Source organism: Streptomyces sp. NPDC005402, assembly GCF_040606575.1.
GTDB lineage: Bacteria > Actinomycetota > Actinomycetes > Streptomycetales > Streptomycetaceae > Streptomyces.
On record NZ_JBEXFB010000004.1, the window covers coordinates 398,080 to 455,098 of the forward strand.

Sequence of the window (57,019 nt, forward strand, 5' to 3'; positions counted from 1 at the left end):
CCGCCTGGCGGAGTTCCTCCGTGATCTCCAGGTCCAGGGCCACCGTCGCGCCGGAGTCGGACGCCACCGACCAGCCCTCGCGCGGGGTCTCCGTGATGATGACCTCGTCGGGCGCGAGCGTGATCGTCTCGCCGTCGACCTCCACCGAGGCCGTGCCCTCGCGCAGGGCGAGGGAGAGCGCGGCCGCGTCGGCGTTCGCCACGGCCTTGGCGACGTCCTGGACGCGCTTTCCGAACCGCTTGCCGAGCGCGCGGAAGTTGGCCTTCGCCGTGGTGTCGACCAGGCTGCCGCCGACCTCGCTGAGGGAGGCGAGCGCGCTCACGTTGAGCTCGTCCGTGATCTGCGCGTGCAGCTCACGGTCGAGCAAGTCGAAGCCGGTCGCGGCGATGAGAGCCCGGGACAGCGGCTGACGGGTCTTCACGCCCGACTCCGCGCGCGTGGCGCGGCCCAGCTCGACGAGCCGGCGCACCAGGACCATCTGCTTCGACAACTCCGGGTCGATCGCGGAGAGGTCCGCCTCCGGCCAGGAGGCCAGGTGCACCGACTCCGGGGCGCCCGGGGTGACCGGCACGACCAGGTCCTGCCAGACCCGCTCGGTGATGAACGGGGTCAGCGGGGCCATCAGCTTGGTGACCGTCTCGACGACCTCGTGCAGCGTGCGCAGCGCGGCCTTGTCGCCCTGCCAGAAGCGGCGCCGGGACCGGCGTACGTACCAGTTGGACAGGTCGTCGACGAACGCTGACAGGAGCTTGCCGGCGCGCTGGGTGTCGTAGGACTCCAGGGACTGGGTCACCTGGTCGGTCAGCGCGTGGAGTTCGGACAGCAGCCAGCGGTCCAGGACCGGGCGGTCGGCCGGGGCCGGGTCCGCCTCGCTGGGCGCCCAGTTGGACGTACGGGCGTACAGGGCCTGGAAGGCGACCGTGTTCCAGTAGGTGAGGAGGGTCTTCCTCACCACCTCCTGGATCGTGCCGTGGCCCACGCGGCGGGCCGCCCACGGAGAGCCGCCGGCCGCCATGAACCAGCGCACCGCGTCGGCGCCGTGACGGTCCATCAGCGGGATCGGCTCCAGGGTATTGCCCAGGTGCTTGGACATCTTGCGGCCGTCCTCGGCGAGGATGTGGCCGAGGCAGACGACGTTCTCGTACGACGACTTGTCGAAGACCAGGGTGCCGACCGCCATCAGCGTGTAGAACCAGCCGCGCGTCTGGTCGATGGCCTCGCTGATGAACTGGGCCGGGTAGCGGGACTCGAACAGTTCCTTGTTCTTGTACGGGTAGCCCCACTGTGCGAACGGCATCGAACCCGAGTCGTACCAGGCGTCGATGACCTCCGGCACGCGCGTGGCCGTCTTCCGGCACTGGGGGCAGGCGAAGGTGACGTCGTCGATGAACGGGCGGTGCGGGTCCAGTTCGGAGTGGTCCGTGCCGGTCAGCTCGGTGAGCTCCGCGCGGGAGCCGACGACGGTGAGGTGGTCGTCCTCGCAGCGCCAGATCGGCAGCGGGGTGCCCCAGTAGCGGTTGCGGGACAGCGCCCAGTCGATGTTGTTCTGCAGCCAGTCGCCGAAGCGGCCGTGCTTGACCGTCTCCGGGAACCAGTTGGTGTTCTCGTTCTCCTGGAGGAGGCGGTCCTTGGCGGCGGTGGTGCGGATGTACCAGGACGGCTGCGCGTAGTAGAGGAGCGCGGTGTGGCAGCGCCAGCAGTGCGGATAGCTGTGCTCGTACGGGATGTGCCGGAAGAGGAGGCCGCGCTGCTGGAGGTCCTCGGTGAGCTTTTCGTCCGCCTTCTTGAAGAAGACGCCGCCCACGAGGGGGACGTCCTCCTCGAAGGTGCCGTCCGGGCGCACCGGGTTCACCACGGGCAGGCCGTAGGCGCGGCAGACCTTGAGGTCGTCCTCACCGAAGGCGGGGGACTGGTGGACCAGACCCGTACCGTCCTCGGTCGTGACGTACTCGGCGTTGACCACGTAATGGGCCGGCTCCGGGAACTCCACGAGCTCGAACGGACGTTGATAGGTCCAGCGCTCCATTTCGGCGCCGGTGAAGGACTGGCCGGTGGTCTCCCAGCCCTCGCCGAGGGCCTTGGCGAGCAGCGGCTCGGCGACGACGAGCTTCTCCTCGCCATTGGTCGCGACGACGTAGGTGACCTCCGGGTGCGCGGCGACCGCCGTGTTGGACACCAGGGTCCAGGGGGTCGTCGTCCAGACCAGGAGCGCGGCCTCGCCGGCGAGCGGACCGGAGGTGAGCGGGAAACGGACGTACACGGACGGGTCCACGACCGTCTCGTAGCCCTGCGCCAGCTCGTGGTCCGACAGGCCGGTGCCGCAGCGCGGACACCAGGGGGCGACGCGGTGGTCCTGGACCAGCAGGCCCTTGTTGAAGATCTCCTTCAGCGACCACCAGACCGACTCGATGTACTCGGGGTCCATCGTGCGGTAGGGGTCCTGGAGGTCGGTCCAGTAGCCCATGCGGGTCGTGAGCGCCTCGAAGGCGTCGGTGTGCCGGGTCACGGACTCACGGCACTTGGCGTTGAACTCGGCGATGCCGTACGCCTCGATGTCCTTCTTGCCGCTGAACCCGAGCTCCTTCTCGACCGCCAGCTCCACCGGGAGGCCGTGGCAGTCCCAGCCGGCCTTGCGGGCCACGTGGTAGCCGCGCATGGTGCGGAAGCGGGGGAAGACGTCCTTGAAGACGCGGGCCTCGATGTGGTGGGCGCCCGGCATGCCGTTGGCGGTGGGCGGGCCCTCGTAGAACACCCACTCGGGGCGGCCCTCGGACTGCTCCAGGGTTTTGGCGAAGATCTTCTGCTCGCGCCAGAAGTCGAGCACCGCGTGCTCGAGCGCGGGCAGGTCGACCTGGGCTGGCACCTGGCGGTACTGCGTCATCAGTCTTCCTCCGGCGGATGTGCTGCCTTCCGTCCGGAGGGACGAGAGTCCGTGCGCCGGTTTCGACGCGCTCCCGCGGTACCACCCTCCTTGGCCCGCCGACCCGTGGTGTGCGTCGGTGAGCCCCCTCATTGGGGTCGCGATGCCGGGTCTACGCCCCCCTCAGGGGGTTCTTCCGGCGGCTCCGGGGTGATCTTCGCGTCGCGCTCGCCCCCGGGCTTCCACCGTCCCCGGGTCGCTCTGGGCTGCGTACGCCGCTACTCGTCCCCATCCACGCTTTTCGCTCCGCCCAGTGTACGGCGCCCCGGGGACAGCGGCCGACCGCTTTTCCGGGCCCGGGCGCGGAGGCCGCCGTAGAGCCGGGGGTGACCCGAATGGAGCGGCACGGCTGCTCGGATTCCGGGACGGACGATCCGGCGGATTACCCGGCGGGGAGCTGGGCACAACGCATGCATGCTTCCCGCCCCGCGCGCGCGGGGCGGGCGAATCGGGCGGCGTGCCCCGTTGCCGCGGGACTCAAGTCGATTTATCGTCCCAGCACGATTCGCGAGCAAAATCACAATATGTGAAGGGGCCGCGGCATGGTGGCGAAGAAGACCGCCGTACAGCAGTCGGCGTCGGGCCGGTCCACCCATGCCCGTGCCTCCGGCGGCGAGGCCAAGGAAGCGGGCGGGAAGAAGAGCGCGCGCGGGGTGTCGTCCGGGTCGGCCGGGGCGTCAGCGGCGTCCGCGTCGTCCGGCAAGGGGGCGGCGACGAAGGCCGTGAAGGCGGTCGGAGCGGCGGCGAAGAGCGTCGCGAGGAAGGCGGCGCCCCGCAAGGCGAGCGGTGCCGGGAAGGCCACGGCTTCCAGGGCGGCTCCTGGCAGGCAGGCGGCAGAGGAGGAGGTTCCGGCGGGGAGACCGGCGGCCGAGCCGCCTGTCGGCGGGACGGAGGAAGCCACCAAGGGCGTCGGCAAGGCATCGGTCACGAAGAAGTCCGCGGTCGCCAAGAAAGCGGCTGCCAAGAAGGCTGCGGTCACCAAGAAGGCGGTCAAGAAGGCGGTGGTCCCCGAGGAGGCGGTCCCCGAGAAGACTGCGGTCGGCAAGAAGGCCGCGGCCCCCAAGAAGAAGGCGGTCACAAAGAAAGCCGCCGCCAAGAGCACGACCGCGACGAAGAGCACGGCCAAGAAGGCGGCCGCGACGAAGGCCGCGGCGAAGAAAACGGCCGCGAAAGACACCGCGGTCGAGGAGACGGTCGCCACGGAGGCCGGTGTCCCCCAGAGGGACAGCGGGCAGGGCACCTCCGGGAAGAACACCCTCACGAAGAGGGCGGCCAGGAAGAGCACGGCCAAGAAGGCGGGCGCGGCCGAGGCCGCGAAGCAGACGGGAGCCACGACAGTGGTTGCGAAGAAGACCCCTGGCACGGCCACAGCGGCGAAGACCGCCCTACCTAACGCGCGTGTCGCCGCGGTGGAGCCCGGCGAACTCGCGGTGCGCCCGGGTGAGGATCCGTGGACGCCCGAAGAGGTCGCGGAGGCCCGCGCGGAGCTCACGGCCGAGGCTCTGCGGCTGCGCACCGAGATCTCCGCGTCCGAGGAGTCCCTGGTGGGGCTCATGCGGGACTCCGGGGACGGCGCCGGCGACGACCAAGCCGACACCGGGACCAAGAACATCACGCGCGAGAGCGAGATGGCCCTCGCGGCCAACGCGCGCGAGATGCTCACCCAGACCGAGCGCGCCCTGGGACGGCTCGACGCCGGCACCTACGGCCTGTGCGAGAACTGCGGCAACCCCATCGGCAAGGCACGCATGCAGGCGTTCCCGCGCGCGACCCTGTGCGTGGAGTGCAAGCAGAAGCAGGAACGCCGGTACTGAGGGTCCTTGGAGGCGTGTCGTACCCTCGTCCTCAGTCAGGTACCTAGGTCGAGGGACTCACGTGGCAGAGGCGGAGCGCATCATCGGTACGCCGGATACCCCAGAGGCGGCGGGGGCCGAGCCGGAGCAGGACCAGACGGCGCGGCCCCGGGGCAGGCGCCGTATCGCCGTGCTGTTCACGGTGGCCGCCTTCGCGTACGCCCTCGACCTGGTCAGCAAGATGATCGTGGTCGCCAGGCTGGAGCACCACGAGCCGATCGAGATCATCGGGGACTGGCTGAAGTTCGAGGCGATCCGCAACGCGGGCGCGGCCTTCGGCTTCGGCGAGGCCTTCACCGTGATCTTCACGGTGATCGCGGCGGCGGTGATCGTGGTCATCGCCCGGCTCGCCCGCAAGCTCTACAGCCTTCCCTGGGCGATCGCCCTCGGGCTGCTGCTCGGCGGCGCGCTCGGCAACCTCACCGACCGGCTCTTCCGCTCGCCCGGCGTCTTCGAGGGCGCGGTCGTCGACTTCATCGCGCCCAAGCACTTCGCCGTCTTCAACCTCGCCGACTCGGCGATCGTGTGCGGCGGCATCCTGATCGTGCTGCTGTCCTTCAAGGGGCTGGACCCGGACGGGACCGTCCACAAGGACTGAGCGCGTGTTCGGGGCTGTCTCACCCGTCCGGCATACTCGACGGGTGAGCACCATTCCCGAGATCCGCACTCTGCCCGTGCCCGACGGCCTGGAGGGCGAGCGCGTCGACGCCGCCATCTCCCGCATGTTCGGCTTCTCCCGTACCAAGGCGGCCGAGCTCGCCGCCTCGGGGAAGGTCATGGTCGACGGGTCGGTGGTCGGGAAGTCCGAGCGGGTGCACGGCGGGGCCTGGCTGGAGGTCGAGATGCCACAGGCGCCCGCGCCGGTGCAGATCGTCGCCGAGCCGGTCGAGGGCATGGAGATCGTCCATGACGACGACGACGTGGTCGTGATCGTCAAGCCGGTCGGTGTGGCCGCGCACCCGTCGCCGGGCTGGACCGGGACGACCGTGATCGGCGGGCTCGCCGCCGCCGGGTACCGCATCTCGACCTCCGGTGCCGCCGAGCGCCAGGGCATCGTGCACCGGCTCGACGTGGGCACTTCGGGGCTGATGGTCGTGGCCAAGTCGGAGCGGGCGTACACCTCGCTCAAGCGGCAGTTCAAGGAGCGCACGGTCGACAAGCGGTACCACACGCTCGTCCAGGGCCACCCGGACCCGACCAGCGGCACCATCGACGCGCCCATCGGCCGCCACCCCAATCACGACTACAAGTGGGCGGTCACCGCCGAGGGCAAGCCGTCCGTCACGCACTACGACCTCATCGAGGCGTTCCGCGCGGCCTCCCTGCTCGACGTGAAGCTGGAGACCGGGCGCACCCACCAGATCCGCGTGCACATGGCGGCCCACCGCCACCCCTGCGTCGGCGACCTGACGTACGGCGCCGACCCGACGCTCGCCAAGCGGCTGCGGCTGACCCGGCAGTGGCTGCACGCGGTGCGGCTCGGCTTCGAGCACCCCGGGGACGGGGAATGGGCGGAGTTCGCCAGCGACTACCCGGAGGACCTCCAGCAGGCCCTGGAGCTGGTGCGCGAGGAGACCTACGGGTGAGCACGCGCGCGTACGTGGTGCGGGTCGCCGAGGATCCCGCCGACCGTGAGGCCTGCTTCACGGTGCGCAAGGAGGTCTTCGTCGGCGAGCAGGGCGTGCCCGAGGACATCGAGTACGACGCCTACGACGCCGTGGCGCTGCATGTGCTGGCCGTGCGGGAGGACGGGGTGCCGCTCGGGACCGGGCGGCTGCTGTTCGGTGCCGCGGCGGCCGGGAAGACCGGCGGTGACGCTTCGGTGGGGTCGCTGGGGCGGCTCGCGGTGACCCAGGAGGCGCGCGGGCTCGGTGTCGGGGCCGCGCTCGTGCGGGCAGTCGAGGACGCGGCACGCACGCGTGGGCTGACAGCCGTCGATCTGCACGCCCAGACGCACGCGCTGGGGTTCTACGAGCGGCTGGGGTACGTGGCGTACGGGCCGGAGTTCCTGGACGCGGGGATACCGCACCGGGCCATGCGGCAGGTTCTCTGACGGTCGGTGGGAGCGGCGGTCGGGAGGGTTCGGGCGTTTTGCGGGCAGACTGAAGTGATAGATGTTCTGTCGATCTGCCCGGAGTTCTGACCGTGGATCAGTTGGCCCTGTTGTTCGTGTTGTTGCTGGGGGCTCTGATCAGTGTCCCGGTGGGGGACCGGTTCGGGTTGCCGGCGCCGGTCCTGATGACGCTGCTCGGCATAGTGCTTGCGGTGCTCGACTTCGTACCGAATGTCGACATCCCGCCCGAGCTGATCCTGCCCATTCTGTTGCCGCCCCTGCTCTACGCGGCGGTGCGGCGGACTTCCTGGCGCCAGTTCGCGGCCAACAAGCGGCCCATCTTCCTGCTCGCCGTCGCGCTCGTGTTCGTGACGACCCTGTGCGTCGCCGCTGTCGCCCACGCGATCGTGCCGGGGCTGCCGATCGCCGCCGCCGTCGCGCTCGGCGCGCTGGTCGCACCGCCCGACCCGGTCGCCGCGACCGCCGTCGCGGGCCAGCTCGGGCTGCCCCGCAGGCTGGTGTCCATCCTGGAGGGCGAGGGCCTGTTCAACGACGTGACGGCGATCGTGCTCTACCACGTGGCCGTCGCCGCGGCCGTCAGTGGCTCGTTCAAGGCCGGGGAGGCCGTCTTCGAGCTGGTGCTCTCCGCCGTGGTCGCCGTCGTCGTGGGGCTCGTGCTGGGCTGGGGTGCCAACAAGCTGATGGATCTGCTGGGTGACGCCACTCTCCAGATCGGGCTGACGGTGCTCGTGCCGTACGCCTCCTACGTGCTCGCCGAGGAACTCCACGGCTCCGGCGTGCTCGCCGTGCTGACCACCGCCCTGTTCCTCGCCGAGCACGGCACCGACGCCGACGACGTGATGACCCGGCTGGCCGGGCACACCTTCTGGGACATCGTCGACACGCTCGTCACCGGCGTGGCCTTCGGGCTGATCGGGCTCGAACTGCACAACGCGATCCGGACCGCCTCCGGGCGCTGGGGCGAGATGCTCGGCTGGGCCGGAGCGATCGTGGCCGTGGTCGTGCTCGTACGGCTGGCGTGGCTGATGCCGGCCACCTGGCTCACCAAGCGGATGCACGCGAAACGGGACTACAGTGAGGAGATCCCGACCAGCTGGCGGGAGACCGTCATCATGTGGTGGTCCGGGATGCGGGGCGTCGCGTCGGTGGCGCTGGCGTTGGCCATTCCGCTGGAGACCGACTCGGGGGCGGGCTTTCCCGACCGGGACGAGATCGTCTTCATCGCGTTCGGTGTGATCATGGCCACCCTGGTGCTCCAGGGGCTGACCCTGCCGTGGCTGGTGAAGCGGCTGGGGGTACAGGCTGACACCGAGCGGGAGAAGGAGTTCGAGAAGGCCCTCGCCGTCCGGGCGGCCAAGGCGGCCAAGCGGCGGCTGCGGGAGATCGAGGCCGTGGAGGAGCTGCCGGAGGAGCTTGCCGAGCAGATGCAGCGGCGGGCGTTCGAGATCGGCGTGCGGATCCATCCCGAGACGGGGGACGAGGAGCGGCGCGAGGCACGGCGGCGGCTCAAACGGGTGCGGCGCATCCACGGGGAGATGCTGAGCGCGGCGCGGCACGAGGTGCTGGCGGCGCGGAGCGAACCGGGGGCCGACCCGGAGGTCGTGGACCGGGTGCTGCGGCATCTGGACGTTCGTAGTCTGCGGTGAGTGCGCTGGAACCTTCGCTGAAATCGTCACGGATGCCGTCGCGGAAACCCGGGTGAACTCGTCAAGTCCGTCTTTGTAGGCTGCAGTTATGGCTCGCAACGTGGTGATCAGCGGTGGCGGTACGGGAATCGGGCTCGCGGCGGCGCAGGTGTTCGCCGCGGAAGGGGACCGGGTGCTGCTGCTCGGGCGGCGCGCCGAGGTGCTGGAGAAGGCCGGGGTGCCCGGAGCGCTGACGTACGCCGCCGATCTCGGTGACGTCGATCAGGTACGCGGGGTCGTCGGGTTCGTGGAGCGTGAACTCGGGACGGTGGACGTGCTGGTCCACAGCGCCGGGGGCACCGGGCAGCTCGAACCGCCCGCCGAGAGTTCCGATCCGCTGGATGCCGTGGCGCACAACTGGACCGTGAACTTCCGGCTCAATCTGCTGACCGCGGCCCTGCTCACCGAGGGGCTGAAGGACCGGCTGGCCTCCCCCGGCGGGCGGGTGCTGTTCGTCAGCTCCATCGCCGCGTACCGGGGGTCCGGGAGCGGGGCGTACGGGGCGGCGAAGGCTGGGCTGCATCCGTACGCCCATGATCTGGCCCGGGAGTTGGGGCCGCGGGGGATCACCGCGAACGTCGTCGCGCCGGGCTACATCGAGGACACGGAGTTCTTCGGTCCGGCCATTGATCCTGCTCGGCGGGAGCGGCTTGTCGGTGACACGTTGAATGGGCGGGCGGGGACGCCCGGGGATGTCGCCGCCACGCTTCATTGGCTGGCGTCGGCGGGAGCCGGGCATGTGACGTCGCAGGTTGTGCAGGTCAATGGTGGGGCCGAGAGGGGGCGTTGACAGTGGACGGGTGCGGGTCCGTCGTGGTTGCTCGCGCCCGCGCGGTGGTAGCCGCAGATTCACCACAGCCCCGCGCCCCTGGGTGGGGGCAGTCACCGGCGCCACGACGGACCGCTCAGCCTCGGCTTGTTCGACGGACCGTCTAGCCTCGGCCCGTTCGCGGGGGCTCGTGGGGGCCGCCGACCGTCACGCCGTCGGAGTGGTGGCCGTTGCGTCGGTCGCCGTCCCGCCGGAACCCCGGCGCCAGTGTCGCGTCCGCCGTGTTGACCCGGGGCAGGGCGTACGGGTGGTTGTCGGTGAGCCAGCGGATCATCTGCTCGCGGACCGTGACCCGTACCGTCCAGATGTCGTCGGCGTCCTTGGCGGTCACCAGGGCACGCACCTGCATGGTGTTCGGGGTGGTGTCGGTGACGACGAGGCCGTAGTCGCGGCCGTCCCAGGCGGGGCACTCGCGCAGGATGTCCCGCAGCTGTCGGCGCATCAGCTCCACCGGGGCCGTGTGATCGACGTGCCAGTAGACGATGCCGGTCATCTGCGGGGTGCCGCGCGACCAGTTCTCGAACGGATTCGAGGTGAAGTACGACACCGGCATGGTGATCCGGCGCTCGTCCCAGGTCCGTACCGTCAGGAACGTCAGCGTGATCTCCTCCACGGTGCCCCACTCGCCGTCCACCACCACGGTGTCGCCTATGCGCACCATGTCGCCGAAGGCGATCTGCAGCCCGGCGAACATGTTGCTGAGCGTCGACTGGGCGGCCACACCGGCGACGATGCCGAGGATTCCGGCCGAGGCCAGCAGCGAGGCACCGGCCGCGCGCATGGCCGGGAACGTCAGCAGCATCGCGGCGGCCGCCATCACGCCGACGACCGCGGTGACCACACGCGTGATCAGCGTCACCTGGGTGCGCACCCGGCGGACCCGGGCGGCGTCGTGGTGGGCGCGGGCATAGCGGGTGTACGTCGTCTCCACGACGGCGGCGGCGATCCGGATCACCAGCCAGGCGGTCGCCCCGATGAGGACCAGCGTCAGCGTCTGCCCGATGCCGGCGCTGTGCCCCTCCAGCACCCTCGCCTCGTCGTACGCCCCTCTCAGCATCGCCGCGCAGAGCACGAGCATGTAGGGGATACGGCCACGGCGCAGCAGACCCCACAGCGGGGTCTCGCTGTGACGGTCGTCGGCCTTGCGCAGCAGACGGTCGGTGGCCCACCCGATCAGCAGGGTGAGCAGCACTGAGCCGCCGACCACGATCAGTGGGCGGAGTACGTTCTCCATGACCCCGAACCTAACCGGCCCGGGGGAGTGATGAACATGTGACTTCTGCCCCGAAGTGGGTACGGGCCCCGCCGTACCCGTGGAACGGCGCTGTCGGTGCAGGCTGGCACCATGGCCTCATGAACATCATGCTCTTTCACTCGACCTACGGCCTCAGGCCAGCCGTCCGTCAGGCCGCCGACCGGCTGCGGGAGGCCGGGCACGAGGTGTGGACCCCGGACCTCTTCGAGGGGCGCACGTTCGGGACGGTCGAGGAGGGCATGGCCTTCAACGAGGGCATCGGCAAGGACGAACTGCTCAAGCGGGCCGTCCTGGCCGCCGCGCCCTACTCCGAGCGCGGTCTCGTCTACGCCGGATTCTCGCTCGGCGCCTCGATCGCGCAGACCCTCGGCCTCGGCGACGAGAAGGCCCGCGGACTGCTGCTCCTGCACGGCACTTCGGACATCGCGCCGAACGCGACCGCGGACGACCTGCCGGTCCAGCTGCACGTGGCCGAGCCCGACCCCTTCGAGACCGACGACTGGCTGAGCGCCTGGTATCTCCAGATGGGCCGCACCGGCGCCGACGTCGAGATCTACCGGTACGCCGGGGCCGGTCACCTCTACACCGACCCCGACCTGCCGGACTACGACGAGGAGGCCGCCGAGGCCACCTGGCGGGTGGCTCTCGGCTTCCTGGAGACGCTCTAGCTCGGCTTCTTCGAGACGGTCTAGACGGGGGTGTACGTCCGCTCGACCTTCTGCGTGCCGGTCCGCGTGCGGTACGAACGCGCCCAGGACGAGGTCGCGTTCGCCTTCGTCTTGTCGGACAGCACGTAGTAGTCCATCTGTGCCCGGTCGGCGGTGATGTCCAGGACGCCGTAGCCGTGGCGGTCGGTGTCCACCCAGTGGACGTGCCGGTTGGCGAGCTGGATGACCGGCGCCGCGAGCGCGGTGACCGTGCCCTCGGGGACCTTCAGGAGGTCGTCCAGGTTGTCGGAGGTCACCGAGGTGACGACGAACTCCGTGGCGGCCGAGGCCGACAGCGGGTAGGTGCCGGCGTCCACCGGCACGTCGTTGGCCCACGCCATGTGGATGTCACCGGTCAGGAAGACGGTGTTGCGGATGGCGTTGGAGCGCAGGTGGGCGAGGAGTTCGCGGCGGTCGTCCGTGTAGCCGTCCCACTGGTCGGGGTTGAGGGCGAGGCCCTCCTTCGGCAGGCCCAGCAGCTCGGCGAGCGGCTTCAGCAGGTCGGCGGAGAGCGAGCCGATCGCGAACGGCGAGATCATCACGGAGTTGCCGACCAGCCGCCAGGTCGTGTCGGAGGACTTCAGTCCCGCCTTGAGCCAGTCCAGCTGGGCCCGGCCGGTGATCGTGCGGTCCGGGTCGTCGACCGAGCCGTTGCCCACGGCGACCTGCTGCGAGCGGAAGGACCGCAGGTCGAGCAGCGAGAGGTCGGCGAGCTTGCCGAAGCGCAGCCGCCGGTACGTGGTGCCCGCGAGCGCCGGGCGCACCGGCATCCACTCGAAGTAGGCCTGCTTGGCGGCGGCCTGACGGGCCGACCAGGCACCCTCCGCGCTCTCGGTGTGGTTCTCGGCACCGCCCGACCAGGCGTCGTTGGCGAACTCGTGGTCGTCCCAGATCGCGACGACCGGGGCGACCGCGTGCAGGGCCTTGAGATCCGGGTCCGTCTTGTACTTGCCGTGCCGGATCCGGTAGTCGGCGAGGGTGAGTATCTCGTGGGTCGGCGCGTGCTGCCGTACGACGGTGTCGCGCGTGCCGTACTCGCCGGTGCCGTACTCGTAGATGTAGTCGCCCAGGTGCAGCCAGGCGTCCAGGTCGCCGCGGGCCGCGAGGTGGCGGTAGGAGGAGAAGTAGCCGGCCTCCCAGTTGGCGCAGGAGACCACGCCGAAGCGGAGGTTCGCCACGGCCGCGTCCGCCGCCGGCGCGGTGCGGGTACGCGCCGCCGGGGAGTCGGTGCCGCCCGCCGAGAAGCGGAACCAGTAGTCGGTCGCGGGGGCGAGGCCGCGCACGTCCGCCTTGACCGTGTGGTCGGAGGCGGCGGTCGCGGTGACGGAACCCTTGGCGACGACGGTCGTGAAGGCCTTGTCCTTGGCGACGACCCAGCCGACCTCGGTGTCCGGGCCGAGCCCGGAACCGGGTACGGCCTCGGGCGTCGGGGTCACCCGGGTCCACAGCAGGATGCCGTCCGGGAGCGGGTCGCCGGAGGCCACGCCGTGCAGGAAGGCGGGGGCCTCGACCGCGCCGGCCGGCCAGGCGGCGGCGAGCGGGGCGCCCAGGACAGCGGTGGCCGCCGCGGCCTTGACGACCGTACGGCGGCGCGGGGACAGGGAGTTGCTGCTCCCGGCTGTGCTCTGTCTAGTAGTCACGGCCGATCAGGTTACTGATCGGTATGAACGAGAGCGGGCGAACTCGTGAAAGTTCGCCCGCTCTTTGCCCGAAGAGTGCGGGATCAGCCCTTCAGGGCCGCCTCGAGCGCCGTGTTGAAGTCGGCGACCGTCATCGGCGCGCTCTTGCCGTCGGGACCGGTCAGGTTCTTGCCGTCCACCCTCAGGGTCGGGGTGCCGGTCGCCCCGTCCTTGTTGAACTTCTCGGACATGTCCAGGGCCCACTTGTCGTAGGTGCCGTTCTTCACGGCGTTCTGGAAGGTCTTGTTGTCCTTCAGCTCCGGGACGGTCTGCGCGATCTTGATGAGGTAGGAGTCGTCCTTGAACTTGTCGGGGCCGTCCTCGGCAGGGTGCCACTTGGTGGAGTACATCGCGGTCTTGTACTTCAGAAACGCCTCGGGGCTGACGTTCAGGGCCGCGCCGAGGGCGCTGAGGCCGTTCTTGGAGCCCTCGCCGCCGAGGTTGCCGTCGAGGAAGGTGGCACCGACGAACTGGATCTTGAACTTGCCGTCCTCGACGTCCTTGTCGACGGTCGAGCCGACGGTCTGCTCGAACTGGGCGCAGACGGGGCAGCGCGGGTCCTCGTACATGACCAGGGTCTTCTTGGCGGTGCTCTTGCCGATGACGACCGTCGTGCCGTTGGCGCCCGTGCTGTTGGCCGGCTTGACGAGCTTCTTGTCCTTGGCCTCTTCCCAGTAGCTGGGCTTGTTGTTCTGGACGACCGCGTAGCCGATGCCGCCGGCTATCGCCAGGACGCCGACGACGGAGCAGGCGACGATGACCTGCCGCTTGACCTTGTCACGCTTGGCCTGGCGCTCGCGCTCCTGCCGCAGCCGCTCTCGGGCGGCGCTCTTCGAGGCCTGGCTGTTCCGCTTGCTCATGGTGGTGTTCTCCATCAAGGGGACGCGCACACGTCGTGTGCGGGGATACGTGGGTCGGGACTGGTGGTGCTCAGATGCCGTGCGAGCGGGTGAGGCTCAGGCGACAGCGGGCGAGCACGGCGGTCCACGCCGTCCCAGGGAGTGCACGAGGATCTCGTCGAGCGCGACGGCCGTACGGCGGCCGGGGCGCACCGGACGGGCCGGTTCCGGCGCCGACCGCACGGTCAGCGCGGCGGCCGCGAGCAGCAGCGGCCGGAAGGTCGTGGTGGCCACGGCCCCCAGCAGCTGGGCCAGGGCCCGCTCGCCTCGGCGCAGCCAGGCGGCCGCGATCAGGCCTACGCAGACATGGGCGCCCAGCAGCAGCCAGGCGGTCCGCGGGTCGGCGTGGGCGAGCAGCCCGCCGAGCCGGCCGGGGTCGGTGCCGGTCATCCGGGCCAGCGGCGAGCCGACGCTGGTGCCGTCCCCGCAGAACACGTCCCAGCCGACCGAGCGCAGCGGGCCCGCGACCGGGCCGCCCGCGGCCCCGTAGCAGACGTGCTGGCCGGTGGTGAAGACGGTGTCGGCGGCGAGCTCCAGCGGGATCAGCACGGCGGCGATCCGCCCGAAGCCGCGCTCCCGGCCGGCCAGCGCGTAGCTGAGGGCGAACACGGCGACGGCGACCGCCGCCACCGTGTTGAGCGGCAGGGGAGCCCGGGACAGCAGCACGTGCGACGCGGTGCTGAGTGTCACGACGAGTGCCGTGAACAGCGCCGCGCGGAGCGCTCGTAGCTGGGTCCCGGATATGTCCATAGCGTGGAGAGTGTGTCACGCGGGCCTGTAAGGGACCCCTAAAGAGTCCCTGTGAGCGGCCCTATCGTTATCGACGGTGGGATGAGGCCTGTCACAGGCCCGGGATGCGGCCGTTGCGGAACAGGTCGACGAAGGTCTGGTGGTCGGCACGCGCGCGTGCGCCGTAGCTGTGCGCGAAGTCGACCAGGAGACCCGCGAAGCCGTCCTCGTCGGCCGCGATCGCCGCGTCGATGGCCCGCTCGGTGGAGAACGGCACCAGGGACTCGCCGGAGGTGTCGTCCGCCGCCGCGTGCATGGTGGCCGTGGCCCGGCCGAGGTCGGCGACGACCCCCGCGATCTCCTCCGGGTCGTCGATGTCGCCCCAGTCCAGGTCCACCGCGTACGGCGAGATCTCGGCGACCAGCTGGCCCGCGCCGCCCAGTTCGGTCCAGCCCAGCCACGGGTCGGCGTGCTGCTGGAGGGCGCGCTGGGAGATCACCGTGCGGTGGCCCTCGTGCTGGAAGTAGTCGCGGATCGCCGGGTCGGTGATGTGCCGGGAGACGGCCGGGGTCTGGGCCTGCTTGATGTAGATCACCACGTCGTTCTCCAGGGCGTCGGTGTGCCCCTCCAGCAGGATGTTGTACGACGGCAGCCCGGCCGAGCCGATGCCGATGCCGCGGCGGCCGACGACGTCCTTGACGCGGTAGGAGTCCGGACGGTCCAGGGAGGCCTCCGGGAGGGTCTCCAAATAGCCGTCGAAGGCGGCGAGCACCTTGTAGCGGGTGGCCGCGTCCAGCTCGATGGAACCGCCGCCCGGCGCGAAGCGGCGCTCGAAGTCACGGATCTCCGTCATCGACTCCAGGAGGCCGAAGCGGGTCAGCGAGCGGGCGTCGCGCAGCGCGTCCAGGAGCGGGCCCTGGGCGGTGTCCAGGGTGAAGGGGGGCACCTCGTCGCTCTTGGCGCCGGTGGCGAGGGCGTGGATCCGCTCGCGGTACGCGCCCGCGTACACCTCCACCAGCTCGGTGATCTGCTCGTCGCCGAGCGCCTTGGCGTACCCGATCAGCGCGACGGAGGCGGCGAAGCGCTTGAGGTCCCAGGTGAAGGGGCCGACGTAGGCCTCGTCGAAGTCGTTGACGTTGAAGATCAGCCGGCCGTTGGCGTCCAGGTACGTGCCGAAGTTCTCCGCGTGCAGGTCGCCGTGGATCCACACGCGCGAGGTGCGCTCGTCCAGGTACGGGCCGCCCCTCTTCTCGGCGTCGAGGTCGTGGTAGAAGAGGCACGCCGTACCCCGGTAGAAGGCGAACGCCGAGGCCGCCATCTTCCGGAACTTCACACGGAACGCTGCCGGATCGGCGGCCAGGAGCTCGCCGAAGGCGGTGTCGAAGACAGCGAGAATCTCCTCGCCGCGGTGCTCGTCGTTGAGCTGCGGAACCGACATCGCGGGGTGCCTCCTGGTACATCTGTACGACAGCGTTTCTGTCGTCTCTCCAACGGGCGGGCCCGGGTGAAAGTGCCCGCGACCCTCGTTGTGAAGGTACGCGGGGCGGCCCCCTGAGTGTCAGTGCCGAGGCATAGACTTCGGCGCTGACCCCCACACTGTCCGTCCGCCTGTCGTCGAGTGTTTTCCATGGAGGCCACGCCGTGTCAAAGCCGCCGTTCACGCACCTGCACGTCCACACCCAGTACTCCCTGCTGGACGGTGCCGCGCGGCTCAAGGACATGTTCGACGCGTGCAATGAGATGGGCATGACCCATATCGCCATGTCCGACCACGGCAACCTCCATGGGGCGTACGACTTCTTCCACTCGGCGAAGAAGGCCGGGGTCACCCCGATCATCGGGATCGAGGCGTATGTCGCGCCCGAGTCCCGGCGCAACAAGCGCAAGATCCAGTGGGGTCAGCCGCACCAGAAGCGGGACGACGTCTCCGGTTCGGGTGGTTACACCCACAAGACGATGTGGGCCGTGAACTCGACCGGCCTGCACAACCTCTTCCGGCTCTCCTCGGACGCCTACGCCGAGGGCTGGCTCCAGAAGTGGCCCCGGATGGACAAGGAGACGATCTCCCAGTGGTCCGAGGGGATCGTCGCCTCCACCGGCTGCCCCTCCGGTGAACTCCAGACCCGGCTGCGCCTCGGCCAGTACGACGAGGCACTGAAGGCGGCCGCCGACTACCAGGACATCTTCGGCAAGGACCGCTACTTCCTGGAGCTGATGGACCACGGCATCGAGATCGAGCACCGGGTCCGCGACGGCCTCCTGGAGATCGGCAAGAAGCTCGGCATCCCCCCGCTGGTCACCAACGACTCGCACTACACGTACGCGCACGAGGCGACCGCCCACGACGCCCTGCTGTGCATCCAGACCGGCAAGAACCTCTCCGACCCGGACCGCTTCAAGTTCGACGGCACCGGCTACTACCTGAAGTCCACGGAGGAGATGTACGCCATCGACTCCTCGGACGCCTGGCAGGAGGGCTGCGCCAACACCCTCCTGATCGCCGAGATGGTCGACACCACCGGCATGTTCGAGGCCAAGAACCTCATGCCGAAGTTCGACATCCCCGACGGCTACACCGAAATCACCTGGTTCAAGGAGGAGGTCCGCCGCGGCATGGAGCGCCGCTTCCCGGACGGCATCCCCGACGACCGTCAGCGCCAGGTCGAGTACGAGATGGACGTCATCATCCAGATGGGGTTCCCGGGCTACTTCCTCGTGGTCGCCGACTTCATCATGTGGGCCAAGAACAACGGCATCGCGGTCGGTCCCGGCCGAGGCTCCGCGGCCGGCTCGATCGTCGCGTACGCCATGGGCATCACCGACCTCGACCCGATCCCGCACGGCCTGATCTTCGAGCGGTTCCTCAACCCCGAGCGCGTCTCCATGCCCGATGTCGACATCGACTTCGACGAGCGCAGGCGCGTCGAGGTGATCCGGTACGTGACCGAGAAGTACGGCGCCGACAAGGTCGCCATGATCGGCACCTACGGCAAGATCAAGGCCAAGAACGCGATCAAGGACTCCGCGCGCGTGCTGGGCTACCCGTACGCGATGGGCGACCGCATCACCAAGGCCATGCCCGCCGACGTCCTCGGCAAGGGCATCGACCTCAACGGCATCACCGACCCCTCGCACCCCCGCTACTCGGAGGCGGGCGAGGTCCGCGGGATGTACGAGAACGAACCGGACGTGAAGAAGGTCATCGACACCGCCAAGGGCGTCGAGGGCCTGGTCCGGCAGATGGGCGTGCACGCCGCCGGCGTGATCATGTCCAGCGAGACCATCACCGAGCACGTGCCCGTCTGGGTCCGGCACACCGACGGCGTGACCATCACGCAGTGGGACTACCCGAGCTGCGAGTCGCTCGGCCTGCTGAAGATGGACTTCCTCGGCCTGCGCAACCTGACGATCATGGACGACGCCGTCAAGATGGTGAAGTCCAACAAGGGCATCGATCTGGAGCTGCTGAGCCTCCCGCTGGACGACCCGACGACCTTCGAACTCCTCCAGCGCGGTGAGACCCTCGGCGTCTTCCAGTTCGACGGCGGCCCCATGCGCTCGCTGCTGCGCCTGATGAAGCCCGACAACTTCGAGGACATCTCCGCCGTCTCCGCGCTGTACCGTCCCGGCCCGATGGGCATGGACTCGCACACCAACTACGCGCTGCGCAAGAACAAGCTCCAGGAGATCACCCCCATCCACCCGGAGCTCGAAGAGCCCCTCCGGGAGGTCCTGGACGTCACCTACGGCCTGATCGTCTACCAGGAGCAGGTGCAGAAGGCCGCCCAGATCATCGCCGGCTACTCGCTCGGCGAGGCCGACATCCTGCGCCGCGTGATGGGCAAGAAGAAGCCCGACGAGCTGGCGAAGAACTTCACCATCTTCCAGGCCGGTGCCCAGAAGAACGGCTACAGCGAAGAGGCGATCAAGGCCCTGTGGGACGTGCTGGTCCCCTTCGCCGGATACGCGTTCAACAAGGCGCACTCCGCCGCGTACGGACTGGTGTCGTACTGGACCGCCTATCTGAAGGCCAACTACCCGGCCGAGTACATGGCCGCCCTGCTGACCTCGGTCAAGGACGACAAGGACAAGTCGGCCGTCTATCTCAACGAGTGCCGGCGCATGGGCATCAAGGTGCTCCCGCCCAACGTCAACGAGTCGGTGCACAACTTCGCCGCGCAGGGCGACGACGTGATCCTCTTCGGCCTGGAGGCCGTGCGCAACGTCGGCACCAACGTGGTCGAGTCGATCATCAAGAGCCGCAAGGCCAAGGGGAAGTACGCCTCCTTCCCCGACTACCTCGACAAGGTCGAGGCGGTCGCCTGCAACAAGCGCACCACGGAGTCGCTGATCAAGGCGGGCGCCTTCGACACCCTCGGGCACACCCGCAAGGGCCTCACCGCGCAGTACGAACCGATGATCGACAACGTGGTCGCGGTCAAGCGCAAGGAGGCCGAGGGCCAGTTCGACCTCTTCGGCGGGATGGGCGAGGAGGACACCAGCGAGCCCGGCTTCGGGCTCGACGTGCAGTTCACCGAGGACGAGTGGGACAAGACCTATCTGCTCGCCCAGGAGCGGGAGATGCTCGGTCTCTACGTCTCCGACCACCCGCTCTTCGGCCTGGAGCACGTGCTGTCCGACAAGGCCGACGCGGGCATCGCCCAGCTCACCGGCGGTGAGCACGCGGACGGCGCGGTCGTCACCATCGGCGGCATCATCTCGGGCCTCCAGCGCAAGATGACCAAGCAGGGCAACGCCTGGGCCATCGCCACCGTCGAGGACCTCGCCGGTTCCATCGAGTGCATGTTCTTCCCGGCGACCTACCAGCTGGTGTCGACCCAACTCGTCGAGGACGCCGTGGTGTTCGTCAAGGGCCGCCTCGACAAGCGCGAGGACGTGCCCCGCCTGGTCGCGATGGAACTCCAGGTCCCCGACCTGTCCAACGCGGGCACCAACGCGCCCGTGATCCTCACCATCCCGGCGCTGAAGGTCACCCCGCCGATGGTCAGCAGGCTCGGTGAGATCCTCAGCCATCACAAGGGCGAGAGCGAGGTCCGCATCAGGCTCCAGGGGCCGAGCAGGACCACGGTCCTGCGGCTGGACCGGCACCGGGTGAAGCCGGACCCCGCGCTCTTCGGTGACCTGAAGGTGCTGCTCGGACCGTCCTGTCTGGCGGGCTGAGCGGCCCGGGCGGCGCGGACATGGAGAGGGGCGCACTCCTGACGGGGTGCGCCCTTCTGCGTGCCTGGGTCTCAACAACCCTTTATGCACATGTCAGTTGTGGCCGAAGCTTTTCTGTCGCCCCTTGCGGGCGACATCGCCGGGGGTCACCTGCGTGGCATGCTGCTCGGCCGGTGCGTCCATCGAGGAGTGCTGACGCTCCTGTCCGGCACGCTCGGTCTGCGGCTGCTTACGGTTCTGCTTCTTGTTCTTGGCCATGGGGATCTGCCTCCTGGGGAGTTCTAGGGGCCAGGGCCGGGATCAGATTCACATAGGCTGACAGGAGTCGCATTTCGGATAATTACCGTGTGTGACAGGGAATGTCGCCGACCGATGTCCCGAAACGCCACGCCGAAGATCGAGTTCGGGCCGTTAAGCCTCGCCTGGTCGGGCAGACTCGAAGGAAGCCCGAAGCAAACCTCCCGGAAAGAGGGTGGATCGCGTGGACCGCTGCATCGTCCTGGTGGACGCCGGGTATCTGCTGGGGGCCGCCGCCAGTCTCCTTGCCGGGGAGCCCTCCCGTTCCCGCATCACCGTCGACCACGCCGCCCTCGTCCAGGGCTTGCGCGAGCGGGCCGAGTCCGACACGGAACGGCCCCTGCTGCGCATCTACTGGTTCGACGGCGCCCCCGACCGGGTCCCGCAGCCCGAGCACCGCAGACTGCGGGTGATGCCCCGGGTCACCGTCCGGCTCGGCGCCCTGACCCGCAGCGACGGACGCTGGGCCCAGAAGGGCGTGGACGCCGCCATGCACGCCGAGCTGACCGAGCTGGCCCGCAACCGCGCCTGCTCCGACATCGTCCTCGTCACCGGCGACGGGGACCTGCTGCCGGGCATGATGGCCGCCAAGGAGCACGGGGTCGCCGTACACCTGTGGGCCGTGCAGGCCGCCGACGGGGACTACAACCAGTCGGAGGACCTGGTCGCCGAGGCGGACGAGCGGCGGGTCCTCGACCGGGCGTGGATCACCAAGGCCGTCCGCGCGAAGGAGCTAAGCGGGATCTGTGCGCCGCCGCCCGTGCCGCGGCCCGAGATCGCCGCGATCCTCTCGGCGCCGCTGCCCGAGTCCTCGCTCTCACGGGCCCCCGAGCGGACCTCCGAGGAGAGCGAGCACGCCCCGGCGGCCGCCTCCGAGAACGGCACGCAGGAACGGGTTCCGGCGCCGAAGGGGGTGCCGACGCCCAAGGATCTCGCCGCGCTGCGGGCGCACGGTGCCCAGCCCGCCCCGCATCCCGCGAGCGCGACCCTGCGCTGGTCCTCCGACAAGGGCTGGGTCGACCGGCCCGGCGGTGCCGGCGAGCCGCCCGAGGTCGCCTCCATGCCGACGCTCGCGCAGCTGACCACGGCGGAGCAGCGGTGGGCCGACCGGGAGGAGGACATCACCACGGTGGGTGGCGACCCGTTCGAGGTGGGGCAGGTCTTCGCGCGGCGGTGGATGGAGCGGCTGGGGGACCAGGCGCATCTGCAGCGGCTGTCCGGGATGTATCCGCGGGTACCGCACCGGATCGACGGGGAGCTGCTCAGGTACGCGGCCCGGTTCGGGTTGCTCGCCCATAAGGACGACCAGATCGACGAGCAGGACCGTTATGCGATCCGTGCCGGGTTCTGGCGGGAGATCGATGCGCGGACGGCGGCGGAGCACGTCCCCGCCGGGGAGTGAAGGGCACATAGCGCGCCCCAAGGACGAGCAAAGCTCCCCGACCCCGTAGTCTCGTCCTTTGTGAGTACGCGCGCTGCACCGGCACTTCGACACAGTGGGGATGTCGTGTGTGCGGTGCGCGGACTGACCAAGACCTATCCCGCGGTGCGCGGACGGCGCGGCACGCCGGCGACGCCCGAGGTGCGGGCCACCGACGACGTACGGCTGGACATCCGCCGGGGTGAGATCTTCGGGCTGCTCGGGCCGAACGGCGCCGGGAAGACCACGCTCGTACGGCAGCTCACCGGGCTGATGCGGCCCGACCGCGGCAGCGTCGAGATCCTCGGGCACGACATCGTGCGCCATCCGGACCGGGCCTCGCGGATTCTCGCCTACCTCGGCCAGGAGTCCACCGCACTCGACGAGCTCACCGTCTCCCTCGCCGCCGAGACCACCGGGCGGCTGCGCGGCCTGGAGGCCAGGAAGGCACGGGCCGAGCGGGACGCCGTACTCGACGAGCTGGGGCTCACGCCGATCGCCGGGCGGCCGCTGAAGAAGCTGTCCGGTGGGCAGCGCCGGCTCGCGTGCTTCGCGTCAGCGCTGGTGGGGGAGCGGCCGCTGCTCGTGCTCGACGAGCCGACCACCGCGATGGACCCCGTGGCGCGGCGCGCGGTGTGGTCCGCCGTGGACCGGCGGCGGGCCGAGCGCGGGACCACCGTCCTTCTCGTCACCCACAACGTCATCGAGGCGGAGACGGTCCTGGACCGGGTCGCCGTCCTCGACCAGGGTCGCGTGATCGCCTGCGACACACCTACCGGCCTCAAGGAACAGGTGGCCGGAGAGGTCCGCGTGGACCTGGTGTGGCGCGAGGCGGCCCCGCTGCACGTCCCCGAGGTCGCCGCGCTCCAGGACCGGGCCGTGGCCGCCGGGCGCCGCTGGACGCTGCGGCTGGCCCCCGAGGAGGCCCGCGCGGTCGTCGCCACCGTCACCGGCGGGGCCGCGTTCGCCGCGCTGGACGACTTCACGCTCGCCACGCCCAGCCTGGAGGACGTGTACCTCGCGCTGGGCGGGGCCGCGCAGCAGGGGCTGGTGAAGGCTTGAGCACGTTGAGCACGCGGACGGCCGTGTCCGTACGTCACAGGGCGACCGCCGGAGCGAAGAGGAGCAGAGCCACGTGAGCGTTGTACCCGCCGGGGTTCTGCCGGGCGGTGCCCTGGCCGCCGAGGAGACGGGCCGGGACGCGGCCGCCGAGCTCGGGCCGCGCGCGCGGCTGTGGCCGTCGCTGGCGGCCGTGTACCGGGCGCAGCTGTCCCGCGCACGGGTCGCGCGCATCCCGCTGCTGTTCGTGGCGACCTTCCAGTCGGTCGGGATCATGATCCTGATGCGGGGGGTCGTGGACGGCGGGGGCGAGGCGCGGTCCGTGGTCGCCGGGGCGTCCGTGCTGGTCGTGGCCTTCGTCGCGCTCAATCTGCTCGCCCAGTACTTCGGGCAGCTGCGGGCGAACGGCGGGCTCGACCACTACGCCACCCTGCCGGTGCCGCCCGCCGCCGTGGTGCTCGGCGCCGCGGGCGCGTACGCCTCCTTCACCGTGCCCGGGACCGTGGTGACCGCGATCTTCGGGTGCGTGCTGTTCGGGCTGCCGCTGGCGCATCTGTGGGTCCTGGTGGCGGTGATTCCGCTGGCGGGAGCCGCTCTGGCGGGCCTCGGCGCCGCGCTGGGACTGCTCGCGCCCCGGCCGGAACTGGCCACCCTGCTGGGACAGCTCGGGATGTCCGCCGCGCTGCTGCTCGGAGTGCTGCCCGCCGACCGGATGCCCGAGGCGGTCCGGTTCGCCCGGGATCTGCTGCCCTCGACCTACGGCGTCGAAGCGTTCGCCCGGACCTTCGGGCCGCATCCCGACTGGGCCTTCGTGCTCGGTGACCTCGCCGTGTGCGGGTGCGTGGGAGTGGTCTCGCTGGCCGTCGCCACCTGGGCCTATCGTCGGGCGGCCGTCCGGTGACGCGCCGCACAGGCGGGCCTGGCACGATGTCAGGGTGACCGCTCCGTTGACGCCTCCTCCGCCGCCGCACGAACCGTCCTCGCACGATGCGTGGCAGACCCCTGCCGGGTACGCGGCCCCTGCCGAAGCCCCGTACGGGCAGGGCGGGCCCGGGATGAAGACCGAACTGATCGAGGGCGCGGTGATCATGGTCGCCGTGGCGCTCGGCGGGGTGCTGCTCGGGGTGCTGTGGTGGTGGCTGGCGCCGCATGTGCCGCTCGTCGGGGATGTGGACTCGCAGGGGAACTGGGTCGTCTATCTCAAGGACACCGAGGGGGAGCAGGCGGTCGGGGTGGACGGGACGCTCACCCTGCTCGCGCTGGCCTTCGGGTTGGTGAGCGCGCTCGTCGTGTTCCTGTGGCGGCGGCGGGGCGGGGTGCCGCTGGTGGTGGGGCTGGCCGTCGGGGGAGTGCTGGGGTCCTTGCTCGCGTGGCGGGTGGGGATGTGGCTCGGGCCCACGTCCGACGTACTCGCCCACGCGAAGGCCGTGGGCAAGGGGGTCACGTTCTCCGCGCCGCTGAAGCTGGGGGCGAAGGGGGCGTTGCTGGCCTGGTCGTTGGCCGGGCTTGTCGTGCACCTGGGGCTCACCGCGTTGTTCGGGCCTCGGGATCCTGAGCCGGTCTACGGGCAGACGGTTCCGAAGGACGGGTACGGGGCGCCCGTGCAGTAGGTTTTGCGCCCCGCACCTGGGGGCTGACGTCACGCCGGGCGCCTGCCGTGGTTCGAGCGGCCCTTCTTCGTGCGCCACCTGCGCTTGCGTGTTCTCTTCGACATGCCCCTTCTGCTTAGTCCGGGAAGGGGCATTCGTCGAGAGGCTACGCGCGCGCGATGGGGGCCAGGACCGCGTCCGTGAGGTCGGCCAGGTCCTTCGGCGCGAGTTCCACCTCCAGGCCCCGGCGGCCCGCCGACACGCAGATCGTGTCGTGGGCGGAGGCGGAGGCGTCGAGGACCGTGGGGAGTCTCTTGCGCTGGCCCAGGGGGGAGATGCCGCCCCGGACATAGCCCGTGGTGCGTTCCGCCAGGGTCGGGTCGGCCATGGCCGCTCGTTTGCCGCCCGCTGCCGTCGCCAGGGCCTTCAGGTCCAGGGAACCCGCCACCGGGACCACCGCCACCGTGAGGGTGCCGTCCACGTCCGCCACCAACGTCTTGAAGACGCGGTCCGGGGAGACCCCCATCGCCTCGGCCGCCTCCTCGCCGTAGGAGGGGTGGGAGGGGTCGTGGTCGTAGGCGTGCACCGTGAAGGACACGCCCGCCGACGTGAGAGCCACCGTGGCGGGGGTGCCCCCCGGCTGCTGCTTCTTCGACTTCTTCGCCATCTGACGGGTTCCGGCCTCAGTTCAGACTCGTCGGGCCGAGCGTCAGGTCCGACGCCGGCAACGACGGAAGATTACGGATGATCGCCGTCTCCGCGCGCAGGAGTTTCAGTTCGTCGCGGAGGCGGGACGCGGTGTCGGGGGCCTGGAGCAGGCGCTGCTTGGTGGGGGTGTCCAGCACCATCGCGGCCGCCACCAGGTACGAGACCACCGACGGTTCGTCGGGGAGGTCCGCACCCGACGTCAGGGAGCGCTCCCTGGCTCCCGCCAGGCGCTTCTGGTACTGGCGGAAGGCCCGCAGGACGCCTTCTGCCAGGGGCCCGGACTCGTCGCCCGCCTCCTCCGGCAGTTCCTCCAGTTCGGCCGTCAGATACGGGCCCGAGGCGTCGACGGACAGGAGCCGGACCCGGGTCGTCCCCGTCGCCAGCACCTCGAACGTGCCGTCGGCCCGCTCCCGTACCGTCGCCGCGTCCGCCACGCAGCCGACCGTGTGGAACGCCTTGACCGGGTCGTCACCGAAGCCGGCCGCGGGGCCGCCGTCGGGCACGGCCGTGCGGTCCGGCAGGCCGTTGGCGCTGGGCGCCACCTCATGGCCGTCGCGGATCGCAACGACGGCGAACCGGCGCGGTTCCTCCTCGGGGGTCTTCAGCAGTTCGCGCATCATGGCGCGATAGCGCTCCTCGAAGACGTTGAGAGGAAGCACGAGCCCCGGGAACAGTACGGAGTTCAGGGGGAAGAGCGGGAGCCGCACGGTGGTCACGGCGCCAAAGCCTAATGGCCCCAGGAGCGGACACGTCCCCCGTGCCCACTCCGTGGATGGGCCGGAGCGTGCCGCCGGACCTCCTCACGGACCTCCAGGAAGCGGCCCAGCGGGTCCTGCGACTCCCGGCTCCACGGGAACGAGGTCGCGTACGGGCCGAGCATGCGCAGCTGCTCCAGGGCGTCCGGCCAGCGGCCGAGGCGTACCAGGACGTACACCAGCTTGTTGCGGATCTCGGCCGGCCAGGGGTCGGCGGCCGCGAACGTGGCGGACAGCGCGATCGCCCGGTCGGCCGCCGCGTCCAGCCGCTCGCGCGGCACCGCGTCCTCGCCGGCCTCGGTCAGACAGGCGAGGGCCGCCCGCGCGGGCAGCGCCTGGATGAGGGAGCCGGGCGGGGCGTCCTGCGCGGCCCGGTCGGCGAAGTCGAAGCACTCGCGGTACGAGCCGCGCCAGGAGGCCGCCAGATAGCGCAGGGCGGCGACATGGCAGCCGTAGTGCAGCGGGGCGCGCCTGAGGGCCGCCTCCCACAGCTCACCGAAGTAGGTGTGCCCGGCCTGCGAGCCGCGCGCGTGGTCCAGCGCGATCCGCCACGGCACCGGGTCGCGGTCCTCGGCGCGCGCCGCGGCCGTGATCAGCGGGCTCACCTCGCGCAGCAGCTCCGCCCGGGCCGGCGAGTCCCACACCCGGTCCACCGCGAGCTGGGCGGCGAGGAGCAGCTGGTCCGGGTCGTACGGGGCGTCGGCGCGCCAGGCGTCGAACCACTCGGGGCGCGAGCGGGCGAAGGCGGAGAGCCGCCGGACGTACCGTTCGCGCAGCTCCCAGGCGGAGTCCTCGCGGGTCGCGGAGAGCAGCTCGGCCGCGCGCCCGTAGGCGCCCTGTCCGGCGGCGACCAGCGCGGGCCCGAGCCGGTCGTCGGGCGCGTCGAGCAGCACCTCGTCGTCGGCGGGCAGTCCGCCGGTGAGGTACGGGGGCATCCGTGACGCGCGGATGAAGGGGGGCAGCAGAGCCATGGTGTCGACCATTGAAAGTCCGCAGGTCAACACTGCGCCAGTGCGAACGTGCAATTCATGGAAAGTTGTACGCCGCAGGGTCAAGGGACGTTAAAAAGGTGACCGTTCAACAACTTTCTGACCTGCGGTCTCACCAGTCCCTACCGACACCTTGCCGATTTCTTCACACCGCCCGTCAGTTCCGCCGCAGCAGCCTCGTGGCCCCGGCCGCCACTGTCGTCGCCAGGACCCAGCCGAGGAGGACCATCGCCGCCGCCAGCCACTGCCAGCCGCCCCGCAACTGCCAGAAACCGACCTGTCCCAGGTCGATCACCGGGAGCAGCAGATCGAGAGAGAAGAGGGCGGGATTCCAGACCGGATGGTCGCCGCCCTTGAGCGGCGGATGGCTCGCGTGTGCGAACGCCACGGAGCTCGCGGCCCACAGCACCGCCATCCACACGGCGGCCCGTCCGGGCCGGTACCCGTAGGCGACCGTCCAGTCCTGCACGTATCCCCACAGCTTGGCGGCCGGCGGCAGGCTCTCGCGGCGCCGGCGCTGCTTGGCGAGCAGCACCTCGCGCGCGTCCTCGTCCTCGCCGCCGGCCCGCAGCACGGCGGCGAGCCTCTCGTACGGCTCCGGGTTGTACTCGGCGGTCGCGGCCGCCACCCACTCCAGCCGCTCGGCCAGCGGGAAGGGGCCGTGCGGCACGAGGTTCTCGTAGACGAAGCCGCCCATGTGCAGACTTCCCGGGCCGGGCCAGGCGGTCGCCCGGTCCACGAGGTTGCCGACCCGCGCCCCCGAGAGGACCACTTTGCCGCGCTGCGGCTTCTCCCCGAGGAAACGCAACTCCGGCGCCTGGATGCGGCGCAGCGACAGCTCCTGGTCGTCGGTGAAGATGAACCGGGCCCGCTCCAGGTCGACCGCGTCCCCGAACCGCCCGTCGTCCAGCCGGATGCCGCCCTGACACTCGAAGCGCTGGATCCGCGTCCCGCGCGCGGGAGTCGCCCCGCTCAGCATGGACGCGCCGACGCCCGCCGGGGTCAGGTACAGCGTGCGTTCGACGGTCAGCTGGGGGGCGTTCAGCGCCAGCCGGGTGTACGGGTTGTTCAGCCGGGCGCCGCGCAGGCTCAGCGAGACGCCGATCGTCGCGCTGCGCAGGCTCAGCTCGCCGTGCGACTCGAGCAGCTCGGCCTGGAGGTCCTGGCCCACGGTCATGCCGTCGGCGGCGATCGAACGGCCGCTGCGGTCGCGGTAGACGATCGCCTGGTTCATCAGCAGGTCCGTGCCGATGTGCGCGTCGGTCAGCCGTACGCCGTTGTGGAAGCGGCAGCGCGGCAGATGCAGATCGCCCTCCGTGTGCACCCGGGCGGCCTCCAGGCGCGGCACCGAGCAGTCCACGAACCGCGCGGTGGTGAAGCGGGCCTCAGGCAGCAGGATCTCCCGCTCGAAGCGGCAGCCCTTCATCTCCAGGTACGGCACCACCGTGCCGCCCGAGAGGTCCAGGGTGCCGCTGATCTGTACGCCGGTGAGCTTCAGGGACGACACCCGGCCCGCGAGCGCGGGCGGACCGTCCAGGAGCAGCCAGCACACGATCCGGGCGCGTACCGTCCGCTCGGGGCCCCAGGGATGCCCGCCGTGCGGATCGTCGACGACGGTGTCGCCGCTGCTCAGGTCGTACACGGTGCCGTTGCGGAAGGCCTGCCACATGCCGGCCTCGGCGGCGGTCAGATCGTCCGGCAGGTCTCCGTCGCGGATGTTCCGGATGCCGGCCCCCTCGGTCACGTCTCTTCCATCCCCCTCGTCTACTCGCGGGTTTCGTACACCCGTTCATGCCCGCTGAGTGACGTACGGAACACTAGACGTGCTGTGCCTTGTGGGGGGACGCCCCCCACGCCCCCCTGATCTTCCGGGTTCCGCCGGAGTGGCGTATCAGCCACTGGAATGCGCGGACAGGCCCTGACGGCGGTCTGAGAGAATTGACCACGTGATCTCCCGAATCGATCTGCGCGGCGACGCCCTCCCCGAGGGCCCCGCCCTGCGCGACCTGCTGCCCCGAGCCGACTTCGACGTCTCGGCCGCCCTGGAGAAGGTGCGTCCGATCTGCGAGGCCGTGCATCATCGGGGTGACGCGGCGCTGATCGACTTCGCCGAGAAGTTCGACGGTGTGCGCCTCGAGCGGGTGCGGGTGCCCGCAGAGGCGCTCTCGCGCGCGCTGGAGGAGCTCGACCCGCGCGTGCGGGCGGCCCTGGAGGAGTCCATCCGCCGCGCCCGTCTCGTCCACCGCGAACAGCGCCGTACGAACCACACGACCCAGGTCGTGCCCGGCGGCAGCGTGACCGAGAAGTGGGTGCCGGTCGACCGGGTCGGGCTGTACGCGCCCGGCGGGCGATCGGTCTACCCGTCCTCCGTGATCATGAACGTGGTGCCCGCTCAGGAGGCGGGAGTGCAGTCCATCGCGCTCGCCTCGCCCGCCCAGGCCGAGTTCGGCGGCCTCCCGCACCCGACGATCCTCGCCGCGTGCGCGCTGCTCGGCATCGACGAGGTCTACGCCGCCGGTGGCGCGACCGCCGTCGCCATGTTCGCGTACGGCACCGAGTCCTGCCCGCCCGCCAACATGGTCACCGGGCCCGGCAACATCTGGGTCGCCGCCGCCAAGCGCTACTTCACCGGCAGGATCGGCATCGACGCCGAGGCCGGTCCGACCGAGATCGCGGTCCTGGCGGACTCCTCCGCCGACCCGGTGCACGTGGCGTCGGACCTGATCAGCCAGGCCGAGCACGACCCGCTGGCTGCGGCCGTCCTGGTCACCGACTCCGTCGCACTCGCGGACGCCGTCGAGAAGGAGCTGGAGCCGCAGGTCGCGGCCACCCGGCACATCGAGGACCGGATCGTGCCCGCCCTGAAGGGCAGGCAGTCCGCGATCGTCCTCGTCGACGGCATCGACGAGGGCCTCAGGGTCGTCGACGCGTACGGCGCCGAGCACCTGGAGATCCAGACGGCCGACGCCGCCGCGGTGGCCGACCGGGTGCGCAACGCCGGTGCGATCTTCGTCGGCCCCTGGGCTCCCGTGTCCCTCGGCGACTACGCCGCCGGGTCCAACCACGTGCTCCCGACCGGCGGCTGCGCCTGCCACTCCGCGGGCCTGTCCGTCCAGTCCTTCCTGCGCGGCATCCACATCGTCGACTACACCAAGGACGCACTCGCCGACGTGGCGCACCACGTGGTCACGCTGGCGGAGGCGGAGGACCTGCCGGCCCACGGGGCGGCGATCAAGGCCCGGTTCGGTTGGAAGGTGCCTGAGAGCAAGTGAACTTCGGAATCGACGATCTCCCCGTACGGGACGAGCTGCGCGGCAAGTCCCCCTACGGCGCGCCCCAGTTGGACGTCCCCGTACGGCTGAACACCAACGAGAACCCCTACCCGCTGCCCGAGCCGCTGGTCGAGCGCATCGCCGAGCGCGTCCGCGAGGCCGCCCGCGACCTCAACCGCTACCCGGACCGGGACGCGGTCGAGCTGCGCACCCGGCTCGCCGCGTACCTGACGGACACGTCCGGGTACGAGGTCGGCCTCGCCAACGTCTGGGCGGCGAACGGCTCCAACGAGGTCATCCAGCAGCTGCTCCAGACCTTCGGCGGACCGGGCCGCACGGCGATCGGCTTCGAGCCGTCGTACTCGATGCACGCGCTCATCGCGCGCGGCACCGGCACGGGCTGGATCTCGGGCCCCCGGAACGAGGACTTCACCATCGACGTGGAGGTGGCCGCGCAGGCGATCGCCTCCCACAAGCCGGACGTCGTCTTCATCACCACCCCCAACAACCCCACCGGCAACGCGGTCCCGCCCGGGACGGTCCTCGCCCTGTACGAGGCCGCGCAGGCCGCGAAGCCCTCCATCGTCGTGGTGGACGAGGCGTACATCGAGTTCAGCCACGGCGACTCGCTGCTGCCGCTCATCGAGGGGCGGCCGAATCTCGTCGTCTCCCGGACCATGTCGAAGGCGTTCGGGGCGGCGGGCCTGCGCCTCGGCTACCTCGCCGCGCACCCGGCGGTCGTGGACGCCGTCCAGCTCGTACGGCTGCCCTACCACCTGTCGGCAGTCACGCAGGCGACCGCGCTGGCCGCCCTGGAGCACACCGACACGCTGCTCAAGTACGTCGAGCAGCTGAAGGCCGAGCGGGACCGGCTGGTGCGCGAGCTGCGCGCGATCGGCTTCGAGGTCGTGGAGTCGGACGCGAACTTCGTGCAGTTCGGGCGGTTCGACGGCCCAGGGGGCTCGCACGCGGCCTGGCAGCAGATCCTCGACCGGGGCGTCCTGGTCCGGGACAACGGCATCCCGGGCTGGCTGCGGGTCAGCGCCGGAACCCCGCAGGAGAACGACGCGTTCCTCGACGCGGTACGGGAACTGAAGAAGGAGCAGAGCACATGAGCCGCGTAGGACGCGTGGAACGGGTCACCAAGGAGACCTCGGTGCTCGTCGAGATCGATCTCGACGGCAGCGGCAAGGTCGAGGTGTCGACAGGCGTCGGCTTCTACGACCACATGCTCGACCAGCTCGGCCGGCACGGTCTGTTCGACCTCACCGTGAAGACCGAGGGCGACCTGCACATCGACTCCCACCACACCATCGAGGACACCGCCCTCGCACTCGGCGCCGCCTTCAAGCAGGCGCTCGGCGACAAGGTGGGCATCTACCGCTTCGGCAACTGCACGGTCCCGCTGGACGAGTCCCTGGCTCAGGTCACGGTGGATCTCAGTGGCCGTCCGTACCTCGTGCACACCGAGCCCGAGAACATGGCGCCGATGATCGGCGAGTACGACACCACGATGACCCGGCACATCCTGGAGTCCTTCGTGGCCCAGGCGCAGATCGCCCTGCACGTGCACGTGCCGTACGGGCGCAACGCCCACCACATCGTGGAGTGCCAGTTCAAGGCACTGGCCCGGGCCCTGCGCTACGCCTCCGAGCGCGACCCGCGCGCGGCGGGCATCCTCCCCTCCACGAAGGGCGCGCTGTGACCGGCCTGTCGACCCTCCTGATCGTCGTCGGCCTCTTCCTGGCCGGCGGGATCTACTCCTTCGTCAAGCAGCAGATGCCCAAGGGCCTGATCGTGCTGCTCTCCATCGCCGCCGGGATGTGTCTCGTCGCCGGTGTCATGAGGCTGGAGGTGTGGAATTGAGCGGCTCCAAGCGAGTAGTCGTCTTCGACTACGGCTTCGGCAACGTGAGGTCCGCCGAGCGCGCCCTCGCGCGCGCGGGCGCCGAGGTCGAGATAACGCGCGACTACGACAAGGCCATGAACGCCGACGGCCTGCTGGTGCCGGGCGTCGGCGCCTTCGCCGCCTGCATGAAGGGCCTCCGCGAGGCTCGCGGCGACTGGATCATCGACCGCCGGCTGTCCGGCGGGCGCCCCGTCATGGGCATCTGCGTCGGCATGCAGATCCTCTTCGCGCGCGGCATCGAGCACGGCGTGCAGAGCGAGGGCCTCGACGAGTGGCCCGGTGCGGTCGAGCCGCTGAAGGCCGACATCGTGCCCCACATGGGCTGGAACACCGTCGACGCGCCGGCCGGCTCCCGGCTGTTCGCCGGCCTGGACGGCGACGCCCGCTTCTACTTCGTGCACTCCTACGCCGTCCACGACTGGTCCCTGGAGACGCACAACAAGGCGATGACCGCGCCCAAGGTCACCTGGTCGACCCACGGCGAGCCCTTCGTGGCCGCCGTGGAGAACGGTGCCCTGTGGGCCACCCAGTTCCACCCCGAGAAGTCCGGCGACGCCGGTGCGCAGCTGCTGAACAACTGGATCGGAACCCTCTGATGCCCCCGAAGCTCTCACGGCTCGAACTCCTGCCCGCCGTCGATGTCCGCGACGGCCAGGCGGTCCGGCTCGTGCACGGCGAGTCCGGCACGGAGACCTCCTACGGCTCCCCTCTGGAGGCCGCGCTGTCCTGGCAGCGGGCGGGCGCCGAATGGCTGCACCTCGTCGACCTCGACGCCGCGTTCGGCACCGGCGACAACCGGGACCTGGTCCGCCAGGTCACCGAGGCGATGGACATCAAGGTGGAGCTGTCCGGCGGCATCCGCGACGACGCCTCGCTGGCCGCGGCGCTCGCCACCGGCTGCACCCGGGTGAATCTCGGCACCGCAGCCCTGGAGAGCCCGGAATGGGTCGCCAAGGTCATCGCCGAGCACGGCGACAAGATCGCGGTGGGCCTGGACGTGCGCGGTACGACCCTGAAGGGCCGCGGCTGGACCAGCGAGGGCGGCGACCTGTACGAGGCGCTGGAGCGGCTCGACAAGGAGGGCTGCGCGCGGTACGTCGTCACCGACATCGCCAAGGACGGCACGCTCCAGGGCCCGAACCTGGAGCTGCTGCGCAACGTCTGCGCGGCGACCGACCGCCCGGTGGTGGCCTCCGGCGGCGTGTCCTCGCTGGACGACCTGCGGGCCATCGCCGAGCTGGTGCCCCTCGGTGTCGAGGGCTCCATCGTCGGGAAGGCCCTGTACGCGAAGGCGTTCACCCTGGAAGAGGCCTTGGAGGCGGTGGCTCAGTGAGCGATCTGCGACGCGTCACGACCGGTGCGCCCTGGGAGGACACCTTCGGGTACTCCCGGGCGGTGGAGCTGCCGAACGGCCTGGTGCTGGTCTCGGGCTGCACGTCGATCGTGGACGGCGAAATCGCCGGAGGCGGCCCGTACGAACAGACGGTCAACTCCTTCAACGTCGCGTTCGCGGCGCTGAAGGAGCTGGGGCTCGGCCGGGACGACGTGGTGCGCACGCGCCTGTACCTCACCCACGCCCGGGACGTCGAGGAGGTCGGACGCGCTCACAAGGAGCTGTTCGACGCCGTCCGGCCCGCCGCATCCCTGATCATCGTCTCCGGCTTCGTGGACCCCAGCCTGGTCGTCGAGGTCGAGGTGGAGGCGTTCCGAGGAGTGTCCCCAGCATGACCCTCGCCGTACGAGTCATCCCCTGCCTGGACGTGGACAACGGCCGGGTCGTCAAGGGCGTCAACTTCCAGAACCTGCGCGACGCGGGCGACCCCGTCGAGATGGCCAAGGTGTACGACGCCGAGGGCGCCGACGAGCTGACGTTCCTGGACATCACCGCATCCTCCGGCAACCGCGAGACGACCTACGACGTGGTGCGCCGCACCGCCGAGCAGGTGTTCATCCCGCTGACGGTCGGCGGCGGTGTCCGCACGGCCGAGGACGTGGACAAGCTGCTGCGGGCCGGCGCGGACAAGGTGGGCGTGAACACCGCGGCCATCGCCCGCCCCGACCTGATCCGCGAGATCGCCGAGCGGTTCGGCCGGCAGGTGCTGGTGCTGTCGGTGGACGCGCGCCGCACTGCTGAAGGCTCCTTCGAGGTGACCACGCACGGCGGCCGCAAGGGCACCGGCATCGACGCCGTCGAGTGGGCGCACCGGGCCGCCGAACTGGGCGCCGGTGAGATCCTGCTCAACTCGATGGACGCGGACGGCACCAAGGACGGCTACGACCTGGAGATGATCGAGGCCGTCCGCAAGCACGTGACCGTCCCGCTGATCGCCTCCGGCGGCGCGGGGAAACTGGACCACTTCCCGCCGGCCATCGGGGCGGGCGCGGACGCGGTGCTGGCGGCCTCGGTGTTCCACTTCGGCGATCTGCGGATCGGCGAGGTGAAGGAGACGCTGCGGGGGGCGGGGCACCCCGTCCGCTGAACCACCAAGATGCGAAAGAGAAGTTGCGCAAAATTCATTGCGCAACTTTTCTTTCCTGTCTACGGTGAGGTCATGTCACGCGAGCAGAACCGCCCGATCACCGATCTCGGCACGCTCAAGGCCCTCGCCCATCCGCTGCGGATGCAGCTCTACCGCGCGTTGTGCGTGTCCCGGGTCGCCACCGCCTCCCACCTCGCCGACCAAGTGGACGAGGCCGTGTCGCTGGTCAGCTACCACCTGCGCAAGCTGGCCGAGCACGGGCTGATCGAAGCGGCCGAGGCGCAGAGCGGGGACGGCCGGGAGCGCTGGTGGCAGCCCTCGTCCGAGGGCGTGAGCATCCGCGACCAGGACTTCCGGGACGCGCCGGAGCGGGCGGCCGCGCACCTGGCGGCCACCCGGCTCTTCCACGAGCAGCGCGCCGACATGTACCGCCGCTACCTCGACGAACGGCCCACCTGGAGCGCCGAGTGGAACGCGGCCGCCCCGGACAGCGAGTCCCTGCTACGCCTGACGGCCGGCGAACTGGACGAACTGCGCGAGGAGTTGCTCGCCCTCGCCAGGAAGTACGACGAGAAGGGCCGGGCCGCCGAGGCCGCCGGCGAGACCGAGGGGCGCGAGAACGTCGCGCTGCACGTGTACGGCTTCCCGTTCCGCGTCTGATCCCGGTTCGCGTCCGACTCCCGTTCCGCGTCCGAGAGGGTCCGCCCGTGACCGCCACGACCGCCACGCCCACGGCCCCGGCCGACGTCGTCGACACCCCCGCCCACCGCGACGGCAACGTCCTGCGCTGGCTCGCCGCCTACACCGCCTCGATGACCGGCGACAGCGTCTACTACATCGCCCTGTCCTGGGCGGCCGTCCAGTCCGGCACACCCGCGCAGGCCGGGATCGTGATGTCGGTCAGCGCGCTGCCGCGGGCCCTGCTGATGCTCGGCGGAGGGGTGATCGCCGACCGGTTCGGGCCGCGCGGGGTCGTCATCGGCAGTGACGCCGTGCGCTGCGCGGCCGTGCTCGCGGTGGCGGCACTGCTCTTCCTCACCAGCCCCGGACTCTGGCCGCTCGCCCTGCTGGGCCTCGCCTTCGGAACCGTCGACGCCGTGTTCATGCCGGCCGTGGGCGCCCTCCCCGCGCGCGTGACGAGTCGCGGGCAGCTCACGCGCGTGCAGGGCATGCGGGGGCTCGGCATCCGCTTCGCGAGCGTCGTGGGCGGCCCGCTCGGCGGCCTCGCGGTGGCGGTCGGGGGAGCGGCGGCCGCGTTCGCCCTGGCGGGACTGCTGATCGCGATATCCGTGCCGCTGCTGATCGCCGTACGGGTCCGGCAACTGCCCGCCGACGACAGAAAGGCCGACGACGGAAAGGCCGACGGCGCCGGAAAGGCCGACGCCACCGCCTGGCAGGACCTGCGTGCCGGGCTGCGGTACATCCGCCACCACCGCGTCCTCGCCCCGCTGATGCTGGCCATCGCCCTCGGCGACCTCGGCTTCGTCGGACCGCTCAACGTCGGGCTGACCCTGCTCGCCGACGAGCGCGGCTGGGGCGCCGCCGGAATGGGCTGGGTGCTCGGCGGGTTCGGGTTCGGGGCCGGTGTCGCCTCGCTGCTGCTGGCCGTACGCGGGCGCGTGCCGTACGCCGGGCACGTGATGGCGTACGCCTGTCTCTGCGGGGCGGTTGCCATCGGCGCCCTGGCCTTCGTCCCGGGTGTCGTCGCGGCCGCCGGGGTCGCCCTGCTGATCGGACTGCTCGCGGGGCTCAGCGGCGCCCTGTGCGGCGCGCTGCTGCAGACCCAGGCCGACCCCGCCCGCCTGGGCCGCGTGACCGCCGTGTCCGCACTGGTCAGCCTCGGCTTCGCACCGCTCAGCATGCCGCTGTCCGCCGCCGCGATCGGGGCCTGGGGCACCGGGCCGGTCTTCCTGGTCAGCGCTGCGGTGTGCGGGCTCGGCGGGGTGGTCGCGCTGTGCGCGCCGAACCTGCGCCGCGCCGAGCTCCCGAAGTGATGCCTCAGATCCCGAGTTCCTTCGCCTCGTGCAGCTTGGCGATCGCCTCCTTGTCGCCGTCCAGCTCCACCTTGGCCGCGCTCTGCCGTCCGTACAGGAACAGCAGCAGCTCCGACGGCTCACCGGTCGCCGTCACGACCGGAGTGCCCCGGTGCGCGACCGCCGTCTGGCCGTCCGGGCGGCGCAGCACCAGACCGGTGGGGACACCGCGGCCCATCAGCCGGGCGGTGCGCTCCAGACGGGACCACAGGGTGTCCTGGAAGACCGGGTCCAGCTCGCGCGGCGTCCAGTCGGGACGGGCCCGGCGCACGTCCTCGGTGTGGACGTAGAACTCCACCGTGTTCGACAGCTCCTCGACCTGCTTGAGCTGGAACGGCGAGAAGCGCGGTGGACCCGTACGAATGAGCTGGATCAGTTCTTCGTAGGGCTTCTCGGAGAACTCGGTCATCACCCGGTCCAGGCGGGACGCGAGCTGCTTGATCAGCAGACCGCCGGCGGCGTCGGGACGGCGCTCGCGCACCACCACGTGGGCCGCGAGATCGCGGGTGAGCCAGCCCTCGCAGAGGGTGGGGGCCTCCGGGCCCTCGGCCTCCAACAGGTCGGCGAGGAGAAGTCGTTCACGCTTGGCGAAAGTCGACATGCAGTCAGCCTACGACCGCCTCGCGGGTCCGCCCAGTGGACATTCCCGGCCTGCTTCCCCGGGTCCGCCCAGTGGACACCGGCCCGGCCCTGTCAGTGCCGCGCGGCACAATGGCACCATGACCAGCACGCCCCCGCCCAGCAGCCTCGCCCCCGAGATCGCCGCGCGCCTCAAGCGCAGCGCCGACGGGCTCGTCCCCGCCATCGCCCAGCAGTACGACACCGGTGAGGTGCTCATGCTCGGCTGGATGGACGACGAGGCGCTGCACCGCACGCTGACCACCGGCCGCTGCACCTACTGGTCGCGCAGCCGTAGGGAGTACTGGGTCAAGGGCGACACCTCCGGCCACTTCCAGTGGGTCAAGTCCGTCGCGCTGGACTGCGACGCCGACACCGTGCTGGTCAAGGTCGACCAGGTCGGCGCCGCCTGCCACACCGGCGCGCGGACCTGCTTCGACGAGGACGTGCTCCTTGCGGACGGCGCTGATTCCAGTGCCGCCGCCTCGGATCAGTAAGGTCAGCCGCCATGGACCTCGAGACCTTCCGCAAGCTGGCCACCGACCGCCGCGTCATCCCCGTCACGCGCAAGCTCCTGGCCGACGGCGACACCCCGGTCGCCCTCTACCGCAAGCTCGCCGCCGAGCGCCCCGGTACCTTCCTGCTGGAGTCCGCGGAGAACGGCCGCTCGTGGTCCCGCTACTCCTTCGTGGGCGTGCGCTCGGCCGCGACCCTGACCGCGCGGGACGGCCAGGCGCACTGGCTCGGCACCCCACCGGTCGGCGTGCCTGTCGACGGCGACCCGCTGGTCGCCCTGCGCGCCACCATCGAGGCCCTGCACACCCCGCACCAGGAGGGCCTGCCGCCCTTCACCGGCGGCATGGTCGGCTACCTCGGCTACGACATCGTCCGCCGCCTGGAGAAGATCGGCCCGGGGGAGCGGGACGACCTCAACCTGCCCGAGCTGACCATGCTGCTCACCAGCGACCTCGCCGTCATGGACCACTGGGAGGGCTCGGTCCTGCTGATCGCCAACGCGATCAACCACAACGACCTCGACACCGGCGTCGACGAGGCCCACGCGGACGCGGTGGCCCGCCTGGACGCCATGGAGGCGGACCTGTCCCGCGCGGTGGCCCAGCCCCCGGCGGTCCTCCCGCCCTCCGAACTGCCCGAGTACACCGCGCTCTGGGGCGGCCCCGACTTCCGGGAGGCCGTCGAGGACATCAAGGAGCGCATCCGGGCCGGCGAGGCCTTCCAGGTCGTCCCCTCGCAGCGCTTCGAGACGCCGTGCACGGCAAGCGCGTTGGACGTCTACCGGGTCCTGAGGGCCACGAACCCCTCCCCGTACATGTACCTGTTCCGCTTCGACGGCTTCGACGTCGTGGGCTCGTCCCCCGAGGCCCTGGTCAAGGTCGAGGACGGGCACGCCATGGTGCACCCCATCGCCGGCACCCGGTGGCGCGGGGCGACCCCGCAGGAGGACCAGGCCCTCGCCGACGAACTGCTCGCCGACCCGAAGGAGCGCGCCGAGCACCTGATGCTGGTGGACCTCGGCCGCAACGACCTGGGGCGCGTCTGTGAGCCGGGCTCCGTGGAGGTCGTCGACTTCATGTCCGTCGAGCGGTACTCCCACGTCATGCACATCGTCTCCACTGTCACCGGCAAGGTCGCGCCGGGCCGCACCGCCTTCGACGTCCTGACCGCCTGCTTCCCCGCCGGCACCCTCTCCGGCGCCCCCAAGCCGCGCGCGATGCAGATCATCGACGAACTCGAGCCGTCCCGGCGCGGGTTGTACGGCGGCTGCGTCGGCTACCTCGACTTCGCGGGCGACTCCGACACCGCGATCGCCATCCGCACGGCCCTCCTCCGCGACGGCACGGCCTACGTCCAGGCCGGCGCCGGCATCGTCGCCGACTCCGACCCGGTCGCCGAGGACACCGAGTGCCGCAACAAGGCCGCGGCGGTCCTCAGGGCGGTCCACACGGCGAACCGGCTCGGCAAGTAGGGGGCTTCGGCGCCGAATAGGGCGCTTCTCACGGAACCCCGGGTCACCGTTCGCCCGGGGTTCGGGTGATAGTGGGGTACGTGACTGCCGTACCGCACCCCCGTTCCGAAGCCGCCGGACCCGCCAGGGCCGGACGTCTGAGTCTCGCCGTCGCCCTGCTGTGCGGCGCGCTCGGCGCCGCCGTGGCGCTGCTGGCCACCCGCCAGCAGTGGGCCGAGGGCACCGCGACCGTGGCGGGCGGCGCCTTTCCCCTGACCGCCAAGGGCAGCGACGTCACGGGCGTCCCCGCCGCCCTGGCCATAGTCGGCCTCGCCGCGCTCGTCGCCGTCTTCGCCGTCCGCAAGGCGGGGCGTCTCCTGGTCGCCGCGCTGCTCGCGCTCTCCGGCGCGGGCATCGTCACCGCGGCGCTGGTCGGGGCGAACGACGCGTCCGCGCTGGACGAGCAGGCGGCCAAGGCCTCCGGCGACACGTCGGCGACGGTCGCCTCCCTCTCGCACACCGCCTGGCCGTACGCCGCCGTGGTGGGGGGTGCGCTGATCCTCCTGGCCGGGTTGCTCGCTCTTCGGTACGGGCGGTCGTGGCCCGCCATGTCGGGACGGTACGAGCGGGACGGGGCGCCTCGAGTGCGGCGTAAGGCCGCTGTCGTGGATCCCGATCGTCCGGAGGACATCTGGAAGGCGCTCGACCGTGGGGAAGACCCGACGGGGGCGTAGCGGCCGGAATGCGGCTGCGGGCCGGTGGGGGCTTGTCGCGCCCACGCGACGGAGCGGCATATGGATACAGCCCCGCGCCCCTGTGGGGCGCGTCTTGGTACCCCCGAACACATCGCGCCCGTGCGTGCGGAACAATGGACCTTGAGCTTCCGGCTCGGACTCGTACCTCAGCACCTAGGAGCAAGCAATGGCGGGCAGCAGCCACGGTCACACCCCGGCCGCCTGGACCGGTGTCACTATCGCCTTCATCGGTTTCTGCGTCGCGGGCGCCTTCATGGTGATGGCCCAGCCGGCGGGCTTCTGGGCCGGTATGGCGATCGTGGTCATCGGCGGTGTCATCGGCTGGATCATGAGCGCCATGGGGATGGGCATGCCCAAGGACGTCCACAAGCCGCTCGCCACCGCACAGCCGGAGTCGGCGGACGCCAAGGGCTGACACGCGGACCTCGTGAAGGGGCGGCCCGGCGAAACTGCCGGAGCCGCCCCTCACGCGTTCGAGGGGAGGGCGGGGGACAATGCCGGATGTGAACGCCGACACTCAGCACGTGCTGCCCCGGACCGGCCTGCCGGGACGCCTGGCCGTCCCGGGCGGGATCCTCGCGGCCGTGGCCGGTGCCTTCGCGTATGTGGGGGCCGTGGACCCCAACCAGCCCGGTCACTACCCCGTCTGCCCGCTCTACCGGATCACCGGCCTGTACTGCCCCGGCTGCGGGGGCCTGCGCAGCGCGCACGAGTTCATCCACGGTGACTTCCTGGGCGCCCTCCAGGACAACGCGATGGCCGTGGTGGGCTATCTGGGCTTCGCCGTGCTGTGGACCGTCTGGGTGGTCCGCGCGGCGCGCGGCCGGCCGCTGAGGCTCGGTCTCGGGCCGGTGCACCTGTGGACGGTGGGGGCATTGCTGCTGGTCTTCACGGTTGTCCGGAACCTGCCGTTCGGTGGCCGGCTACATCCTTGATCAACCGGCGAACGTCCAGGTAGTGGGACCGGCGTCAACCGGATGTGAGGCCTACGCCCTCCTGCGGATACCATCGCAGTGACCACTTGTTCTCATCAGTCGCTGAAACTGTCAACCGCCTGGAAGGGGGCCGCTCGCGTGAGTGTGCTCGACGAGATCATCGACGGAGTCCGTGCCGACCTCGCGGAACGGCAGGCGCGCGTCAGCCTCGACGAGCTCAAAGAGCGCGCGGCGAAGGCTCCCGCGGCCAAGGACGGCGTGGCCGCCCTGCGCGGTGACGGCGTCAAGGTCATCTGCGAGGTCAAGCGCTCCAGCCCCTCCAAGGGCGCGCTGGCCGCGATCGCCGACCCGGCGGGCCTCGCCGCCGACTACGAGGCGGGCGGCGCGGCCGTCATCTCCGTCCTGACCGAACAGCGCCGCTTCGGCGGCTCGCTGGCCGACCTGGAGGCCGTCCGCGCGCGCGTGGACATCCCGGTCCTGCGCAAGGACTTCATCGTCACGTCGTACCAGCTCTGGGAGGCCCGGGCCTACGGCGCCGACCTCGCGCTGCTCATCGTCGCGGCCCTGGAGCAGGCCGCCCTGGAGTCCCTGATCGAGCGCGCCGAGTCCATCGGGCTCACCCCGCTGGTCGAGGTCCACGACGAGGACGAGGTCGAGCGCGCGGTGGACGCCGGAGCGAAGATCATCGGCGTCAACGCGCGTAACCTCAAGACCCTTGAGGTCGACCGCGGCACGTTCGAGCGCATCGCCCCCGAGATCCCCGCCCACCTCGTCAAGATCGCGGAGTCCGGCGTCCGCGGCCCGCACGACCTGATCGCCTACGCCAACGCCGGCGCCGACGCGGTCCTCGTGGGCGAGTCCCTGGTGACGGGCAAGGACCCGAAGACGGCGGTCTCCGACCTGGTGGCGGCGGGCGAGCATCCGGCTCTGCGCCACGGGCGCGGCTGATCTTTCGCTAGGCTTACCCCGATGAACCTTACGACGACAACCACGGACAGGTACGCACGCCTCGCGCGCGGCTGCCGCCCCCGTGGTTGCCGCGCGCCCGCCCGCCGGGTGCACGGTCGTCGGGTGCGGTACGTGATCGGTGACGAACCCGGGCAAGTAAACGGACGGCGATGGCAGCGCCCCTTGAGGGGCGCGGGGCTCTGTTTGTTTTACGGCTACCGCCGCGCGGGCACGACCAGCCACTGACGGCCCGCAGCCGACGAACACATCCCCGCCCCCACGGCGAATAGTGTCCTTTTCACACACTCACCGTGAGGTTTCCGCATGCCCAGCGAGTTCTTCATCCCCGACCCCGAGGGTCAAGTCCCCAGCGCCGAGGGTTACTTCGGCGCGTACGGCGGCAAGTTCATCCCGGAGGCCCTCGTCGCCGCCGTGGACGAGGTCGCCGTCGAGTACGACAAGGCCAAGCACGACCCGGAGTTCGCCCGCGAGCTCGACGACCTGCTCGTGCACTACACCGGCCGCCCCTCCGCGCTCACCGAGGTGCCGAGGTTCGCCGAGCACGCCGGCGGCGCCACGATCTTCCTGAAGCGGGAAGACCTCAACCACACCGGATCCCACAAGATCAACAACGTGCTCGGTCAGGCGCTGCTCACCAAGCGCATGGGCAAGACCCGGGTGATCGCGGAGACCGGTGCCGGCCAACACGGCGTCGCCACGGCCACCGCCTGCGCGCTCTTCGGTCTCGAGTGCACCATCTACATGGGCGAGATCGACACCCGGCGTCAGGCCCTCAACGTGGCCCGGATGCGCATGCTCGGCGCCGAGGTCATCGCCGTGAAGTCCGGCAGCCGCACGCTGAAGGACGCGATCAACGAGGCCTTCCGCGACTGGGTCGCCAACGTCGACCGCACCCACTACCTCTTCGGCACGGTCGCGGGCCCGCACCCCTTCCCGGCGATGGTCCGCGACTTCCACCGGGTCATCGGTGTCGAGGCCCGCCGCCAGCTCCTGGAGCGGGCCGGCCGGCTGCCCGACGCGGCCATCGCCTGCGTCGGCGGCGGTTCGAACGCCATCGGCCTGTTCCACGCCTTCATCCCGGACACCGGCGTACGCCTCATCGGCTGCGAGCCCGCCGGGCACGGCGTGGAGACCGGCGAGCACGCGGCGACCCTCACCGCGGGCGAGCCCGGCATCCTGCACGGCTCCCGCTCCTACGTCCTCCAGGACGAGGAGGGCCAGATCACCGAGCCCTACTCGATCTCGGCCGGTCTGGACTACCCGGGCATCGGCCCGGAGCACTCCTATCTCAAGGACTCCGGCCGCGGCGAGTACCGCGCGGTCACCGACGACGCGGCCATGCAGGCGCTGCGCCTGCTGTCGCGCACCGAGGGCATCATCCCGGCCATCGAGAGCGCCCACGCGCTGGCCGGCGCCCTGGAGGTCGGCAAGGAGCTCGGCAAGGACGGGCTGATCGTCGTCAACCTGTCCGGCCGTGGCGACAAGGACATGGACACGGCCGCACGCTACTTCGGCCTGTACGACACCGACGCCGAGGTAGCGGCGGACGAGGCCGGTACCGGTGCGGAGATCGAGGGGGACGCCAAGTGAGCGGGAACATCCAGCTGTTGACGGACACCCTCGCCGGTGCCAAGGCCGAGGGCCGGTCCGCGCTCATCGCCTACCTCCCGGCCGGGTTCCCGACCGTGGACGGCGGCATCGAGGCGATCAAGGCCGCCTTCGACGGCGGCGCGGACGTCGTCGAGGTCGGTCTGCCGCACAGCGACCCCGTCCTCGACGGCCCCGTCATCCAGACGGCCGACGACATCGCCCTGCGCGGCGGCGTCAAGATCGCGGACGTCATGCGGACGGTCAGGGAGACCTACGAGGCCACCGGGAAGCCGGTGCTCGTGATGACGTACTGGAACCCCATCGACCGCTACGGCGTCGAGCGCTTCACCGCCGAGCTCGCCGAGGCGGGCGGCGCGGGCTGCATCCTGCCCGACCTGCCCGTGCAGGAGTCGGCGCTGTGGAGGGAGCACGCTCACAAGCACGGGCTCGCCACGGTCTTCGTGGTCGCGCCCAGCAGCAAGGACGCGCGGCTCGCCGAGATCACCGCGGCCGGCAGCGGATTCGTGTACGCCGCCTCGCTGATGGGTGTCACGGGCACGCGTGAGTCGGTCGGGGCGCAGGCCCAGGACCTGGTCGAGCGCACCCGGGCCGCCGACGCCGGGGCCGGTCTGCCCGTCTGTGTCGGGCTCGGTGTCTCCAACGCCGAGCAGGCCGCCGAAGTGGCCGCCTTCGCCGACGGCGTGATCGTCGGCTCGGCCTTCGTGAAGCGGATGCTGGACGCGCCGGACGACAAGGCCGGCGTCGAGGGCGTCCGCGCCCTCGCGGGCGAGCTGGCGAAGGGCGTGCGCCGACAGGCGTAGGCCGGCCGTACGCCTGTCAGGGCGTGCCGGAAAAGGCGGTCACTCGAAGGGGTGGACCTGGGGCCGGGGAGGCGCGGTGCGCCTCCCCGGTTCGTTCTGCGGGTGTGAGCGAGAAGAACCGTGAGGGAAAGCGCACCGCCCGCGAGCGGCTGGCGGAGGAACGCGCGAAGCAGAAGACCGCGGAGAAGCGGCGCCGGGTGCTGATCGTGGGCGCGAGTGTGGTGTGCGTCCTAGGTCTCGCGGCGGTGGTCGGCGTCGTCGCGGCCAACGCCGGCAAGGACAAGGACAGCAAATCGGGCCCGGTCGTGGCGCCCTCGGGGGCCAAGGGGCAGGACAGTCTTGCCATCCCGGTCGGCAAGGAGGGCGCCAAGTCGACGCTCGTGGTCTGGGAGGACTTCCGCTGCCCGGCCTGCAAGGCCTTCGAGGCGGCGTACCGGCCGACCGTCCACGAGCTCACCGAATCCGGCAAGCTCAAGGTCGAGTACCACCTGGCGACGATCATCGACGGCAACATGGGCGGCAGTGGCTCCCGGACCGCGGCCAATGCGGCGGCCTGTGCCCAGGACGCCGGGAAGTTCCCGGCGTACCACGACGTGCTCTACGAGAACCAGCCCGACGAAACCAGTGACGACTACGCCAGGACCGAGAAGCTCCTCGAACTGGCGAAGAAGGTCGACGGTCTCGACACTCCCGCGTTCCGGTCCTGCGTGGAGAAGGGCACCCACAACACCTGGGTGGACAAGTCCGCGGCCGCCTTCCGGGGCGGCGGGTTCTCCGGCACCCCGACCGTCCTGCTCGACGGCAAGAACATCTACCAGGACCGGACGATGACCCCGGCGAAGCTGAAGCAGCAGGTGGAGGCCGCCAACAAGGGGTGAGGGCGGGTAAGGGGGCGGGCGCCTTCTCTCACCCGCCTGTTATGGACCCGTTGCCGGGCCGCCTGCCGTGGGCCCGGCCCGGCAGGGTAGCGTCGACCCTGCCATGGAACTTGCCTACATTCCCAGCCCGTCGCACGGGGTGTACCACCTCTTCGGTCTCATCCCGCTGCGTGGCTACGCGTTCTGCATCATCATCGGCGTCTTCGTTGCCGTCTGGCTCGGCAACAAGCGCTGGATCGCCCGGGGCGGGCGGGCCGGCACGGTGGCCGACATCGCGGTCTGGGCCGTGCCGTTCGGACTGCTCGGCGGCCGCCTCTACCACGTGATCACGGACTACGAGCTGTACTTCAGCGAGGGCCGTGACTGGGTGGACGCCTTCAAGATCTGGGAGGGCGGTCTCGGCATCTGGGGCGCGATCGCGCTGGGTGCGGTGGGCGCGTGGATCGGCTGCCGCCGCCGGGGCATCCCGCTGCCCGCCTGGGCCGACGCCCTCGCCCCCGGCATCGCCCTCGCGCAGGCCATCGGCCGCTGGGGCAACTGGTTCAACCAGGAGCTGTACGGCAAGCCGACCGATCTGCCGTGGGCCCTGCACATCACGTCCTCCACGGACGGCCGGGTCCCGGGCTACTACCACCCGACCTTCCTGTACGAGTCGCTGTGGTGCATCGGTGTAGCCCTCCTCGTCATCTGGGCCGACCGCCGCTTCAAGCTGGGACACGGGCGGGCGTTCGCGCTGTACGTCGCCGCGTACTGCACGGGGCGCGGCTGGATCGAGTACATGCGCATCGACGACGCCCACCACATCCTCGGGCTGCGGCTCAACGTCTGGACCGCGATCATCGTGTTCCTGCTCGCGGTGACGTACATCGTGCTGTCCGCGAGGAAGCGGCCGGGGCGTGAGGAAGTCGTCGAGCCGGGTGCCTCCGACGAGGAGACCGAGTCCGGTGACGACGCCGAGGGCGACGAGAAGGCCGGGGCCGACTCCGCCGAGGTGACGGACGAGACCGTGACCGAGGCCGAGTCGGCGAAGAAGACCTGACGGCCGGTCGTACGTCGACGAGGGCGCCCCGGATCGCCGGGGCGCCCTCGTCGTATGTCAGCCGCGGTGCGCGAGGGACAGGGTGCGGTGGGCCTGCGTCACCACCGCCGCGTCGATGAAGGTGCCGTCGGGGAGGGCCTGGGCCCCCTGGTGGGACCTGGCCGCCTCGAGGACCGTCTCCGCGTGCTCGATCTCCTCCTCCGTGGGGAGGTAGGCGCGCTCGATCACCGGGAGTTGGCGGGGATGGACGGCTGCCCGGCCCAGGAAGCCCAGGGCCCGGCCGTGGGCGCAGGAGGATCTCAGACCCTCCAGGTCCCGGATGTCGGGGTGCACCGACTGGGACGGGGGCGGGAGGGCCGCCGCTCTCGCCGCCACGACCACGCGGGAGCGGGACCAGTCCAGGCCCCCGTCGTGTCGTACGCCCAGGTCGGCGCGTAGGTCCGCCTCACCGAGGGCGATGCCTCGCAGGCTCGGGTGGGCGGTGGCGATGGCGTAGGCGTGCTCGACGCCCAGGGCTGATTCCAGCAGGGCGTACAGGGGCGGGGCGTCTCCTTCGGACCGGGCCGTCGTCCGTGCGACGCGGGTGATCTGGGCGGGGGCGGTGACCTTGGGCAGGCGCAGGCCCGAGACCCCGGGGAGGGCGGCGAGCGCTGCCAGGTCCGCTGCCGCCCAGGGGCTGTCCAGGGCGTTCACCCGGACGTGGACCGGGGTCCGCTGGGGGTCGCCGAGACGTTCGGCGGTGGCCTCGCGGGCGTATCGCTTGCGGTCGGGGGCGACCGCGTCCTCCAGGTCGACGACCACGACGTCGGCGCCGGACGTCAGCGCCTTGGTCACGATCTCCGGGCGGTCGCCGGGGACGTAGAGCCAGGTCAGAGGGTACGGTCTCACAGCGCGCCCTCCGTGCGCAGCGCCTGCAACTCGGCCTCGGTCAGGCCCAGTTCCGTCAGGATCTGGTCCGTGTCCGCGCCGTGCGGACGGCCCGCCCAGCGGATCGCGCCCGGGGTCGAGGAGAGCCGGAAGAGGACGTTCTGCATGCGCAGCGGGCCGAGTTCGGGGTCGTCGACCGTGGTGACGGTGTCCAGTGCCTGGTACTGCGGGTCGGTCATCACGTCCCGGATGTCCTGGATCGGGGCGATGGCGGCCTCCGCCTTCTCGAACGCCGCGAGGACGTCGGCGCGGGTGCGTTCGGCGATCCAGGAACCGACCGCCGCGTCGAGGACGTCGGCGTGCGCGGCCCGCTCGGCACCGGTCGCGAACCACGGCTCGTCGATCAGCTCCGGGCGGCCCACCAGGCGCATCACGCGTTCCGCGATCGACTGGGCCGAGGTGGAGACGGCGACCCAGGTGCCGTCGGACGTGCGGTAGGTGTTGCGCGGGGCGTTGTTGGCGGAGCGGTTGCCGGTGCGCTCCTGGACGTGACCGAGCTGGTCGTACCAGGTCGGCTGGGGCCCGAGGACTGTCAGGATCGGCTCGATGATCGCCATGTCGACGACCTGGCCCTCGCCCGTGCGGTCGCGGGCCGCGAGCGCTGTCATCACCGCGTATGCCGTGGCCAGGCCCGCGATGCAGTCGGCCAGGCCGAAGGGTGGCAGGACCGGGGGCGCGTCCGGTTCGCCGGTGATCGCCGCGAAGCCGCTCATCGCCTCCGCGAGGGTGCCGAAGCCGGGACGGCGGGAGTAGGGGCCGAACTGGCCGAAGCCGGTGACGCGGGCGAGGACCAGGCGGGGGTTGACGGCCTGCAGCTCCGGCCAGCCCAGGTCCCACTTCTCCAGGGTGCCGGGGCGGAAGTTCTCGATGACCACGTCCGCGGAGGCGGCAAGCCGCAGGAACGTGGTCCGGCCGCCCGGCTTGGACAGGTCCAGGGTGAGGGTGCGCTTGTTGCGGCCCAGGACCTTCCACCACAGTCCGATGCCGTCCTTGGAGGGGCCGTGGCCGCGGGAGGGGTCCGGTTTCGTGGGGTGCTCGATCTTGACGACCTCCGCGCCGAAGTCACCGAGCAGGGTGGCGGCGAGGGGGCCCGCGAAGAGGGTGGCCGCGTCGAGCACGCGCAGGCCTTGGAGGGGGGTCTCGGTCATGAGGTGTACCGGGCCTCGATCTCGGAGCGGTACGGCATCGACGCCGAGGCGCCTTCCCGCTGGACGGAGAGCGCGGCCGCCGCGGCGGCCCAGGCCATCGCCTCGCGGATCGGCCGTTCCTCGCCGAGGGCGACGGCGAGTGTGCCCACGAACGTGTCGCCCGCGCCGGTGGAGTCCACCGCGGTGACCTGCGGGGCGGGGACGACGAGGGGTTCGGCGTCCCGGGTCAGGTACAGGCTGCCCGCCGCGCCCAGGGTGATCACCACGCGCGGGACCCGGTCGAGGAGGGCGGTGCCCGCGGCGAACGGGTCGGTGCGGCCGGTGAGGGTGGCCGCCTCGTGCTCGTTGGGCACCAACAGGTCGGTGGCGGCGAGGAGTTGGGGCGGCAGGGGCTGGACCGGGGCGGGGGTGAGGATCGTACGGACACCGTGGCCGCGAGCCGTCTTCGCGCCGGCGAGGACCGCTGCCAGGGGGATCTCCAGCTGGAGGAGCAGGGCGTCGGCCGAGCCGATCAGGCCCTCGTCGCCGGGGACGAGATGGTCGACGGTGCCGTTCGCGCCGGGGATGACGACGATCGCGTTGCCGCCCTCGTCGTCCACGACGATGTGCGCGGTGCCGGAGGGGCCCTCGACGGTGCGCAGGTGGTCGGTGGTCACGCCGGAGTGCTCCAGGGTGGAGCGCAGGCGGGTGCCGAAGCCGTCGTTGCCGACCGCGCCGATCATCGAGACGGTGGCGCCGGCGCGGGCCGCGGCGATCGCCTGGTTGGCGCCCTTGCCGCCGGGGATCGTACGGAACTCCCTGCCGGTGACGGTCTCTCCGAGCCGGGGTGTCTTCTCGACGTAGGCGACCAGGTCCATGTTCGTGCTGCCGAGCACGGCGATGTGGGTCATGGGCGAGCAGCCTCCCGGTGGGTGAGGTGGGCCAGGGTGTCGAAGCCGGTGCCGTTGAAGTCGGCGACGGAGGTGGCCAGGCGGTTCTTGAGGGGGGTGGTCCAGCGGTCGGGGAGCTTTTCGGGGGCGCCGGTCAGAAGGGCGGCGATGCTGCCTGCCGTGGCGCCGTTGGAGTCGGTGTCCCAGCCGCCGCCGACCGCTCTGCTGAGGGAGCCGGTGAAGTCGCCGTCGGCGTGGGTGAGGGCGGCGGCGATCAGCGCGGTGTTGGGGATCGCGTGGACCCAGTGGTGGGTCGCGGCGTGGGTGGTGTGGAGTTCGTCCACGACCGTGTCGAAGTCGCCGTGCTGTTCGGCCAGTTGGACGGCGTGGACGACGGCCCTGGTCAGGCGGGAGTTCGGGGGGATCACGCTGAGTCCGGTGCGCAGGCAGGTGTGGATGTCGGGGGTCGCCGCCGCCTGGGCGATCACGGCGGCCGTGAACATCGCCGCGTAGACGCCGTTCGCGGTGTGGGTGAGGGTGGCGTCCCGGTGGGCCTGTTCGGCCGCGGCCGCGGGGTCGCCGGGGTTGGTCCAGCCGTGGACGTCCGCGCGGATCAGGGCGCCGATCCATTCGCGGAAGGGGTTGCGGTGGCGGGCCGTTCTGGGGGGTTCCAGGCCCTCGAGGAGGTTGCGGTAGGCGATGCGTTCGGCGGTGAAGGTGCGGCCGGCGGGGAGTTCGTCGAGCCAGAGCTTCGCCACGTCCGTGGTGGTGAAGTGCTTGCCGTGGCGTTGGAGCAACAGGAGGTTCAGCAAGGGGTAGTTGAGGTCGTCGTCCTCGGGCATGCCGTCGATGTTCTCGGCGAGGGAGGTGGTCGCCGAGCGGCGGTTCCAGGGGTGGGCGGTGAGGAGTTCGGCGGGGACGCCCTTCGCCGTGAAGTAGGTGTTCAGGGGCCAGTTGCCGGTGGATCGGGCGAGTTGGCGGATGGCTTCGAGGGGGAGCTTCTCCACGGGTTTGCCGAGGAGGCAGCCCGCGGCTCGGCCCAGCCAGGCCGCTTCCAGGCCGGCCTGGGTGAGGGTGGCCGGGGAGGAGTGTGCCGGCCAGGTCCGGCAGCGGGCCTTGATGCTCGCGAGGTCGGTGGGCTCGTCGTCCTCCAACGCGTTCGGCAGATCCGCCAGTTCGTCCAGCAGGTCCTCCGCGAGCTGCCGCAGATACCTGGACGCGGGCTTAGCCGAGGCGCCTGCTCGGGTCGGCGCCTCCTTGCCGCCCGCCGCCCGCCACCGCGCCGCGATCGCCGACGGCTCCCTGCCGTCCTGGGCCGCCTGGCGGAGTTCGTGGCCGATGAGGTCTTCCGGCTGGACCCAGGTCAGTCGGAGCATCTCGGGCCTCCGAGTTCCGCGAAGGCCGCCTCGTGGGTCCTGCGGCGGGCCACGTCCCTCTCGAAGATCTCCCGGGTCACGGCCGTCAGCGTCGTCGCCGGTTCCCACAGGTCCAGGCGGCTCGCCTCCGAGACCGTCTTCGCCCAGTCGGCCGGGACGGGCGAGCCCAGGGCGCCGGACAGCGCGCCGGCCATCGTGGCGATCGAGTCGCAGTCCCTGCCGTAGTTCACCGCGCCGAGGACCGCTTGGCGGTAGTCGCCCGCGGCCACCAGCAACATCGCGAGGGCGATGGGGAGTTCCTCGATGGTGTGGAGGCGGGAGGGGCGGCGGGCGCCGAGGGAGGGGGCGCGGTAGTCGGGGCCGACCGTGTCGTAGGGAGCGACGGCGTCCCGCAGGGGGCGTAGGGCCGATTCGAAGTCCGTGTGGTGGGCGGCCACTTCGCAGACCTTCTCGATCGCCGTCCTCGTGCCGTCCTTCGCCAGCCGCAGACAGGCCGTCACGACCGAGTCCGGCGTCGCGTCCGGCTCGCACGCCGCCGCCACGGCAGCCGCGAAGACCCCCGCCGCCTCCCGGCCGTACGACGACTGGTGGGCGCCCGCGATGTCCAGGGCCTCGGCGTAGGCGGCCCGCGGGTCGGCCGCGTTGACCAGGCCGACCGGGGCCATGTACATCGCCGCACCGCAGTTGACGATGTTGCCCACGCCGGCTTCCCGGGGGTCGACGTGGCCGTAGTGGAGGCGGCTGACCAGCCACTTCTCCGCGAGGAAGATGCGGTGGAGGGGGAGCGCCTCCGCCTCCAGTTCCGGGATCCAGCGCGGGTTCGTCATCAGGTCGGGGACCAGGTGGTCGGCGATCGCGTAGGCGTCGAGGTGGTCTCTGACCCGGTCGTAGACGCGGATCAGGGCGTGGGTCATCAAGGTGTCGTCGGTGACGTGGCCGTCGCCCTTGTGGTACGGGGCGATGGGGCGGGCGGTGCGCCAGGCGTCGCCGTTCCAGGGGCCGACGATGCCGTGGACGCGGCCGGCGTGACGTTCGAGGATCTGGTCGGGGGAGTAGCCCTCGACGGGGCCGCCGAGGGCGTCGCCCACCGCCGCGCCGACGAGGGCTCCGGTGATGCGCTCTTCGAGACTGCTTTCTTGGTTTTTGGGCGTCATGCCCGGAATCATCCTCCTGGGAGGGGTGGTTGTGCGGCTACCAGGAGTTCGGCGAGTTCCACGAGGTCCGTGCCGGTGAGGCGGGGGAGGGCGCAGCCGGAGAGGGCGCGGCAGGAGTCCCGCCACGTGGCGGGGATCGCGGTGGCGCCGCCGAGCGCGCCGGTCAGAGCACCCACCAGGGCCGGGGCCGAGTCGGCCACCCGGGAGAGACAGGCGGCCGCGGGGATCGCCTCGGCGATACGGCCCTGTGCGGCGGTGGCCAGGGCGAGGGCCACGGGGACGGTTTCGGCGGCCGCGACGCCGTAGCTGTAGACGTGGTCGACGATCTCGTGTTCCAGGACGGGGATCAGGGCGAAGGCGTTGCCGGCGGCCCGGGCGAGGCGGAGGGCGTGGCGGGCGTTGCGGCCGATCTCCGTCTCCTCGGGGAGCTCGGTGAGGGCCGCCGTCACGCAGGCGTCGACGGGGGCGCCGGTCAGGGCCAGGGAGACGGCCGCGGCCATCGCTCTGGCTCCGTGCACCCCGTCTCCGTCCTGGGTGTAGCGGGCGTCGAACTCGGCGAGGTCCGCGGCGAGTCGGGGGCTGCCGGGGTGGGCGACCGCGAGGACACAGGCCCTGATGCAGGCCGCGTCGTCGAAGTAGTGCGGGTTGTCGTGGCCGGTGGCGGGTGGGCGCAGCCCGGTGGCGAGGTTGCCGAGTCCCGCGCGCACGGAGATGCGGGCGCGGAGGGGGAGGACCGCGGACTCGATCTCGGGGGCGCGGTTCGCCGCGGCGGCCACTTCGGCGGCGAGGGCGTTCCAGGTGAGGTCGATGGCGGCTCGCGTACGGCGTTCCCTTGTCAGGTCGCCGAGGGCGGTGTCGTCTCCTGCCCTGAGGAGGGCCTCCGCGGTGAAGGCCGCCCATTCGGCGTCGTCGGAGGGGCCGAGGCGGAGGGGCTCGGGGGGCTGATTGAGGGCGATGGGGACGGGGAGGGTGGTGGTGGCGTTCTGTTCGGCGAAGGTGTCGAGTTCGCGGGTGAGGCGGCGGGTCCAGTCGGGCATGCGGGCGGCTCTGTGGCGGGCGGCGGGCCAGCCGGCGGCGTCGCCTGCGGCGAGGCCCAGGAGAAGACCTTCGGTGCGTTTCGAGGCCTCGGCTTCGCCTTCGGCCTTTGTGTTCCCACCCGCACCACCCGTCTCGCTTTCGTCGTCGGGTGCGGGTGGCGCCTGTGGGGCGTTCCCGCCGTCGGCGGCCGCGGGAGCGTTCGGTTGCGTCGCGGGTGCGGGATCGGCAGGACCAGAGCCCTCGCCCCACGGTCCCGGCGGCCTCACCGGCCCGCCCCCGGCTCGCCCGCCGCCAGGGTGAAGGCGTCCGGGTCGGGTGGGGGCCACTCCCGCGCGAGACCGGTCGTCCCCCACTTCCCGTCCTCGCCCGCCACCAGCAACTCGGCGACGTCCAGCACGTGATGGCCCGCCATGGAGGGCAGGCAGCTGCCTCTCGCCGGGCCGATCGCCGCCGCCCACTCCGCGGGGATCGCCGACGCCCCCTTCGTCGCTCCCGCCAGCGCCCCCGCCACCGCGGCCGTCGTGTCCGCGTCTCTCCCCATGTTCACCGCGGTCAGCACCGCCTCGCGGAAGTCGCCGTCCGCCGTCGCGTACGCGCCGAAGGCGAGGGCCACCGCCTCAGGGGCCAGGTCGGTCCACGGATAGCCGCCGATCACCACCGCGGAGCGGACCGCCCGTTCGCCCCGGTGGGCCACCGCCACGGCACGGCGCAGGGAGCGGGCGGTCCAGCTGTCGTCCGGGATCACCGCGAGCGCGGAGGCGACGACGGCGACCGTCGGGGCGCCCGCCATCGCCGCCGCCACTCCCGCGGCGACCGCCTGGCCGCCGTAGATGCCCTCGCCGTCGTGGCTCACCGAGCCGTCGACGGCCACCAGGCGGGCCGCCTCCGCGGGGCGGCCCGCCGCGAAGACGCCGAAGGGGGCCGCCCGCATGGCCAGGCCGTCGCTCCAGGCGTGGCGGTGCTGGGCCGAGATGGGGGCCGCCAGGCCCCGGCGGAGGTTCTCCAGGGTGCCGCGCTCGCTGAACCCGGCGCCCCGGAACGGGCCCTCGTGGCGGTCCGCGATCCACTCGTGCCAGGCCGCCTCCACGTGGGAGGGGGTGAGGGCCGAGCCGTGGCGGGCGAGGAGCAGGCCGGAGAAGATCGCGTACTCCGTGTCGTCCGTGCCGCTCGGCTCGTCCGCCACGTAACCCTCGATACGGCCCCAGCGGGCGCGGATCTGCGACGGCTTCAGGTTCTCGGCGGGGGCTCCGAGGGCGTCCCCGACCGCCAGGCCCAACAGGGCGCCGCGGGCCCGCTCGCGGAGTTCGGCGGCGTCCTGGGGTACCGGGACCGAGGAAACGCGGGCGATCGATGTCATACGCGGCCTCTTTGGGGAGCAGAGGAGGTTCGCGCGAGGCGCGGAACCTTTTGCCGCATGTGTCCCACCATCGGCGGTTGACCTCAGCCTCCCTGCCGTCAACGTCACCCGGTCGACATCTGAGCGCACTCATGATCGTCTGCGCATTCGAGGGTAAAGCCGCAGGTTAGCGGAGCCTTTCCTTGCTGGCGGAGCGGAATGGGCCGACGTACTCTGAGCGTTGTTGAGAATTAGAACGTGTCCAAAGTTAGCTTTGGCTTAGCTTCCCTGGGGGACCGGAATGGCCATCATCGACATCGACGCGCCGCTGCACGAGGCCCACCGCGACAACCACACGCACCGGGATGTGAACGGTGGCTGGCTCAGGCCCGCCGTCTTCGGGGCCATGGACGGGCTGGTCTCCAACCTCGCGCTGATGACCGGAGTCGCCGGTGGGGCCGTCGGTCAGCACACCATCGTGCTGACCGGACTCGCGGGGCTCGCCGCCGGTGCCTTCTCCATGGCCGCCGGCGAGTACACCTCCGTCGCCTCCCAGCGCGAGCTCGTCGAGGCCGAACTGGATGTGGAGCGCCGGGAGCTGCGCAAGCACCCGGAGGACGAGGAGGCCGAGCTCGCGGCCCTGTACGAGGGGCGGGGTGTGGAGCCCGAGCTGGCGCGCGAGGTCGCGCGGCAGTTGTCGAAGGATCCCGAGCAGGCCCTTGAGATCCATGCCCGTGAGGAGCTGGGGATCGACCCCGGCGACCTGCCCTCGCCGCTCGTCGCCGCCGTGTCCAGCTTCGGGTCCTTCGCCCTGGGGGCGCTCCTTCCCCTGCTCCCGTATCTGCTCGGTGCCACCGTGCTCTGGCCCGCCGTGCTGCTCGCGCTTCTCGGGCTGTTCGCCTGTGGTGCCGTCGTGGCCAGGGTGACCGCGCGGACCTGGTGGTACAGCGGACTCCGGCAGCTCGTCCTGGGAGGTGCGGCGGCCGGTGTGACGTACGCCCTGGGCACTTTGTTCGGAACGGCCGTAGGATAGATCCGCTGCTACTTATGCGATGGACCGCATAAGTAGCCGTTACTCGCTGGTTTCGAATGCTTAACCACTGGGCATGAGCCGTAAGCACTGTGGGCAATGACGCTTGCGGCGCGCTCGCGGGGTCGGTGACGACGTTTTCACCGCCCCCTGGGTCGACGGGCCACGATCCGACCGATCGGTCCGGTTCGGCCCCCACATACTTCAAGCCACGTGTGCGACACCCCCCTCGCACCGCGTGGCGTCCGCATGTTGGAACGGAGTATCCGGTTCCCGAGATCCGCTCCATCATGTAACCTGCACGAAATTTTGCACTCACGCAGAGGGCCAACGTCGTCCCTCGGCAATATGCACCCCCAGAGCCTCACGTGCCTGGGAGGAGCCCCCAGCCAATTGACGACGACGGGAGAGCCGATGCGTACGCCGCGCCAGCCGTCCCAGCACTCCACGAATGGCCAGAAGTGGTCTTTCATGGATGCTCGCCCTGCTGCGCAGGGTATGTACGACCCCCGCAACGAGCGCGACGCCTGTGGCGTCGGCTTCGTGGCCACCCTCACCGGCGAGGCGAGCCATGCGCTGGTCGAGCAGGCGCTCACGGTTCTGCGCAACCTGGAGCACCGCGGTGCCACCGGCTCCGAGCCCGACTCGGGTGACGGCGCGGGCATCCTGTCCCAGGTTCCGGACGCCTTCTTCCGCGAGGTCGCGGGCTTCGAGCTGCCCGCGGCCGGTGCGTACGCCGTCGGTATCGCCTTCCTGCCGGAGGACGGCACCGAGGACGCCGTCTCGAAGATCGAGACGATCGCCGCCGAGGAGGGCCTCACCGTCCTCGGCTGGCGCGAGGTCCCGGTCGCCCCCGGGCTGCTCGGCGCCACCGCCCGGTCCACCATGCCCGCGTTCCGCCAGGTCTTCGTGGCCGACGGTTCCTCCGCGGCTGCCACGGACATCGACCTCGACCGCAAGGCCTTCGTGCTGCGCAAGCGCGCCGAGCGCGAGGTCGACGTCTACTTCCCCTCGCTGTCCGCGCGGACCATCGTCTACAAGGGCATGCTGACCACCGGCCAGCTGGAGCCCTTCTTCCCGGACCTGTCCGACCGCCGCTTCGCCTCCGCGATCGCGCTCGTGCACTCCCGGTTCTCCACGAACACCTTCCCGTCGTGGCCGCTCGCACACCCGTACCGCTTCGTCGCGCACAACGGTGAGATCAACACCGTCAAGGGCAACCGCAACTGGATGGCGGCCCGCGAGTCCCAGCTGGTCTCGGACCTCTTCGGCAACGACGACAAGGCCATCGAGCGGGTCTTCCCGATCTGCACGCCGGACGCCTCCGACTCGGCGTCCTTCGACGAGGTCCTCGAACTCCTGCACCTGGGCGGCCGTTCGCTGCCGCACTCCGTGCTGATGATGATCCCGGAGGCGTGGGAGAACCACGACTCCATGGAGTCGGCCCGCCGCGCCTTCTACCAGTTCCACTCCAACCTGATGGAGCCCTGGGACGGCCCGGCCTGTGTCACCTTCACCGACGGCAAGCAGGTCGGCGCGGTCCTCGACCGCAACGGCCTTCGCCCCGGCCGCTACTGGGTCACCGACGACGGCCTCGTCGTCCTCGGCTCCGAGGTCGGCGTCCTCGACATCGACCCCGCCAAGGTGGTCCGCAAGGGCCGTCTGCAGCCCGGCCGGATGTTCCTCGTCGACACCGTCGAGCACCGCATCATCGAGGACGACGAGATCAAGGCCGGCCTCGCCGCCGAGCAGCCGTACGCGGAGTGGCTGGAGGCCGGCGAGATCGAGCTCGGCGACCTGCCCGAGCGCGAGCACATCGTGCACACCCACGCCTCGGTCACCCGCCGCCAGCAGACCTTCGGCTACACCGAGGAAGAGCTCCGGGTCCTCCTCGCGCCGATGGCCAAGGCCGGTGCCGAGCCGATCGGTTCGATGGGCACCGACTCGCCGATCGCCGCGCTGAGCGAGCGGCCGCGTCTGCTCTTCGACTACTTCACCCAGCTGTTCGCGCAGGTCACCAACCCGCCGCTGGACGCGATCCGCGAAGAACTGGTGACGAGCCTGCGCTCCGCGCTGGGCCCGCAGGGCAACCTGCTCGACCCGAGCGCCGCCTCCTGCCGTTCCGTCGTGCTGCCCTTCCCGGTGATCGACAACGACGAGCTGGCCAAGCTCATCCACATCAACGCCGATGGCGACATGCCCGGCTTCAAGGCCGCGACCCTGTCCGGCCTGTACCGGGTCTCCGGCGG

At 71.1% G+C, this 57,019-nt stretch carries 53 protein-coding genes (2 of these 53 running past the window's edge); 34 read left to right on the top strand and 19 right to left on the bottom strand.

The annotated features are described in order from the left end of the window. Window positions 1-2,881 carry the 5' portion of an isoleucine--tRNA ligase gene (ileS, locus tag ABZT02_RS10290; protein ID WP_356016151.1) on the bottom strand. The gene continues 251 nt to the left of window position 1, outside the view, so only the first 2,881 of its 3,132 coding nucleotides appear in the window; its start codon is at window positions 2,879-2,881; its stop codon lies beyond the left edge, outside the window. Between the two features lie 581 nt (window positions 2,882-3,462). On the opposite strand from ileS, the gene ABZT02_RS10295 reads away from it, so the two are divergent. The 6 genes from ABZT02_RS10295 (at window position 3,463) to ABZT02_RS10320 (ending at window position 9,322) form a co-directional block, all read left to right on the top strand. Beyond that, window positions 3,463-4,734: a TraR/DksA family transcriptional regulator gene (locus tag ABZT02_RS10295; protein WP_356016152.1), complete on the top strand. Its 1,272-nt coding sequence runs from the start codon at window positions 3,463-3,465 to the stop codon at window positions 4,732-4,734. Between the two features lie 61 nt (window positions 4,735-4,795). Next, window positions 4,796-5,371 carry a signal peptidase II gene (gene lspA, locus ABZT02_RS10300; protein ID WP_356016154.1) on the top strand — a complete coding sequence of 192 codons (576 nt, stop codon included), beginning with the start codon at window positions 4,796-4,798 and terminating at the stop codon, window positions 5,369-5,371. Between the two features lie 43 nt (window positions 5,372-5,414). After that, entirely contained in the window at window positions 5,415-6,359 is a 945-nt protein-coding gene (locus ABZT02_RS10305) for an RluA family pseudouridine synthase (RefSeq protein ID WP_356016155.1), read from the top strand. Further along, entirely contained in the window at window positions 6,356-6,826 is a 471-nt protein-coding gene (locus tag ABZT02_RS10310) for a GNAT family N-acetyltransferase (protein WP_356016157.1), read from the top strand. The genes ABZT02_RS10305 and ABZT02_RS10310 overlap by 4 nt, the downstream gene beginning before the upstream one ends. A 92-nt stretch (window positions 6,827-6,918) precedes the next feature. Further along, window positions 6,919-8,493, top strand: coding sequence for a Na+/H+ antiporter (locus tag ABZT02_RS10315; RefSeq protein ID WP_356016158.1), 1,575 nt, complete (start codon window positions 6,919-6,921; stop codon window positions 8,491-8,493). 88 nt (window positions 8,494-8,581) lie between these two features. Continuing rightward, entirely contained in the window at window positions 8,582-9,322 is a 741-nt protein-coding gene (locus ABZT02_RS10320; protein ID WP_356016160.1) for an SDR family oxidoreductase, read from the top strand. A 142-nt stretch (window positions 9,323-9,464) separates the two neighbouring features. On the opposite strand, the gene ABZT02_RS10325 is transcribed toward ABZT02_RS10320, so the two are convergent. Then, on the bottom strand, window positions 9,465-10,595 hold the full coding sequence (locus tag ABZT02_RS10325) for a mechanosensitive ion channel domain-containing protein (protein ID WP_356016162.1): 1,131 nt from the start codon (window positions 10,593-10,595) through the stop codon (window positions 9,465-9,467). 119 nt (window positions 10,596-10,714) lie between these two features. Between ABZT02_RS10325 and ABZT02_RS10330 the strand changes: the two genes are divergently transcribed. Beyond that, complete coding sequence (locus ABZT02_RS10330) at window positions 10,715-11,284, top strand: dienelactone hydrolase family protein (protein WP_356016164.1); 570 nt, start codon at window positions 10,715-10,717, stop codon at window positions 11,282-11,284. A 20-nt stretch (window positions 11,285-11,304) separates the two neighbouring features. Here ABZT02_RS10330 and ABZT02_RS10335 read toward each other — a convergent pair whose 3' ends face one another. The 4 genes from ABZT02_RS10335 to ABZT02_RS10350 form a co-directional block, all read right to left on the bottom strand. After that, complete coding sequence (locus ABZT02_RS10335; protein WP_356016166.1) at window positions 11,305-12,963, bottom strand: alkaline phosphatase D family protein; 1,659 nt, start codon at window positions 12,961-12,963, stop codon at window positions 11,305-11,307. Between the two features lie 83 nt (window positions 12,964-13,046). Next, entirely contained in the window at window positions 13,047-13,862 is an 816-nt protein-coding gene (locus ABZT02_RS10340; RefSeq protein ID WP_356016168.1) for a thioredoxin domain-containing protein, read from the bottom strand. A gap of 96 nt (window positions 13,863-13,958) precedes the next feature. Beyond that, entirely contained in the window at window positions 13,959-14,651 is a 693-nt protein-coding gene (locus ABZT02_RS10345; protein WP_356016170.1) for a hypothetical protein, read from the bottom strand. A 91-nt stretch (window positions 14,652-14,742) separates the two neighbouring features. Beyond that, on the bottom strand, window positions 14,743-16,068 hold the full coding sequence (locus ABZT02_RS10350; protein WP_352382846.1) for a DUF2252 domain-containing protein: 1,326 nt from the start codon (window positions 16,066-16,068) through the stop codon (window positions 14,743-14,745). Window positions 16,069-16,271: 203 nt separating this feature from the next. On the opposite strand from ABZT02_RS10350, the gene dnaE reads away from it, so the two are divergent. Beyond that, the gene (gene dnaE / locus ABZT02_RS10355; RefSeq protein ID WP_356016172.1) at window positions 16,272-19,811 is read left to right on the top strand and encodes a DNA polymerase III subunit alpha; all 3,540 of its coding nucleotides are present in this window, start codon (window positions 16,272-16,274) and stop codon (window positions 19,809-19,811) included. Window positions 19,812-19,904: 93 nt separating this feature from the next. On the opposite strand, the gene ABZT02_RS10360 is transcribed toward dnaE, so the two are convergent. Beyond that, entirely contained in the window at window positions 19,905-20,069 is a 165-nt protein-coding gene (locus tag ABZT02_RS10360) for a hypothetical protein (RefSeq protein ID WP_356016174.1), read from the bottom strand. Between the two features lie 223 nt (window positions 20,070-20,292). Here ABZT02_RS10360 and ABZT02_RS10365 point away from each other — a divergent pair, with 223 nt between their 5' ends. The 4 genes from ABZT02_RS10365 to ABZT02_RS10380 all read left to right on the top strand — a co-directional run bounded on the left by ABZT02_RS10365 (window position 20,293) and on the right by ABZT02_RS10380 (window position 24,197). Next, complete coding sequence (locus ABZT02_RS10365) at window positions 20,293-21,510, top strand: NYN domain-containing protein (RefSeq protein WP_356016175.1); 1,218 nt, start codon at window positions 20,293-20,295, stop codon at window positions 21,508-21,510. Window positions 21,511-21,615: 105 nt separating this feature from the next. Beyond that, a complete protein-coding gene (locus tag ABZT02_RS10370) occupies window positions 21,616-22,590 on the top strand; it encodes an ABC transporter ATP-binding protein (RefSeq protein ID WP_356016177.1) in 975 nt (324 codons plus the stop codon). 73 nt (window positions 22,591-22,663) lie between these two features. Further along, window positions 22,664-23,488 carry an ABC transporter permease gene (locus tag ABZT02_RS10375; protein WP_356016178.1) on the top strand — a complete coding sequence of 275 codons (825 nt, stop codon included), beginning with the start codon at window positions 22,664-22,666 and terminating at the stop codon, window positions 23,486-23,488. Between the two features lie 34 nt (window positions 23,489-23,522). Beyond that, window positions 23,523-24,197: an AAA family ATPase gene (locus ABZT02_RS10380; RefSeq protein WP_356016180.1), complete on the top strand. Its 675-nt coding sequence runs from the start codon at window positions 23,523-23,525 to the stop codon at window positions 24,195-24,197. A 145-nt stretch (window positions 24,198-24,342) separates the two neighbouring features. Here the strand turns inward: ABZT02_RS10380 and ybaK are convergent, their stop codons facing one another. The 4 genes from ybaK to ABZT02_RS10400 all read right to left on the bottom strand — a co-directional run bounded on the left by ybaK (window position 24,343) and on the right by ABZT02_RS10400 (window position 28,372). After that, on the bottom strand, window positions 24,343-24,843 hold the full coding sequence (gene ybaK, locus ABZT02_RS10385; RefSeq protein ID WP_356016182.1) for a Cys-tRNA(Pro) deacylase: 501 nt from the start codon (window positions 24,841-24,843) through the stop codon (window positions 24,343-24,345). Window positions 24,844-24,859: 16 nt separating this feature from the next. Further along, on the bottom strand, window positions 24,860-25,600 hold the full coding sequence (locus ABZT02_RS10390) for an LON peptidase substrate-binding domain-containing protein (RefSeq protein WP_356016184.1): 741 nt from the start codon (window positions 25,598-25,600) through the stop codon (window positions 24,860-24,862). Between the two features lie 11 nt (window positions 25,601-25,611). Beyond that, a complete protein-coding gene (locus ABZT02_RS10395; RefSeq protein ID WP_356016185.1) occupies window positions 25,612-26,622 on the bottom strand; it encodes a hypothetical protein in 1,011 nt (336 codons plus the stop codon). A 163-nt stretch (window positions 26,623-26,785) separates the two neighbouring features. Further along, on the bottom strand, window positions 26,786-28,372 hold the full coding sequence (locus tag ABZT02_RS10400) for an oxidoreductase (protein WP_356016187.1): 1,587 nt from the start codon (window positions 28,370-28,372) through the stop codon (window positions 26,786-26,788). A gap of 202 nt (window positions 28,373-28,574) precedes the next feature. Between ABZT02_RS10400 and hisD the strand changes: the two genes are divergently transcribed. The 10 genes from hisD to ABZT02_RS10450 all read left to right on the top strand — a co-directional run bounded on the left by hisD (window position 28,575) and on the right by ABZT02_RS10450 (window position 36,282). Next, entirely contained in the window at window positions 28,575-29,900 is a 1,326-nt protein-coding gene (gene hisD, locus ABZT02_RS10405; protein WP_356016189.1) for a histidinol dehydrogenase, read from the top strand. After that, on the top strand, window positions 29,897-31,015 hold the full coding sequence (locus ABZT02_RS10410) for a histidinol-phosphate transaminase (protein WP_356016191.1): 1,119 nt from the start codon (window positions 29,897-29,899) through the stop codon (window positions 31,013-31,015). Before hisD ends, ABZT02_RS10410 begins: the two co-directional genes overlap by 4 nt. Beyond that, on the top strand, window positions 31,012-31,605 hold the full coding sequence (gene hisB / locus ABZT02_RS10415; protein WP_007381383.1) for an imidazoleglycerol-phosphate dehydratase HisB: 594 nt from the start codon (window positions 31,012-31,014) through the stop codon (window positions 31,603-31,605). Before ABZT02_RS10410 ends, hisB begins: the two co-directional genes overlap by 4 nt. Beyond that, window positions 31,602-31,766 carry a hypothetical protein gene (locus ABZT02_RS10420; protein ID WP_007381382.1) on the top strand — a complete coding sequence of 55 codons (165 nt, stop codon included), beginning with the start codon at window positions 31,602-31,604 and terminating at the stop codon, window positions 31,764-31,766. Before hisB ends, ABZT02_RS10420 begins: the two co-directional genes overlap by 4 nt. Then, window positions 31,757-32,404, top strand: a complete 648-nt coding sequence (gene hisH, locus ABZT02_RS10425; protein WP_356016193.1) for an imidazole glycerol phosphate synthase subunit HisH — start codon at window positions 31,757-31,759, stop codon at window positions 32,402-32,404. The genes ABZT02_RS10420 and hisH overlap by 10 nt, the downstream gene beginning before the upstream one ends. After that, entirely contained in the window at window positions 32,404-33,141 is a 738-nt protein-coding gene (priA, locus tag ABZT02_RS10430) for a bifunctional 1-(5-phosphoribosyl)-5-((5-phosphoribosylamino)methylideneamino)imidazole-4-carboxamide isomerase/phosphoribosylanthranilate isomerase PriA (RefSeq protein ID WP_356016195.1), read from the top strand. Before hisH ends, priA begins: the two co-directional genes overlap by 1 nt. Beyond that, window positions 33,138-33,536, top strand: a complete 399-nt coding sequence (locus ABZT02_RS10435) for a RidA family protein (protein ID WP_356016197.1) — start codon at window positions 33,138-33,140, stop codon at window positions 33,534-33,536. The genes priA and ABZT02_RS10435 overlap by 4 nt, the downstream gene beginning before the upstream one ends. After that, window positions 33,533-34,288, top strand: coding sequence for an imidazole glycerol phosphate synthase subunit HisF (gene hisF / locus ABZT02_RS10440; RefSeq protein WP_356016199.1), 756 nt, complete (start codon window positions 33,533-33,535; stop codon window positions 34,286-34,288). Before ABZT02_RS10435 ends, hisF begins: the two co-directional genes overlap by 4 nt. Before the next feature lie 72 nt (window positions 34,289-34,360). Continuing rightward, window positions 34,361-34,948, top strand: coding sequence for a helix-turn-helix domain-containing protein (locus tag ABZT02_RS10445; RefSeq protein ID WP_356016201.1), 588 nt, complete (start codon window positions 34,361-34,363; stop codon window positions 34,946-34,948). Window positions 34,949-34,995: 47 nt separating this feature from the next. Next, a complete protein-coding gene (locus ABZT02_RS10450) occupies window positions 34,996-36,282 on the top strand; it encodes an MFS transporter (protein WP_356016203.1) in 1,287 nt (428 codons plus the stop codon). A gap of 4 nt (window positions 36,283-36,286) precedes the next feature. Here the strand turns inward: ABZT02_RS10450 and ABZT02_RS10455 are convergent, their stop codons facing one another. Continuing rightward, complete coding sequence (locus ABZT02_RS10455; protein WP_356016205.1) at window positions 36,287-36,922, bottom strand: TIGR03085 family metal-binding protein; 636 nt, start codon at window positions 36,920-36,922, stop codon at window positions 36,287-36,289. Between the two features lie 118 nt (window positions 36,923-37,040). Here ABZT02_RS10455 and hisI point away from each other — a divergent pair, with 118 nt between their 5' ends. From hisI to lgt, 10 genes are all read left to right on the top strand, one after another. Then, window positions 37,041-37,436, top strand: a complete 396-nt coding sequence (hisI, locus tag ABZT02_RS10460; RefSeq protein WP_356016207.1) for a phosphoribosyl-AMP cyclohydrolase — start codon at window positions 37,041-37,043, stop codon at window positions 37,434-37,436. An 11-nt stretch (window positions 37,437-37,447) separates the two neighbouring features. Next, window positions 37,448-38,926, top strand: a complete 1,479-nt coding sequence (locus ABZT02_RS10465) for an anthranilate synthase component I (RefSeq protein ID WP_356016209.1) — start codon at window positions 37,448-37,450, stop codon at window positions 38,924-38,926. 71 nt (window positions 38,927-38,997) lie between these two features. Next, window positions 38,998-39,639: a TIGR02234 family membrane protein gene (locus tag ABZT02_RS10470; RefSeq protein ID WP_356016211.1), complete on the top strand. Its 642-nt coding sequence runs from the start codon at window positions 38,998-39,000 to the stop codon at window positions 39,637-39,639. A gap of 187 nt (window positions 39,640-39,826) precedes the next feature. Beyond that, the gene (locus tag ABZT02_RS10475) at window positions 39,827-40,075 is read left to right on the top strand and encodes an HGxxPAAW family protein (protein ID WP_356016213.1); all 249 of its coding nucleotides are present in this window, start codon (window positions 39,827-39,829) and stop codon (window positions 40,073-40,075) included. A 79-nt stretch (window positions 40,076-40,154) separates the two neighbouring features. Beyond that, window positions 40,155-40,595 (top strand): DUF2752 domain-containing protein, encoded by a 441-nt coding sequence (locus tag ABZT02_RS10480; protein WP_356016215.1) that lies wholly within the window; start codon window positions 40,155-40,157, stop codon window positions 40,593-40,595. Between the two features lie 138 nt (window positions 40,596-40,733). Further along, window positions 40,734-41,543 carry an indole-3-glycerol phosphate synthase TrpC gene (trpC, locus tag ABZT02_RS10485; protein WP_356016217.1) on the top strand — a complete coding sequence of 270 codons (810 nt, stop codon included), beginning with the start codon at window positions 40,734-40,736 and terminating at the stop codon, window positions 41,541-41,543. A 324-nt stretch (window positions 41,544-41,867) separates the two neighbouring features. Further along, window positions 41,868-43,154, top strand: coding sequence for a tryptophan synthase subunit beta (gene trpB / locus ABZT02_RS10490; protein WP_356016220.1), 1,287 nt, complete (start codon window positions 41,868-41,870; stop codon window positions 43,152-43,154). Next, window positions 43,151-43,975 carry a tryptophan synthase subunit alpha gene (gene trpA / locus ABZT02_RS10495; RefSeq protein WP_356016222.1) on the top strand — a complete coding sequence of 275 codons (825 nt, stop codon included), beginning with the start codon at window positions 43,151-43,153 and terminating at the stop codon, window positions 43,973-43,975. Before trpB ends, trpA begins: the two co-directional genes overlap by 4 nt. Window positions 43,976-44,079: 104 nt before the next feature. Beyond that, window positions 44,080-44,853, top strand: a complete 774-nt coding sequence (locus ABZT02_RS10500) for a thioredoxin domain-containing protein (protein ID WP_356016224.1) — start codon at window positions 44,080-44,082, stop codon at window positions 44,851-44,853. 103 nt (window positions 44,854-44,956) lie between these two features. Continuing rightward, window positions 44,957-45,892, top strand: a complete 936-nt coding sequence (gene lgt / locus ABZT02_RS10505) for a prolipoprotein diacylglyceryl transferase (protein WP_356016226.1) — start codon at window positions 44,957-44,959, stop codon at window positions 45,890-45,892. A gap of 57 nt (window positions 45,893-45,949) precedes the next feature. Here the strand turns inward: lgt and ABZT02_RS10510 are convergent, their stop codons facing one another. From ABZT02_RS10510 to ABZT02_RS10540, 7 genes are read right to left on the bottom strand one after another with little or no spacing between them, the layout of a single operon-like run. Next, window positions 45,950-46,780 carry a CoA ester lyase gene (locus tag ABZT02_RS10510; RefSeq protein WP_356016228.1) on the bottom strand — a complete coding sequence of 277 codons (831 nt, stop codon included), beginning with the start codon at window positions 46,778-46,780 and terminating at the stop codon, window positions 45,950-45,952. Next, window positions 46,777-47,967 (bottom strand): CoA transferase, encoded by a 1,191-nt coding sequence (locus ABZT02_RS10515; RefSeq protein WP_356016230.1) that lies wholly within the window; start codon window positions 47,965-47,967, stop codon window positions 46,777-46,779. The genes ABZT02_RS10510 and ABZT02_RS10515 overlap by 4 nt, the downstream gene beginning before the upstream one ends. Continuing rightward, entirely contained in the window at window positions 47,964-48,857 is an 894-nt protein-coding gene (gene rbsK / locus ABZT02_RS10520) for a ribokinase (protein ID WP_356016232.1), read from the bottom strand. Before rbsK ends, ABZT02_RS10515 begins: the two co-directional genes overlap by 4 nt. Further along, the gene (locus tag ABZT02_RS10525) at window positions 48,854-50,212 is read right to left on the bottom strand and encodes an ADP-ribosylglycohydrolase family protein (protein ID WP_356016234.1); all 1,359 of its coding nucleotides are present in this window, start codon (window positions 50,210-50,212) and stop codon (window positions 48,854-48,856) included. Before ABZT02_RS10525 ends, rbsK begins: the two co-directional genes overlap by 4 nt. Further along, window positions 50,200-51,366, bottom strand: a complete 1,167-nt coding sequence (locus ABZT02_RS10530) for an ADP-ribosylglycohydrolase family protein (RefSeq protein ID WP_356016236.1) — start codon at window positions 51,364-51,366, stop codon at window positions 50,200-50,202. Before ABZT02_RS10530 ends, ABZT02_RS10525 begins: the two co-directional genes overlap by 13 nt. Window positions 51,367-51,374: 8 nt before the next feature. Beyond that, entirely contained in the window at window positions 51,375-52,670 is a 1,296-nt protein-coding gene (locus tag ABZT02_RS10535) for an ADP-ribosylglycohydrolase family protein (protein WP_356016237.1), read from the bottom strand. Further along, window positions 52,667-53,761 carry an ADP-ribosylglycohydrolase family protein gene (locus tag ABZT02_RS10540; protein WP_356016239.1) on the bottom strand — a complete coding sequence of 365 codons (1,095 nt, stop codon included), beginning with the start codon at window positions 53,759-53,761 and terminating at the stop codon, window positions 52,667-52,669. The genes ABZT02_RS10535 and ABZT02_RS10540 overlap by 4 nt, the downstream gene beginning before the upstream one ends. 280 nt (window positions 53,762-54,041) lie before the next feature. Between ABZT02_RS10540 and ABZT02_RS10545 the strand changes: the two genes are divergently transcribed. Together ABZT02_RS10545 and gltB are read left to right on the top strand one after the other, a co-directional pair. Further along, a complete protein-coding gene (locus tag ABZT02_RS10545) occupies window positions 54,042-54,773 on the top strand; it encodes a VIT1/CCC1 transporter family protein (RefSeq protein ID WP_356016241.1) in 732 nt (243 codons plus the stop codon). Window positions 54,774-55,184: 411 nt separating this feature from the next. Continuing rightward, window positions 55,185-57,019: the 5' end (the start) of a glutamate synthase large subunit gene (gene gltB, locus ABZT02_RS10550; protein ID WP_356016243.1), read on the top strand. The gene runs 2,773 nt beyond the window's last position; only the first 1,835 of its 4,608 coding nucleotides appear in the window; its start codon is at window positions 55,185-55,187; its stop codon lies off the right edge, out of view.

What these genes read in the sequence shown, in the direction of transcription:
- ABZT02_RS10465 (WP_356016209.1), top strand. Translation starts at nt 37,448, where the DNA reads ATGGACCTCGAGACCTTCCGCAAGCTGGCCACCGACCGCCGCGTCATC.
- rbsK (WP_356016232.1), bottom strand. Translation starts at nt 48,857, where the DNA reads ATGACCCACATCGCCGTGCTCGGCAGCACGAACATGGACCTGGTCGCC.
- ABZT02_RS10545 (WP_356016241.1), top strand. Translation starts at nt 54,042, where the DNA reads ATGGCCATCATCGACATCGACGCGCCGCTGCACGAGGCCCACCGCGAC.
- ABZT02_RS10455 (WP_356016205.1), bottom strand. Translation starts at nt 36,922, where the DNA reads ATGTCGACTTTCGCCAAGCGTGAACGACTTCTCCTCGCCGACCTGTTG.
- ABZT02_RS10295 (WP_356016152.1), top strand. Translation starts at nt 3,463, where the DNA reads ATGGTGGCGAAGAAGACCGCCGTACAGCAGTCGGCGTCGGGCCGGTCC.
- ABZT02_RS10330 (WP_356016164.1), top strand. Translation starts at nt 10,715, where the DNA reads ATGAACATCATGCTCTTTCACTCGACCTACGGCCTCAGGCCAGCCGTC.
- ABZT02_RS10340 (WP_356016168.1), bottom strand. Translation starts at nt 13,862, where the DNA reads ATGAGCAAGCGGAACAGCCAGGCCTCGAAGAGCGCCGCCCGAGAGCGG.
- ybaK (WP_356016182.1), bottom strand. Translation starts at nt 24,843, where the DNA reads ATGGCGAAGAAGTCGAAGAAGCAGCAGCCGGGGGGCACCCCCGCCACG.
- ABZT02_RS10345 (WP_356016170.1), bottom strand. Translation starts at nt 14,651, where the DNA reads ATGGACATATCCGGGACCCAGCTACGAGCGCTCCGCGCGGCGCTGTTC.
- ABZT02_RS10350 (WP_352382846.1), bottom strand. Translation starts at nt 16,068, where the DNA reads ATGTCGGTTCCGCAGCTCAACGACGAGCACCGCGGCGAGGAGATTCTC.
- ABZT02_RS10320 (WP_356016160.1), top strand. Translation starts at nt 8,582, where the DNA reads ATGGCTCGCAACGTGGTGATCAGCGGTGGCGGTACGGGAATCGGGCTC.
- ABZT02_RS10525 (WP_356016234.1), bottom strand. Translation starts at nt 50,212, where the DNA reads ATGCTCCGACTGACCTGGGTCCAGCCGGAAGACCTCATCGGCCACGAA.
- priA (WP_356016195.1), top strand. Translation starts at nt 32,404, where the DNA reads ATGCCCCCGAAGCTCTCACGGCTCGAACTCCTGCCCGCCGTCGATGTC.
- hisI (WP_356016207.1), top strand. Translation starts at nt 37,041, where the DNA reads ATGACCAGCACGCCCCCGCCCAGCAGCCTCGCCCCCGAGATCGCCGCG.
- ABZT02_RS10540 (WP_356016239.1), bottom strand. Translation starts at nt 53,761, where the DNA reads ATGACATCGATCGCCCGCGTTTCCTCGGTCCCGGTACCCCAGGACGCC.
- trpB (WP_356016220.1), top strand. Translation starts at nt 41,868, where the DNA reads ATGCCCAGCGAGTTCTTCATCCCCGACCCCGAGGGTCAAGTCCCCAGC.
- ABZT02_RS10360 (WP_356016174.1), bottom strand. Translation starts at nt 20,069, where the DNA reads ATGGCCAAGAACAAGAAGCAGAACCGTAAGCAGCCGCAGACCGAGCGT.
- ABZT02_RS10480 (WP_356016215.1), top strand. Translation starts at nt 40,155, where the DNA reads ATGCCGGATGTGAACGCCGACACTCAGCACGTGCTGCCCCGGACCGGC.
- ABZT02_RS10395 (WP_356016185.1), bottom strand. Translation starts at nt 26,622, where the DNA reads ATGGTCGACACCATGGCTCTGCTGCCCCCCTTCATCCGCGCGTCACGG.
- ABZT02_RS10530 (WP_356016236.1), bottom strand. Translation starts at nt 51,366, where the DNA reads ATGACGCCCAAAAACCAAGAAAGCAGTCTCGAAGAGCGCATCACCGGA.
- hisF (WP_356016199.1), top strand. Translation starts at nt 33,533, where the DNA reads ATGACCCTCGCCGTACGAGTCATCCCCTGCCTGGACGTGGACAACGGC.
- hisB (WP_007381383.1), top strand. Translation starts at nt 31,012, where the DNA reads ATGAGCCGCGTAGGACGCGTGGAACGGGTCACCAAGGAGACCTCGGTG.
- ABZT02_RS10515 (WP_356016230.1), bottom strand. Translation starts at nt 47,967, where the DNA reads ATGACCGAGACCCCCCTCCAAGGCCTGCGCGTGCTCGACGCGGCCACC.
- lgt (WP_356016226.1), top strand. Translation starts at nt 44,957, where the DNA reads ATGGAACTTGCCTACATTCCCAGCCCGTCGCACGGGGTGTACCACCTC.
- ABZT02_RS10475 (WP_356016213.1), top strand. Translation starts at nt 39,827, where the DNA reads ATGGCGGGCAGCAGCCACGGTCACACCCCGGCCGCCTGGACCGGTGTC.
- ABZT02_RS10325 (WP_356016162.1), bottom strand. Translation starts at nt 10,595, where the DNA reads ATGGAGAACGTACTCCGCCCACTGATCGTGGTCGGCGGCTCAGTGCTG.
- ABZT02_RS10445 (WP_356016201.1), top strand. Translation starts at nt 34,361, where the DNA reads ATGTCACGCGAGCAGAACCGCCCGATCACCGATCTCGGCACGCTCAAG.